Source organism: Afipia sp. GW821-FHT14H12, assembly GCF_058803465.1.
Genome location: NZ_JBXAOZ010000004.1, coordinates 1 through 56,634 on the forward strand (window position 1 = coordinate 1; position 56,634 = coordinate 56,634).

The 56,634-nt window shown below is 60.3% G+C and carries 52 protein-coding genes and 1 pseudogene (1 of these 53 only partly in view); 45 read left to right on the forward strand and 8 right to left on the reverse strand.

The genetic code is table 11. The features are described from left to right. The 11 genes and pseudogenes from AC1RNA_RS15645 to panD form a co-directional block, all read left to right on the forward strand. A pseudogene (locus AC1RNA_RS15645) lies at window positions 1-213 on the forward strand (serine--glyoxylate aminotransferase); the annotation flags it as partial. Between the two features lie 75 nt (window positions 214-288). Next, entirely contained in the window at window positions 289-1,359 is a 1,071-nt protein-coding gene (locus AC1RNA_RS15650) for a ketopantoate reductase family protein (RefSeq protein WP_492951690.1), read from the forward strand. A gap of 902 nt (window positions 1,360-2,261) precedes the next feature. After that, window positions 2,262-2,504, forward strand: a complete 243-nt coding sequence (locus tag AC1RNA_RS15655) for a sulfurtransferase TusA family protein (protein ID WP_009340200.1) — start codon at window positions 2,262-2,264, stop codon at window positions 2,502-2,504. A 68-nt stretch (window positions 2,505-2,572) separates the two neighbouring features. Next, a complete protein-coding gene (locus AC1RNA_RS15660) occupies window positions 2,573-2,935 on the forward strand; it encodes a DsrE family protein (protein WP_492951691.1) in 363 nt (120 codons plus the stop codon). Window positions 2,936-2,999: 64 nt separating this feature from the next. Then, a complete protein-coding gene (locus tag AC1RNA_RS15665; protein WP_009340207.1) occupies window positions 3,000-3,539 on the forward strand; it encodes a hypothetical protein in 540 nt (179 codons plus the stop codon). A gap of 11 nt (window positions 3,540-3,550) precedes the next feature. Next, the gene (locus tag AC1RNA_RS15670; RefSeq protein WP_492951692.1) at window positions 3,551-5,125 is read left to right on the forward strand and encodes a hypothetical protein; all 1,575 of its coding nucleotides are present in this window, start codon (window positions 3,551-3,553) and stop codon (window positions 5,123-5,125) included. Between the two features lie 43 nt (window positions 5,126-5,168). Continuing rightward, on the forward strand, window positions 5,169-6,053 hold the full coding sequence (locus AC1RNA_RS15675; protein ID WP_009340210.1) for a phosphate/phosphite/phosphonate ABC transporter substrate-binding protein: 885 nt from the start codon (window positions 5,169-5,171) through the stop codon (window positions 6,051-6,053). Window positions 6,054-6,117: 64 nt separating this feature from the next. Continuing rightward, window positions 6,118-6,933 carry a phosphonate ABC transporter, permease protein PhnE gene (phnE, locus tag AC1RNA_RS15680; protein WP_492951693.1) on the forward strand — a complete coding sequence of 272 codons (816 nt, stop codon included), beginning with the start codon at window positions 6,118-6,120 and terminating at the stop codon, window positions 6,931-6,933. Window positions 6,934-6,956: 23 nt separating this feature from the next. Continuing rightward, window positions 6,957-7,760: a phosphonate ABC transporter ATP-binding protein gene (gene phnC / locus AC1RNA_RS15685; protein ID WP_492951694.1), complete on the forward strand. Its 804-nt coding sequence runs from the start codon at window positions 6,957-6,959 to the stop codon at window positions 7,758-7,760. 10 nt (window positions 7,761-7,770) lie between these two features. Beyond that, window positions 7,771-9,291, forward strand: a complete 1,521-nt coding sequence (locus AC1RNA_RS15690; RefSeq protein WP_492951695.1) for a 5-methyltetrahydropteroyltriglutamate--homocysteine methyltransferase — start codon at window positions 7,771-7,773, stop codon at window positions 9,289-9,291. 268 nt (window positions 9,292-9,559) lie between these two features. Then, entirely contained in the window at window positions 9,560-9,907 is a 348-nt protein-coding gene (panD, locus tag AC1RNA_RS15695; RefSeq protein ID WP_492951696.1) for an aspartate 1-decarboxylase, read from the forward strand. 47 nt (window positions 9,908-9,954) lie between these two features. On the opposite strand, the gene AC1RNA_RS15700 is transcribed toward panD, so the two are convergent. The 4 genes from AC1RNA_RS15700 to AC1RNA_RS15715 form a co-directional block, all read right to left on the reverse strand. Beyond that, window positions 9,955-10,788 carry an EamA family transporter gene (locus AC1RNA_RS15700; protein WP_492951697.1) on the reverse strand — a complete coding sequence of 278 codons (834 nt, stop codon included), beginning with the start codon at window positions 10,786-10,788 and terminating at the stop codon, window positions 9,955-9,957. 81 nt (window positions 10,789-10,869) lie between these two features. Beyond that, the gene (locus AC1RNA_RS15705; RefSeq protein ID WP_009340216.1) at window positions 10,870-11,190 is read right to left on the reverse strand and encodes a DUF202 domain-containing protein; all 321 of its coding nucleotides are present in this window, start codon (window positions 11,188-11,190) and stop codon (window positions 10,870-10,872) included. A 14-nt stretch (window positions 11,191-11,204) separates the two neighbouring features. After that, complete coding sequence (locus AC1RNA_RS15710; RefSeq protein ID WP_009340217.1) at window positions 11,205-11,609, reverse strand: YidH family protein; 405 nt, start codon at window positions 11,607-11,609, stop codon at window positions 11,205-11,207. 228 nt (window positions 11,610-11,837) lie between these two features. Next, complete coding sequence (locus AC1RNA_RS15715) at window positions 11,838-12,734, reverse strand: LysR substrate-binding domain-containing protein (RefSeq protein WP_009340218.1); 897 nt, start codon at window positions 12,732-12,734, stop codon at window positions 11,838-11,840. A gap of 208 nt (window positions 12,735-12,942) precedes the next feature. On the opposite strand from AC1RNA_RS15715, the gene AC1RNA_RS15720 reads away from it, so the two are divergent. From AC1RNA_RS15720 to AC1RNA_RS15815, 20 genes are all read left to right on the forward strand, one after another. Beyond that, window positions 12,943-14,469: a 3-hydroxyacyl-CoA dehydrogenase gene (locus tag AC1RNA_RS15720; RefSeq protein ID WP_492951698.1), complete on the forward strand. Its 1,527-nt coding sequence runs from the start codon at window positions 12,943-12,945 to the stop codon at window positions 14,467-14,469. Window positions 14,470-14,495: 26 nt separating this feature from the next. Next, the gene (locus AC1RNA_RS15725; protein ID WP_492951699.1) at window positions 14,496-15,698 is read left to right on the forward strand and encodes a 3-oxoadipyl-CoA thiolase; all 1,203 of its coding nucleotides are present in this window, start codon (window positions 14,496-14,498) and stop codon (window positions 15,696-15,698) included. A 79-nt stretch (window positions 15,699-15,777) separates the two neighbouring features. Further along, window positions 15,778-16,788: an ABC transporter substrate-binding protein gene (locus tag AC1RNA_RS15730; protein ID WP_492951700.1), complete on the forward strand. Its 1,011-nt coding sequence runs from the start codon at window positions 15,778-15,780 to the stop codon at window positions 16,786-16,788. 40 nt (window positions 16,789-16,828) lie between these two features. After that, window positions 16,829-17,863 (forward strand): ABC transporter substrate-binding protein, encoded by a 1,035-nt coding sequence (locus tag AC1RNA_RS15735; protein WP_492951701.1) that lies wholly within the window; start codon window positions 16,829-16,831, stop codon window positions 17,861-17,863. 48 nt (window positions 17,864-17,911) lie between these two features. Then, a complete protein-coding gene (locus tag AC1RNA_RS15740; protein WP_492951702.1) occupies window positions 17,912-19,135 on the forward strand; it encodes an acyl-CoA dehydrogenase in 1,224 nt (407 codons plus the stop codon). 44 nt (window positions 19,136-19,179) lie between these two features. Beyond that, complete coding sequence (locus AC1RNA_RS15745; RefSeq protein WP_492951703.1) at window positions 19,180-21,303, forward strand: acetate--CoA ligase family protein; 2,124 nt, start codon at window positions 19,180-19,182, stop codon at window positions 21,301-21,303. Between the two features lie 53 nt (window positions 21,304-21,356). Continuing rightward, window positions 21,357-22,127: an enoyl-CoA hydratase-related protein gene (locus AC1RNA_RS15750; protein ID WP_009340225.1), complete on the forward strand. Its 771-nt coding sequence runs from the start codon at window positions 21,357-21,359 to the stop codon at window positions 22,125-22,127. A 128-nt stretch (window positions 22,128-22,255) separates the two neighbouring features. Beyond that, the gene (locus AC1RNA_RS15755) at window positions 22,256-23,023 is read left to right on the forward strand and encodes an ABC transporter ATP-binding protein (protein ID WP_009340226.1); all 768 of its coding nucleotides are present in this window, start codon (window positions 22,256-22,258) and stop codon (window positions 23,021-23,023) included. Next, window positions 23,016-23,912, forward strand: coding sequence for an ABC transporter permease (locus AC1RNA_RS15760; protein WP_009340227.1), 897 nt, complete (start codon window positions 23,016-23,018; stop codon window positions 23,910-23,912). Before AC1RNA_RS15755 ends, AC1RNA_RS15760 begins: the two co-directional genes overlap by 8 nt. Before the next feature lie 374 nt (window positions 23,913-24,286). Beyond that, window positions 24,287-25,060: an IclR family transcriptional regulator gene (locus AC1RNA_RS15765; protein ID WP_492951704.1), complete on the forward strand. Its 774-nt coding sequence runs from the start codon at window positions 24,287-24,289 to the stop codon at window positions 25,058-25,060. 33 nt (window positions 25,061-25,093) lie between these two features. Further along, window positions 25,094-26,266, forward strand: a complete 1,173-nt coding sequence (locus AC1RNA_RS15770) for a CaiB/BaiF CoA transferase family protein (RefSeq protein WP_492951705.1) — start codon at window positions 25,094-25,096, stop codon at window positions 26,264-26,266. Next, complete coding sequence (locus tag AC1RNA_RS15775; RefSeq protein WP_492951706.1) at window positions 26,239-26,976, forward strand: enoyl-CoA hydratase/isomerase family protein; 738 nt, start codon at window positions 26,239-26,241, stop codon at window positions 26,974-26,976. Before AC1RNA_RS15770 ends, AC1RNA_RS15775 begins: the two co-directional genes overlap by 28 nt. A 325-nt stretch (window positions 26,977-27,301) precedes the next feature. After that, entirely contained in the window at window positions 27,302-28,072 is a 771-nt protein-coding gene (locus AC1RNA_RS15780; RefSeq protein WP_009340231.1) for an IclR family transcriptional regulator, read from the forward strand. Next, on the forward strand, window positions 28,066-29,607 hold the full coding sequence (locus AC1RNA_RS15785; RefSeq protein ID WP_048756760.1) for a class I adenylate-forming enzyme family protein: 1,542 nt from the start codon (window positions 28,066-28,068) through the stop codon (window positions 29,605-29,607). The genes AC1RNA_RS15780 and AC1RNA_RS15785 overlap by 7 nt, the downstream gene beginning before the upstream one ends. Further along, window positions 29,604-30,428, forward strand: a complete 825-nt coding sequence (locus AC1RNA_RS15790; protein ID WP_009340233.1) for a CoA transferase subunit A — start codon at window positions 29,604-29,606, stop codon at window positions 30,426-30,428. The genes AC1RNA_RS15785 and AC1RNA_RS15790 overlap by 4 nt, the downstream gene beginning before the upstream one ends. Beyond that, complete coding sequence (locus tag AC1RNA_RS15795) at window positions 30,425-31,156, forward strand: CoA-transferase subunit beta (RefSeq protein WP_492951707.1); 732 nt, start codon at window positions 30,425-30,427, stop codon at window positions 31,154-31,156. The genes AC1RNA_RS15790 and AC1RNA_RS15795 overlap by 4 nt, the downstream gene beginning before the upstream one ends. 55 nt (window positions 31,157-31,211) lie before the next feature. Beyond that, complete coding sequence (locus AC1RNA_RS15800; RefSeq protein WP_492951708.1) at window positions 31,212-32,300, forward strand: ABC transporter substrate-binding protein; 1,089 nt, start codon at window positions 31,212-31,214, stop codon at window positions 32,298-32,300. After that, window positions 32,300-33,403, forward strand: coding sequence for an ABC transporter ATP-binding protein (locus AC1RNA_RS15805; protein ID WP_492951709.1), 1,104 nt, complete (start codon window positions 32,300-32,302; stop codon window positions 33,401-33,403). Before AC1RNA_RS15800 ends, AC1RNA_RS15805 begins: the two co-directional genes overlap by 1 nt. A gap of 47 nt (window positions 33,404-33,450) precedes the next feature. Then, entirely contained in the window at window positions 33,451-34,278 is an 828-nt protein-coding gene (locus tag AC1RNA_RS15810; protein WP_492951710.1) for an ABC transporter permease, read from the forward strand. After that, on the forward strand, window positions 34,278-35,072 hold the full coding sequence (locus AC1RNA_RS15815) for an ABC transporter permease (RefSeq protein ID WP_244469127.1): 795 nt from the start codon (window positions 34,278-34,280) through the stop codon (window positions 35,070-35,072). The genes AC1RNA_RS15810 and AC1RNA_RS15815 overlap by 1 nt, the downstream gene beginning before the upstream one ends. A gap of 7 nt (window positions 35,073-35,079) precedes the next feature. Here AC1RNA_RS15815 and AC1RNA_RS15820 read toward each other — a convergent pair whose 3' ends face one another. Continuing rightward, window positions 35,080-36,561, reverse strand: coding sequence for a TAXI family TRAP transporter solute-binding subunit (locus AC1RNA_RS15820; protein WP_492951711.1), 1,482 nt, complete (start codon window positions 36,559-36,561; stop codon window positions 35,080-35,082). A 208-nt stretch (window positions 36,562-36,769) separates the two neighbouring features. Here AC1RNA_RS15820 and AC1RNA_RS15825 point away from each other — a divergent pair, with 208 nt between their 5' ends. Then, window positions 36,770-37,786 carry a 2-dehydropantoate 2-reductase gene (locus tag AC1RNA_RS15825; protein ID WP_009340240.1) on the forward strand — a complete coding sequence of 339 codons (1,017 nt, stop codon included), beginning with the start codon at window positions 36,770-36,772 and terminating at the stop codon, window positions 37,784-37,786. Between the two features lie 55 nt (window positions 37,787-37,841). On the opposite strand, the gene AC1RNA_RS15830 is transcribed toward AC1RNA_RS15825, so the two are convergent. After that, window positions 37,842-39,245 carry an FAD-dependent oxidoreductase gene (locus tag AC1RNA_RS15830; RefSeq protein WP_492951712.1) on the reverse strand — a complete coding sequence of 468 codons (1,404 nt, stop codon included), beginning with the start codon at window positions 39,243-39,245 and terminating at the stop codon, window positions 37,842-37,844. 102 nt (window positions 39,246-39,347) lie between these two features. Here AC1RNA_RS15830 and AC1RNA_RS15835 point away from each other — a divergent pair, with 102 nt between their 5' ends. From AC1RNA_RS15835 to AC1RNA_RS15865, 7 genes are all read left to right on the forward strand, one after another. Next, window positions 39,348-39,992, forward strand: a complete 645-nt coding sequence (locus AC1RNA_RS15835; protein ID WP_009340242.1) for a GntR family transcriptional regulator — start codon at window positions 39,348-39,350, stop codon at window positions 39,990-39,992. A 48-nt stretch (window positions 39,993-40,040) separates the two neighbouring features. After that, window positions 40,041-41,471: an FAD-dependent oxidoreductase gene (locus tag AC1RNA_RS15840; RefSeq protein ID WP_492951713.1), complete on the forward strand. Its 1,431-nt coding sequence runs from the start codon at window positions 40,041-40,043 to the stop codon at window positions 41,469-41,471. A gap of 72 nt (window positions 41,472-41,543) precedes the next feature. Further along, a complete protein-coding gene (locus AC1RNA_RS15845) occupies window positions 41,544-42,587 on the forward strand; it encodes an ABC transporter substrate-binding protein (RefSeq protein WP_492951714.1) in 1,044 nt (347 codons plus the stop codon). Window positions 42,588-42,618: 31 nt separating this feature from the next. Next, window positions 42,619-43,476 (forward strand): ABC transporter ATP-binding protein, encoded by an 858-nt coding sequence (locus AC1RNA_RS15850; protein WP_492951715.1) that lies wholly within the window; start codon window positions 42,619-42,621, stop codon window positions 43,474-43,476. Beyond that, window positions 43,457-44,266, forward strand: coding sequence for an ABC transporter permease (locus AC1RNA_RS15855; protein ID WP_492951716.1), 810 nt, complete (start codon window positions 43,457-43,459; stop codon window positions 44,264-44,266). The genes AC1RNA_RS15850 and AC1RNA_RS15855 overlap by 20 nt, the downstream gene beginning before the upstream one ends. 182 nt (window positions 44,267-44,448) lie before the next feature. Further along, the gene (locus AC1RNA_RS15860; RefSeq protein ID WP_492951717.1) at window positions 44,449-46,386 is read left to right on the forward strand and encodes a hypothetical protein; all 1,938 of its coding nucleotides are present in this window, start codon (window positions 44,449-44,451) and stop codon (window positions 46,384-46,386) included. A gap of 166 nt (window positions 46,387-46,552) precedes the next feature. After that, entirely contained in the window at window positions 46,553-47,749 is a 1,197-nt protein-coding gene (locus AC1RNA_RS15865) for a GGDEF domain-containing protein (RefSeq protein WP_492951718.1), read from the forward strand. 18 nt (window positions 47,750-47,767) lie between these two features. Here AC1RNA_RS15865 and AC1RNA_RS15870 read toward each other — a convergent pair whose 3' ends face one another. Beyond that, the gene (locus AC1RNA_RS15870; RefSeq protein WP_009340249.1) at window positions 47,768-49,024 is read right to left on the reverse strand and encodes an MFS transporter; all 1,257 of its coding nucleotides are present in this window, start codon (window positions 49,022-49,024) and stop codon (window positions 47,768-47,770) included. A gap of 235 nt (window positions 49,025-49,259) precedes the next feature. Between AC1RNA_RS15870 and AC1RNA_RS15875 the strand changes: the two genes are divergently transcribed. Then, window positions 49,260-50,195, forward strand: coding sequence for an AEC family transporter (locus tag AC1RNA_RS15875; RefSeq protein ID WP_009340250.1), 936 nt, complete (start codon window positions 49,260-49,262; stop codon window positions 50,193-50,195). On the opposite strand, the gene AC1RNA_RS15880 is transcribed toward AC1RNA_RS15875, so the two are convergent. Then, the gene (locus tag AC1RNA_RS15880; RefSeq protein WP_492951719.1) at window positions 50,192-51,103 is read right to left on the reverse strand and encodes an alpha/beta fold hydrolase; all 912 of its coding nucleotides are present in this window, start codon (window positions 51,101-51,103) and stop codon (window positions 50,192-50,194) included. The genes AC1RNA_RS15875 and AC1RNA_RS15880 overlap by 4 nt on opposite strands. A gap of 272 nt (window positions 51,104-51,375) precedes the next feature. Here AC1RNA_RS15880 and AC1RNA_RS15885 point away from each other — a divergent pair, with 272 nt between their 5' ends. The 5 genes from AC1RNA_RS15885 to prpB form a co-directional block, all read left to right on the forward strand. Then, window positions 51,376-52,278, forward strand: a complete 903-nt coding sequence (locus AC1RNA_RS15885) for a LysR family transcriptional regulator (protein WP_009340252.1) — start codon at window positions 51,376-51,378, stop codon at window positions 52,276-52,278. Between the two features lie 296 nt (window positions 52,279-52,574). Next, the gene (locus AC1RNA_RS15890) at window positions 52,575-52,997 is read left to right on the forward strand and encodes an acyl-CoA thioesterase (protein ID WP_009340253.1); all 423 of its coding nucleotides are present in this window, start codon (window positions 52,575-52,577) and stop codon (window positions 52,995-52,997) included. A 21-nt stretch (window positions 52,998-53,018) separates the two neighbouring features. Further along, window positions 53,019-54,536 (forward strand): MmgE/PrpD family protein, encoded by a 1,518-nt coding sequence (locus tag AC1RNA_RS15895; protein WP_492951720.1) that lies wholly within the window; start codon window positions 53,019-53,021, stop codon window positions 54,534-54,536. Between the two features lie 102 nt (window positions 54,537-54,638). Further along, window positions 54,639-55,814: a bifunctional 2-methylcitrate synthase/citrate synthase gene (gene prpC / locus AC1RNA_RS15900; protein WP_492951721.1), complete on the forward strand. Its 1,176-nt coding sequence runs from the start codon at window positions 54,639-54,641 to the stop codon at window positions 55,812-55,814. A 9-nt stretch (window positions 55,815-55,823) separates the two neighbouring features. After that, on the forward strand, window positions 55,824-56,634 hold the 5' portion of the coding sequence (gene prpB / locus AC1RNA_RS15905; RefSeq protein WP_009340256.1) for a methylisocitrate lyase. The gene runs 104 nt beyond the window's last position; the window shows 811 of its 915 coding nt (coding positions 1-811); its start codon is at window positions 55,824-55,826; its stop codon lies off the right edge, out of view.

The following is a 56,634-nucleotide window of genomic DNA, read 5'->3' on the forward strand; positions in this document are numbered from 1 at the left end:
GGCCTGACCAAGCTCGCGGGCAAGGTATTCCGCATCGGTCATCTCGGCGAATGCAACGAGCTGACGCTGCTCGGCGCGCTGTCGGGCGTGGAGCTGGGCCTGTCGATCGCGGGCGTGCCGCATCGCGCCGGTGGCGTCGCTGCCGCCATGAAGCTCCTCGAAGACCGCACCAACGCCAATCTCGCAAACCATCTGAAGGTGATCAAAAACTGACGACTGACGACGACCAAGACTGAACTCAATGAATCCGCCCATCAGATGGCGGAGTTGAACCCTGGGATTAGAGCCATGCCTCACTATAACATCCTCATCCTCGGAGCCTCCTATGGCTCGCTTCTGGCCTCGAAATTGATGTTCGGCGGCCACGACGTGACACTCGTCTGCCTCCCTGCGGAGGCGGATCTCATTAACAAGGAAGGCTTCCGCGTGCGGATGCCGATCCGTGGCCGCAAGGACCAGATCGAGATCGATTCCCGCAAGCTGCCCGGCAAGGTGAAGGCCGCCGGACCCGCCGACGCGAACCCGAAAGATTACGATCTGATCGGGCTTGCGATGCAGGAGCCGCAATATGGCTCGCCGGGCGTGCGCGAACTGCTCGATGCCGTCGCGAAGTCACGGGTGCCGTGTATGTCGATCATGAACATGCCGCCGCTGCCCTACATGCAGCGCATCCCAAACCTCGACGCCGGGCCGTTGAAGCCGGCCTACACCGCACCCGAAGTCTGGGCTAATTTCGATCCCGGCAAATTGACGCTGTGCAGCCCCGATCCGCAGGCGGTGCGCCCGCCGGAGGAAAAGGTCAACGTCCTGCAGGTGACGCTGCCGACCAACTTCAAGGTTGCGCGCTTCGACGACGAGAAAAGCAACGAGATGCTCCGCAACCTCGAGCAAGACATCCAGAACGTTCGCTTTGATGCGCCTGAGGGCAAGATCGAGTTGCCGGTGAAGCTGCGCTTCCATGACTCGCTGTTTGTACCGCTCGCGAAATGGGCGATGCTGATGGCAGGCAATTATCGCTGCATCACGCCGGACGGCATGCGTACCGCACAGGAGGCCGTGCATTCCAACCTCGAGGAATCGCGCTCGATCTACAATTTCGTGGTGGATGTCTGCGTGAAGCTCGGCGCTTCGCGCGACGACATGGTCCCGTTCGAGAAATACGCGGCGGCGGCGGAAAGCCTCTCGCGCCCGGCCTCCGCCGCACGGGCGCTCAACAACGGCGCTCCGAACATCGAACGGGCCGACAAGCTGGTGCAGTTGACGGCTCGCCAGATCGGCATGAGTCATCCCGTCCTCGACGCCATCGTCGCTCTTGTCGATAAGAGGCTTGCGGATAATCGCAAAAAGCTTGCTGCTTAATCGTATCTCACCGGCGCGCTTCGCGAGAGCGAAGCGGCCGGTGTTAGGCAAACATCAGGCATCGGAAGCGCGAAAAAGCCAATGAAACGCCTTAGCCTTATCAAGAATCTTGAGCCGCAGCCCGTCAGAAATTTGAGGGTTGTTTCCCCTTCACGCGATGAGAATTTGCGGTTGAGATTGCTGGAGGCCTTTGTTGCCGTTTGCGATCAAGACCGTGCCGCGATCGTAGAGTTCGCGGAAAGGCTGGTTGATCCCATCTGGGATTATTGAAGCGTTCGCTGTTCTTTCATCGAAGAGGCACGCCAGGCACTTTAATATCCGCAGAGCGGCTCTCGATTGCCGCATGATGACAAGGATCGTGAGACGAGTGGCCAGTTTCTCAAACTAGTGAAATGGCGGTGGAGACGACAGACTTCACTCCAGAGTCGTTGCCCCGGTGAGCAAGACTTCGATCTGTAAATTTGAACGCCATTTCCGAAACTCTGCATTGGTGCGACGCAATAGCGAAAGAACGCGCCAACGGCTTTACTGCGGCGGAATGTCATTAGGTCACGGCTGGCCTACCGTTGTTCTTGACCACACCACACCCGTCACCTAGAGTTTTACCAGCGATACGTATCGAACCGCAGTGCTCCGTGTGAGCCGCATTCATCGTCAGTCTCTGACGGGGCGTTATTCGATAAAACAATCGCTGTTTTCCCAAAATGTCACTGATGTGAGTGCGCTTGTCTGAGCGCACGACGGATCTTGACTCGTAGAATTTGCAATCGGCTCGACGCGCATTGGCGTGAGAGCCGGGCGGGAGGATTTTGTCTGTTGGTTTGTGTTCAGCTTTTCATATGTCGCGCGGGTTGCATTGCGCGCCGTGGCCGGCGAGAGCATCGCTGTTGGGCTGGTTCGTTATGAACGAGCCTCTTATCGCCGATGTCGAATGGGATGCGGGCGATCTTGGCTGCGGCCCGCTGCTGCTCGAATTGCGCAATCGGTTGCGCACCATGCCGGGGCAGGTGTTCAAGCTGATCTCCGTCGATCCAGGCTCGCCGGAGGATCTGCCGGTCTGGTGCCGGCTCAGTCGCAACGAACTGCTGCATCACGATCCGAAAACAAAGAGCTACTGGATTCGCTCGCGTCTCGACTGGGAGTGACGCGGCGCCCGAGAGAAATCTGATTCCCGATTCGAAAAGTTCACACGCCGATCTAAAAGGAGATTCAAATGGCCGGAAATTTCGTCGTCAGCCTGACCCACGCCAAGAACGATACCGACAAGGCGACCGTCGCTTTCGTCATCGCCAATGCGGCGATCGCGTCCGAAAAGAAGGTCATGGTGTTCCTATCGATCGAGGGCACGCGGCTGTCGCAAAAGGGCTATGCAGACGACATCCACGAAGAGGGCTTCGCGCCTTTGAAGGATTTGATGAAGAGCTTTGCCGAAGCAGGCGGCCAGATGTTCGTCTGCTCGCCCTGCTTCAAGAAGCGCGGGCTCGACGAGAACAATCTGGTGCCGGGTGCGGTGATCGTCGGCGGCGCGAAGCTCGTCGAATTCCTCGGCGATGGCTGCCCCAGCGTCAGCTACTGACAAATTCCGCGAGCGTTTGCGTGGTGTGAACGCTCGCGCATGGTCCATTCAAGGGGTGGCATTGATGTTTCGTTATCGGTGGCTGCTTGCTTTATTTGTGGTGGTGACGCTGGGTTACATGGCACTGAGCTTTGCCATGTTCCAGATGCCGGACACGATGGCGGACGCCGAGAATTGTGGCTTCCTGCCCGGTGAATTCGTTGCCGCAGGTCAACTCACGTACGAGCGTTCGCAGGCGTGGTTGATCAGCTTTCAGCGCAAGGACGAAATCTGGATCGCGGTGTCGGTCGGAATGGCGGCAACCTTTATCGGATTTGCCCTGTCGATCGGGCGCCGCGTCGGCGGCGGCGTTGCCACCGGCGCCGCGATGGGCGGCGGCGTGCTGGCGCTGTCGGCCATATGCGTGAGTTGTCTTGCGCCGGTGCTGTCGGTGGTCGGGCTCGGTCTCGCCGGCTCGCTGTTCGCCGGCCTGCCGAAATGGTTGATCGCACTCAACACCCTGATGTTGACGGGGTGGGGCGCACTCTATCTGTCGCGGCGAGGCAGTTCATGCCCGGTGCCGCGCTCCAAAACATCGATCTCGTCAAATCCGAAAGCCGTCTGAGGGAGGCCGTGATGCTTGCCAGAACCTGTAAACTCGGAACGGCTCTTGCTGCCCTGCTGCTGTTGCCGCTGCCTGCCGCAATGGCAACCGACTATGCGACCGTGCTGCAGCCCGCAAAGCCAGGGTTGCCGCTCGCGCATCCCATCGCCAAGACTGACATCGCGCCGCCGCCATTCTCGGAGATCGCCGACCGGCCGGTGAAGCCCGCTTATGTGCCGGGCCTGCCGGGGTTGCCGCAAGGCGTCGCGGTGAAGGATGATTTCGGCGTGCCGCGGCCGCCGAAATATGACGGCGTGGTGATCCGCAAGAGCCGCGTCGAGAACGGTGAAGTGGTGATTCCGCCGGGTGGCTTGTTCTATCTGGAAGATACCTGGGGAGGCGAGGTGGCGTTGCGCGGCGAACCGATGCCGGTGCTCGGTCGGATGCCGACTTATGTCGATTACGACATGAGCATCGTCGTGAAGGAGAACGTCACGATTCCAGCGGGCAAGAGCGTCGTGGTCGGTGGTACGGTTTATCAGTATTACGCAACTGTCGGGCACGAGAAGCTCGCCAACCATGCGCTGCATGTGAAGACCATCGCGGGCACCGATTGGGAATGGGCGTTCGGCTCTCCGGTGTTGTCGCAGACAGAGCCGTCCTGGTGGGGCACGCGCTTCACCCAACTCTACAATCAGGGGCAGGCCCGCGAAGTCACACCGCAGAAGATGGTGTTTGACTGGATTTCCGGCGTTCGGATGGACCGCCTGCTGCTGGCCGATGAGAAGGTGTTCTCCGGTCTTGCCAGCGCGAGCGATCAATGGACATCGGGCGCGCGCACCATTCGTCTCGCCGAAGTGAATGCCGAGGCCGGCACGGCACGCATCGAAGTGATCGAGGACGGCAAGGTCGTTCTCAATCGCACGCTCGGTCCGGTGAAAAACGAATTGCTGATCGAAGATCACGACGCCCGCAAGGCGCTGGTGTTCGAGCACGGTGATGTCGCCGGATTTCTGTCGCCATGGCCGGAGCCGTTCAAGGACGGCAAGGCCAACCTGAAAATCTACGGCAAGACCTTCAGTCTCAATTACGGGCAGGACTACGCGCCCGACGCGCGCTTCGCCGTTTATCCGGTCGGCTGCCCGACCGGACACAATTTCGGGTTCATGCTGGTCAACAAGGAAGAGATCCGGCTGAAGCCGGGGGCGGCGTTCAGCGGGCCGGAAGGCTACTTCAAAGTCGCGGTCGACCGCATCGACGGCGACAAGGTCACCGCCTGGCATGTAGAGGACAAGAAGGGCAACCGCTCGGTCAATCTCGGCGGCGCGGATGTCGCCAATGTCGATCTCGTCCTCGGTCAGGGCCGCGTGACAGGACAAGCCATCCTCAAGGATGTCGGTCGTGCCATGCTGGCGCGGACTTATCAGTCGATCGTCGAGGCGAGCGGACAGACGGTGGCCGCGAATACTGGCGCCAAGCCGGCGACGCATGAAGCTGCACAGTCCGCAGTGGTGGCCGGGCTTTCGCCGGGCATGCTCGCCGGTTTCGGAATCCTGCTGTTGGGCTGCATCGGCGTCGGTTACGAAATCGGCCGCCGCCGCGCATGATTCAAAGTTCAACGTCAAGCATTCAACATGGGGAAACGACATTATGGATATGAATAAAGGGCGAAGGAATTTCATCGTCACGACGGCGGGCCTTGCGGCGACGACGCTATTCACGCCGGCGATCGCGCAGGGCAAGAAGAAGCTGCATTTCGGTGTCGGCCCGCTGCTGCCAAATGCTGACGACACCAGGAAGGCCTACACGCCGGTGTTCGCGCATCTGGCGAAAGAGCTCGGCGTCGATTTCGATCTCGTCGCGACGACCGATTGGGCAGGCATGGCAGTGGCGATGGGCTCCAACCAACTCGATGTCGCGTGGATGGGACCGTGGGGCTACATCATCGCCAATGCCCAGACGGGCTGTCAGGCGGTTGCGACCGTGAAGTACGACGACAAGCCGGTCTATTATGCGATTATCATCGCGCGGCCCGATCTGCAGGTTTCGAAATTCCCAGACGATACCAAGGGCAAATCGATTTCCTTCGCCGATGTGGGCTCCACCTCGGGCTGGCTGATCCCGAGCTACTACGCCAAGGAGGTCTGGAAGATCGACCCAAAAACCTACTGGAAATACACCGATGGTGCGACCCATGGCGCGAACGAGATCGCGGTGAGTTCGGGTCAGGTCGATATGGCGACTGACTTCGACCGCAACCGCAACGCGATGATCGCCAGCGGCAAGATCAAAGAAGGCGCCAACAAGATCATCTGGACCTCCGACCCGCTGCCGAACGATGCGATTGCGTTGCCAGCCAATGCGCCGAAGGAGCTTGGTGCTCAGGTACAAAAGATCCTGGCCGCGATCACGGTCGAGCAGGCCAAGACGCTGCTGCCGCCGCGTTACACCGGGTTCGTCCCTGCCGACCACGCCTCCTACGCGATGATCGAAAAGGCAGGTATCGCGGTCGGCAAGATCAAGCCGAAGGCATGAGCACGATGCTGATGGCGGGCTGCGGCAGTGCCGCGGCTCGTCACGGTTGCGACCTGAGACGACGATGATGAGTAGAGCCGAGCGCGCACTCGCCGATCTTGAAGTGATGCAACGCGGCTCGACGGGAACGCGCGTGCGGTTTTGGGTGATGGTCGCGATCGTCGCGGGCTTCTACGCAGTGTCGTGGAATCTGGCTGGGGTCGATCTCGCGAAACTCTCGACCGGACTGCCACGGCTTGGCCATTGGATCATGACGGCGTGGCCGCCGAAATTCGACGAACTGCCGCTGTTCGCGCTGCGCACGGCAGAAACCGTCGCGATGGCCGCCATTGGCACCACGGTGGCGACCATTCTCGCAATTCCGATGTCGATTCTCGCCAGCCGCAACATCACACCGTGGCCGCGCCTGTATTATCCGGCACGCTGGTTTCTGAACGCGTTGCGCGGCATCGATTCCTTCGTGTTTGCATTGTTGTTTGTCGCTGCGGTGGGGCTAGGTCCATTTGCGGGCGTACTTGGCATCGCGTTGCACACCTGGGGCAGCGCCGCCAAATTCTTTGCCGACCATATCGAGAATGTGAATCTCGGGCCGTTGGAAGCGGTACGCACGACAGGTGCTGGACGTTTCACGGCCATCGCTTATGCGCTGGTGCCGGATGTGTTGCCGGTGATGCTGTCGACGACATTGTTCTGGTGGGAGTTCAACGTCCGCGCTTCGACAGTGCTGGGCGTGGTCGGAGCGGGCGGCATCGGGCAGGAACTGAAGAACAGCATGGACCTGCTCGATTTCCCGCGCCTGTTCACGATCATTGCCGTCATCCTCGTTGCCGTCACCGCGCTCGATCAGTTGTCTGGCTGGTTGCGCAAGCGGCTGGTGTGACCATGGCGGAAACGATGCAAGTCATGAACATGCCGATCGCCTCTACCATACTGGAACGCCATCATGGTGCTTGCCGGATGCGGGTGGATGGCCTCAGCAAGGCGTTCGACGGGCATGTCGCCATCGAGGATGTCAGTTTTGACGTGCATGACGGCGAGTTCGTCGCGGTGCTTGGTCCGAGCGGGGCCGGGAAGACGACGCTGTTTCGTTGCATGGCCGGCCTGCTTGCGTCTGATGACGGCAGTGTATGGATCGACAATGACGACATCGCCGCGATGCGCGATCGCTCGCGCCGCCGGCTTGCGGTGGTGTTTCAGCAATTCAATCTGGTGAACCGGCTGACCGCACTCGAGAATGTTCTCGCCGGTCGGCTCGGTTACGTTCCGGCTTGGCGCGGTTGGCTGCGACGCTTCACCCGCGCCGACCGGCTATTGGCGATGGAATGCCTCGACCGTGTCGGCCTACTCGCGCAGGCCGGGCAGCGCGCGGACACGTTGTCGGGCGGCCAGCAGCAGCGCGTTGCGGTCGCGCGGGCACTAGCGCAGCAGCCGAGCCTGATTGTCGCCGACGAGCCGGTCGCGAGCCTTGATCCGAACGCCAGCGCCGGTGTGCTCGAACTGCTGCGCGGCATCGCGCGCACGGACGGCGTCGGCGTGATATGCAGCCTGCATCAGGTGCATTTCGCGCGCGCCTATGCCGACCGCATCATCGGCCTGTCGCACGGCCGCATCATCATCGACGTGCCGAGTGCGAAATTCGATCAGGCGGCGTACGAAACTTTGTATGGTTCCCAGAACCCGGCCTCCGCCGATCCAACATCCGTGTGAGACAATCATCATGACCGACGCCGCGACTCCGCAAGTCCATCCTTTTCCTTCCGACGTCAGCTTCGATGGCGGCGATCTGGATTGCGGCAACGGGCTTTTGCTGCTGATCCGCAAACACATCGATCCGATGGCGAAGGGCCAGCTCCTGGAAATTCTCTCCACCGAGATTTCGGTCGATGAGGATCTGCCCGCATGGTGCCGGTTGACCTCGAACGATCTGGTGTCGTTCACCAAGACCGGCAAGCAGCGCAGTTTTCTGATCTGCAAGGGCAAGTTCGACGAGCGTGGCAAGGCCGATGAAAATCCGGCGGCGAAGGTGTCCGCGCCCGCAGCGCCAACTGCTGCAGCGGCTGCCCCAGTGCGCAGGCCTGCGCCCGCTATTCCGCCACTCGCGGTGACGGGTATCGGAAGCTGGCCGCGCCCGCGCTGGATGGTCGATGCGATGCACGCCTATGTCGAAGGCCGGCTCGAGGAGGCGGCCTTCCATCAGACCGCCGATGACGCTGTGCGTCTTGCGGCGGCGGCGCAGGAACGCGCGGGCGTCGATATCGTCACCGATGGGGAGCAGCGCCGCGACAGCTACGCCAGCTTTGTCGCCACCCGGCTCGACAATTGCCAGTTGATTCCGCTGACCGATCTCCTGCCGTTGGTCGAAGACCCGGAGGAATTCGAGCGCGAACTGCGCGCGCTCGATGTACCGGCAGCAGACGTTCGCCATCCGGCCATTTTCGGCCGCATCAGCCGCAGCCGCCCGCTAGCGCTGCATGAATTCGATTTTCTCAGCACCATCACCGATAAGCCGATCAAGGTGGCGCTGCCGGGGCCGTATCTCCTGACGCGGACAATGTGGATGGAGTGCCTGCAAGAGCGCGCCTATCAATCGCGCGAAGAGCTTGCGGAAGATATCGTCACGGCGCTGCGTGCGGAGTTGGCCGATCTGATTGCGGCGGGTGTTGCACTGGTGCAGTTCGATGAGCCTGTTTTGTCGGAGGTGGTGTTCAGTGGCCCGAAGAGCCGGCCGAGCTTCATGTGCGGTGCGCTGTCGGAGACGCGCAGTCCTGAGCACGAGCTGGGCTTCGCCCGCGATCTGATGAACGCCGTCGTCGATGGCGTGCCGCGTGCGCGCACGGCGGTTCATGTTTGCCGTGGCAACTGGACGCCGGATGAATCGGTGGCATTGGCCGGAAGCTATGAGCCGCTTCTCGATACGCTCGGCGCGATGAAGGTCGGCGCATATCTTCTGGAGATGTGTACGCCGCGCGCGGGTGAGATGGAGTTGTTGCGTGCGCTGCCTGCGGAGGCCCGCATCGGCGTCGGTGTCGTCAATCAGAAATGCGCCCATGTCGAAGGCTGTGAGGATGTGGAGGCGCGGATCAGGCGCGCGATCGACCTGTTTGGCGCGGACCGTGTCTTGTTGCATCCCGATTGCGGCTTCGCGACCTTCGCCGACAATCCGATCTGCGCCGCGGTCCCTGCCGAGACCAAGCTCGCGCGGATCGTGGAGGCCGCAAGGCGCGTGCGCGGCGGCTAATGACACGATGAAATTCGTGTCCGGCAGAGCCAGCGGATAGGCGGATTTTTCTGTGCTGGACGCGCAAAAAGGCTTATGTCAAAGCAGCCGGCGGCAGCCTGCGAATCCTTCCCGATAGCCCCGATGCGGGCGTGGGTCCGTTCGATCCCGCGCCTTTTCCGGAGGGGTTCATCGCTATATAGCGCATCAGCAGTTTGATGGCTGGTCATGGGTATGCCCCGTTGCATGGGTCTATGACGGGCTGCCCGCGATCTTTAGGAGACGTTCAATGCAAGTGACTTTGATGAAAGGCAAGATTCACCGCGCGCGGGTCACCGAAGCGGACTTGCATTATGAAGGATCGATTTCGATTGATCGCAATCTTATCGATGCCGCGGGTTTTCTCATCAACGAGAAGGTCGATATTTTCAATATCGATACCGGCGCCAGATTTTCGACCTACGTCATTGAGGCTCCGGCCGGCTCGGGCACCATCGGTCTTAACGGAGCTGCCGCGCGTCTGGCGATGACCGGAGACAAGGTCATCATCGTTGCCTATGCCAGCTTCGATAACGACGAGGCTCGCGGATTTAAGCCCTCGGTCGTCCTCGTCGACGAACAGAACCGGCGAATTTAACTTTGTGCGATGGCCTGCTCCGCAAGGATTGATGAACTTGCAGATGCCTAGGCGAAGCGCAGGATTCCTGCACCCATGGCGATGATGCACACGGCGATCATGCGCACCTTGCTGACCTGTTCTTTCAATACGAACATCGAAATCGCCGTTCCGAACAGGATGGATGTCTCGCGCAGGGCTGCGATCACGGCAACAGGTGCAAGTGTCATCGCCCAGAGCGCCAGGCCGTAGGAGATGATCGTTCCTGCGCCGCCGATCAGCCCAAGATGCCAGTTGGCGGCGATGTAGTTCTTGAACTCCACGCGCCGCGCAACGAACGCCCAGGCGATCAGCGGAATGCCGGTCAGCAGGAAGATCCACAATGTATAGCTGGCGGGCGTGCCTGACAGACGCACGCCATATCCGTCGATCAGCGTATAGCTTGCGATCACCCCAGCATTCAGGAGGGCGAGCATCAGCCCTGCCTTGTTGTTCGCGTGCCCGGAGGCTGCCATCGCAAGAATCCCGGCGCAGATGATCGCAATGCCGGCCCAGGCAGATGGGCTGAGATGGCTTCCGAGAAAGGCGACGCTCGTGATGGCGACCAATAGCGGCGCGGTGCCCCGCATCAAGGGATAAGTCTGACTCATATCCGCAAGGTGATAGGTCCTAGCGACCAACACGTAGTAGCCGATCTGAAGCAGCGTGGAAGCGCCGATGAAAGGCCAGCTTTCCCGGCTCGGAACGGGAAGAAACGGCAGGCACACCGCTGCGATCAGCGTCGCCCATGTCGTGACCAGCACGGTGGTGAGCAGCTTGTCGCTGCCGCCTTTGACGACGGCGTTCCAGATGGCATGAAGTGCGGCGGCGAAAAGAACGACGCTGAATACGAAAATGGTCATTCTGACAGTCGTCCGCCTTGTCCGGTCTGTTGCTGCTTGACTGCGAACGGTGGCCGGAGATCCCGGCCGGATTGTCTTCGTTTATTTCATGAGCCGCGTGAGGAGCAGGGCAGCGTGGATCGTGGAGGCTAGAACCACGATGATGGCCACCCCCAGAAGATACTTCCGGCTTGTGTCGGTGACGACTTGTTCGCCTGCCGTATAGCGCGACCGTTGATGGCCGCGATGCAGGCTCGCACAACCCAGAGCGGCCAGAAGCAATGCGACGAGCAGATGGATGGCCGCCGAGGCGGAAAGTCCGATGCGGATCGAGAGGGACGCGGCAATGAGAGCCAGCAAACCGGTGCGCGACCAAGCGAGACCAGTTCTCTCCGGTTGAAGACCGGGGTCTCTGCTGTCCATCACATTCCTCTACATCAACCGAAAGCGATGATGAGCCAGGCGAGTCCGACAGACAGGAGTGCCGTAAACAAGGCCAGGAAAGGAAGCAGGAAACTGAGCGGCAGATCGGCCTCTTGGCGCATGGCACGTTCCGCGCGCGCCCATCGCGTGTAGGCGACACCTCCGAGCATCCCGCCGACCAGCAGCAGGATGATGGAGAGAATAAGCCTCAACTGTGCGGAGCCGAGATGGGACGCGAACTGATCGATCCCGATCGCGCCGGCGACGATGGCGAGGGATGTCCTGATCCAGGCGAGGAAGGTGCGCTCATTGGCGAGCGAAAAACGGTAGTCCGGGCGTGTCCCGGTCTCCCACCATTTCAGGCCTTTCTTTTTGCTCGACTCGACCGGAGTCTCAAAAGCACGAGAATGCAAATTCATTTCAGTACCTTACGGGCTGCAATGGATTGCTGCAGCAGCTTGCTTGTCGCAGTCGTCCACAATTGTTTCATAAAATGGAATGAAACAAGCCAAAGAACGAACCACAGAGGTACATATCACTATGGCCGCATTGTGGGGAGAAATATTCTCTCAAATATATCTACGGCTTGTTACTGAGCCTCCCGATTGCGAGAGGGCAGCATATTCGGCCTCCGGCCAAATAAGGCCTCACAAGCGGTGGCAGAGTTCGGCGAGTGCGTTGCGCAGCCAGCGGTGGCCGAGATCGTCATCGACCGACTGGTGCCACATGAAATAGATCGGGATGTTGGGAAACTCCAAAGGCGTCTTCATCACCTTGGTGCGGAAGAAGTCGGCATAAACCAGCGCCATGCGCTTCGGCAGTGTGCAGATGAAGTCGGTTTTCTGCACGATCAGCGGCATCGAGAGAAAGTGCGGCACCTGTAACGCGATGTCGCGCGTCAGCCCGTGCTTTTTAAGAACGACGTCGACGATCGGCTTGTCCTGCTTCAGCACGACATGCGGGATCGAGAGATAGTCCTCAATACTCAGGTGATCACCGATCGTCGGGTGGTCCTGCCGCACCATCGAGACGAGATGTTCGTCCATGACATGGATGTTGCGGAATTCATCACCCTCGATCTTGAAATAGTCGGTGGCGAGATCAATCGAACCGTCACGGAGCTCTTCCTTGATATGGCGTCCAAGCTCTGGCCTGATCTGCACCTGAATGTGAGGGGCCACGGTGGCGAGCCAATCGACGAAGCGCGGCATGATGACGGCTTCGCCATAATCGCTGATGGCGATCACGAATTTCCTTGTCGCGGTTTCGAATTCGAATGCTTCCTGTTTCCGCAGCCCATTCTGGATGAGATCGAGTGCCTGACGGATCGGAGCCGCGAGTTGCTTGGCGCGCGCGGTTGGCATCATCCCCTGTGCGGTGCGGATGAACAGTTGATCGTCAAGCGTGGTGCGCAGCCGCGCCAATGCATTGCTCAGCGCGGGCTGGGTCATGTTCAGCTTGGCGGACGCGCGGGTGAGGCTGCGTTCACTTAAGATGGCATCGAACACCGTCAGCAGATTGAGATCGATGTTCCTGAGATTCATCAGTCTGTCCCGGGTGCGCAGCGTTCTGAATAATGGGCCAACCCAGTATCACGTCTGGCATTCCAACTTATCATTGCCGTGAATGAAGGGCATATCAAATATAAATTGGATATGTGTTCGGCCGCTTCCTAGTCTCCCTTTCGAAAATGGCGCTCGATCAAACGGGCGAACCAAGAAACCGCCACGCAAGCGGAACAGGGAGATACGGGTGGAAAGCATCCTGCCAAAAGAAAATCTGGTGATCGGTGTCATTGGCGCCGGTGCCATGGGGCGGGGCATTGCCCAGGTTGCGGCAACGGGCGGAATGACCGTGCTGCTGACGGATAGCCGGCCTGAAGCTGTCGCGGATGCCGTGAAATCCATCGAAAAGGCGCTCGCCCGCCTGAAAGAGAAGGGCACGATAGATCAGGGCGCGATGGATCGAGCGCTCGGCCACATCAAGCCGGTCCAGAGCGTAGAACAACTCGCCGAATGCCGCCTCGTGATCGAGGCGGTGATTGAAAACCTCGACATCAAGCAGGCGCTCCTCGCCCAACTCGAAAATATCGTTTCGGACGATTGCATTATCGCCAGCAACACCTCCTCGCTTTCGATTACGACGATTGCGTCGAAATGCCGCCACCCCGAGCGGGTCGCCGGATTCCACTTCTTCAATCCGGTGCCGGTGATGAAGCTCGTCGAGGTCATCGACGGGCTGCAAACTCTACCCGCAGTTGGCGACGCGCTGATGGATGTCGGTAAGCGCATGGACCGCGAACCGGTCAGGATCAAGGATGCGCCGGGCTTTCTCGTCAATCAGGTCGGCCGCGCCTACACGCTCGAGGCCGCGCATCTGGTGTCGGAAGGCATTGCAACCTTCGCGGATGTGGATGCCGTGATGCGCGAGACGGCCGGTTTCCGCATGGGACCGTTCGAACTGCTCGATCTGGTCGGGCTCGATGTGAATCATCCGGCAACGGATGCGATCTATCGCCAGTTCTATCATGAACCACGCTATCGGCCCTCGGTTCTCATGCAGAGCCGTCTCGATGCCGGGATGCTTGGGCGCAAGACCAAGCGTGGCTTCTATGATTACAGTGAGCAGAAGGATGCGGCCCCGGTCGCCGGGATCAAGAGCGGTTCTTCGTCGTCCTATCCGGTCTGGGTCAGCAGGTTCGAGCCGGAACAGGCGGAAAAGCTGATCGCGCTGTTGAAGATGCTGAACGTCAAGATCGAGGACGGCGCAAAGCCGTCTTCTGTGGCGCTCTGTCTGGTGACACCTCTTGGTGACGATGCGACCCACAGCGCGGTAGAGCAGGGGCTGGATGCCAAGCGCGTTGTCGCGGTGGATACGCTGTTCGATCTCGGCAAGCGCCGCAGTATCATGTCGACGCCGGTGACTGAGTCTTCCTACGTCGATGCGGCGAGAGCATTGATTGGTAGCGACGGCGTTGCCGTCACCGTGACGCGCGACAGCCCCGGGTTCATTGCCCAGCGGATCGTTGCAATGATTGCCAACATCGGCGCATCGATCGCCCAGAACCGCACCGCGTCGGCGAGTGACATCGACAAGGCGGTCAAGCTCGGTCTTGGCTATCCACATGGCCCGCTCGGCTTTGGCGATGCGCTGGGTGCCGGAACCCTGCTCAAAATCTTGAACAACATGCAGCGGCGGTATGGCGACCCGCGCTACCGCTCGAACCTCTGGCTCACGCGCCGCGCGGAGCTTGGTGTTTCGTTGACGCTGCAGGATTGAGGCGCATCGCGCCAAAGGAGAGGTGAATGTTGGACGCTTATATCTATGACGGAGTGCGCTCGCCTTTCGGCCGGCAGGCGGGAGGACTGGCGCGGATCCGTCCTGACGACCTTCTGGCGCAGGTGATGCAGGCGCTGATGGGGCGCAGCAAGTTCAAGGCCGAGCAGTTCGAGGATGTCATTGTCGGCTGCGCCAATCAGGCGGGCGAAGACAGCCGCTGCGTCGCGCGCCATGCGTCGCTGATGGCGGGTTTTCCTGTCGATCTTGGTGGCACCGTGATCCAGCGCAATTGCGGCAGCGGCCTCGGCGCGGTGGTGAGTGCAGCGCACGCGGTTACCGCGGGCGAGGGCGATCTGTTTCTCGCTGGCGGCGTCGAGAGCATGAGCCGCGCACCGTTCGTGATGGGGAAGGCGGAAGCGGCTTTCTCCCGCGACATGAAGATCTTCGATTCCGCTGTCGGCTCGCGCTTTCCAAATCGGGAAATCGAAAAGAAGTTTGGCGCTGATACCATGCCGCAGACTGCGGACAATCTCGCGCGTGAACATCAATTGAGCCGCGACGAAGTCGATCAGTTCGCGCTGCGTTCGCAACAGCGCTATGCAGCCGCCAAGACGGCGGGTTTCTTCGATGGCGAGATTGCCGCGATCCAGGTTGCGGGTCCGAAAAAGGGAACCCAGACCACGGTCGCTGCCGACGAATTTCCGCGCGCGGATTCGTCTCTCGAAGCGCTGTCGGGTCTGCGGGCGATCCATGAAGGCGGCGTGACCACCGCTGGCAATTCGTCGGGTATCAATGATGGCGCGGTCGCTCTGACGGTCGGTTCGCGCGCGGCAGGCGAGCGCGCCGGCAGCGAGCCGATCGTCCGCATTCTTTCGGCGGCAAGCGTGGGTGTCGAGCCGCGCGTGATGGGCATCGGCCCGGTACCTGCGATCCACAAGGCGCTGAAGCGCGCGAATATGTCGCTCGATCAGATGGATGTGATCGAGATCAATGAAGCGTTCTCCGCGCAGGTTCTGGCTTGCCTCAAGCAACTCGGAGTCGATGCGAAAGATGGCCGCGTCAACCCCAATGGCGGCGCGATCGCAGTCGGACACCCGCTCGGTGCATCCGGTCCGCGTCTTGTGCTGACAGCTGCGCGCGAACTGCAACGACGCAACGCCAAGCGCGCCGTCGTCAGTATGTGCGTCGGCGTCGGGCAGGGAATTGCAATGGTTCTGGAGAGATCTTGATGACTTGATCGACAGACCGTGACCCCGGTGCAGACAAGCACACAAAAATGGGGCGCGATCACCACACAGGGAGGGTACCATGAACGTACGGCGAATTGCGTTGGCGTGCCTATCGTTGACGGCGGTTGCGTTTTCCTTGCAACCGGCGGCAGCGGAAGTATCCGAAATCAGACTGGCCAGACAGCCAGGCCTATCCTACCTGCCGCTGGCTGTGATGGAGCGTGAGAAGCTCATCGAAAAGCACGCGGCTGCGGCAGGCCTTAAAGATATCAAGGTGGAATGGTCGAAGTTTGCCGCCGGCAACGTCATGAATGATGCATTGCTGTCAGGCAGTCTCGATATTGCTTCGGGCGGCGTCGCGCCGCTGATTACGCTCTGGGCCAAGAGCAATGGGCAGGTTCGCGGTATCGCGGCGCAGACGACATCGCAAATCTATATCAATACCCGAAATCCAGACGTGAAAACGATCAAGGATTTCACCGACAAGGACCGCATCGCGTTGCCTGCGGTGAAGGTGTCGGTCAACGCGATCGTGCTGCAGATGGCTGCCGAGAAGGCGTTCGGCCCCGGCAATGCCTACAAACTCGAACCACTTACGGTCTCGCGGTCTTATGCCGAAGGTAGTGCAGCTCTGCTGTCCGGCGCGGGCGAAATTAACAGCGCCGCGTCTGCGCCGCCTTACTATTATAAAGAGATCGCGACGCCCGGCATTCATACCGTGCTGAAGTCATATGATGTCCTTGGCGGTCCCAGCACGAATAATCTGCTCTGGACCACGAAGAAATTCCACGACGAAAATCCGAAGCTGTATGCGGCGTTCTTCGCCGCCTACAAGGACGCGATCAATCTGATCAACAAGGACCCGAAGAAGGGTGCTCAGATTTTCCAGGATGCGGATCGCAACAAGGCCTACTCGATCGACGAACTGGTGATGATGCTGACGGACAAATCGTCGATGGAGTTTACGATCGTTCCGCACAACGTCACGAAGTACTCGGACTTCATGTATCGCATGGGGTCCATCAAGGAAAAACCGAAGAGCTGGAAGGATCTGTTCTTTCCGGAAATTCACTCGCTGCCGGGTAGCTGAACCGCGCGCGCAATAAACGTACATTTATCGGGAGATTAGGATGAAAACGTCTCTTTGGTTGAAAGGTTTTGTTGCCAAGACCGCTTTGCTCGCTTCCGTCGCTCTCGCCAGCGTCACGGTCCATCAGACGCCGGCGCGCGCCGAGGTGAGTCAGATTACCATCGCGAAGCAGTATGGGCTGCTGTTTCTGCCCCTGATTATCATGGAGCAGAACCATCTGATGGAGAAGCATGCCGCCAAGGTCGGCATTCCCAACCTGACCGTCAAATGGCAGCGCATGACGGGCGGCAACGTCATGAACGAAGCGCTGATCTCGGGTAATCTCGATTTTGCCTCGGGTGGGGTGCCACCATTCCTGATCCTGTGGAGCAAGACTCAGGGCAATCTGGACGTCAAAGGCGTCGCGGCGATGGACTCCTTGCCAATTTATCTGAATACGCGCGATCCTTCGGTAAAGACGATCAAGGACATCACCGACAAGAACCGCATCGCGATGCCTGCGGCCGGCATTTCGATCCAGGCGATCATGCTGCAGATGGCCGCTGCAAAGGAATGGGGACCGGATCAGGCACGCCGCCTCGACAAGAACGGCGTAACATTGGCGCATCCCGAAGCGATGTCGCAAATGCTGTCCAACATGGGCGCCATCGACAGTCATTTCGCTTCGCCGCCTTACAACTTCCAGGAGCTGACAAAGCCGGGCATTCACAAAGTGCTGGATTCGTACGACGTGCTTGGCCCTGCAACCTGCGAAGTGGTCTGGACCACCAGCAAGTTCCACAAAGAGAATCCGAAAATCTACAAGGCGTTTCTCGATGCATTCCAGGAGTCGATTGACTTCATCAATGCCAACAAACAGCAAGCTGCCGAGATTTACGTCAAGAGCACCGACAACAAGGAATCTCTGAAGGACACGCTGGAGATCATCAATCACCCGCACACCGAATACACCACGACGCCGAAGAACATGATGAAGTATGCGGCGTTCCTCAAGCAGGTTGGCCTTATCAACAAGACGCCTGCGGTGTGGAAGGATCTGTTTTTCCCCGAAGTCCATGCGTTGCCGGGAAGCTGAGCAGCGACGGCCATACGCGCACGTCGTATTGTAAAGAAGGGTGATCCTATGGATTCAGCAGTTGCAAGCAAGCCGGTCGATTCCAGCACCGTGACGCTGACGGGCGGAACGTTCCACTGGGACGACCCGCTTCTGCTTGAAGACCTGCTGAACGAGGACGAAAAACTGATCCGCGACACGGCGCGCGACTATGCGCAGTCGCACCTGATGCCGCGGATTCTCGAAGCCAACCGGAATGAATCGTTCGACAGAACGGTCATGAAGGAAATGGCCGATCTCGGTTTTCTCGGAGCAACCATCGACGGCTATGGCTGCGCGGGCATCAGCTATGTGTCGTACGGGCTGATTATGCGCGAGTTCGAGCGTGTGGACACGAGTTTTCGTTCCGCGCTCGGCGTGCAGACCACGCTGTCGATGGTGCCGATCTACGCCTATGGCTCGGAAGCACAGCGGGACAAATATCTGCCCGCGATGGCGAAGGGCGAGATTCTCGGTTGCTTCGGGCTGACGGAGCCGGATCACGGTTCTGATCCCGGCAGCATGAAGACGCGCGCCAAGAAAGTGCCCGGTGGTTACCGGCTCACCGGCGGCAAGACCTGGATCACGCATGCGCCGATCGCCGATATCATGGTGGTGTGGGCGAAGGACGATCAGGATGTCATTCGCGGCTTCATTCTGGAGCGAGGCATGGCCGGCCTTTCGACCGCCAAGATCGAGAACAAGTTCTCGGTGCGGGCGTCGCCGACTGGGCAGATTTTCATGGAGGATGTTTTCGTTCCCGAGGAAAATCTGTTGCCAGGTGTGCAAGGATTGAAGGGGCCGTTCGGCTGCCTCAACAATGCGCGCTTCGGCATTATCTGGGGGGCGATGGGCGCGGCCGAGTTCTGCTGGCACGCCGCACGGCAGTATTCCATGGATCGCAAGCAGTTCGGTCGGCCACTGGCAGCCAATCAATTGATCCAGAAAAAGCTCGCAGACATGCAGACCGAAATCTCGATCGGCCTTCTCGCCTGCCTGCATGTCAGCCGCCTCCGCGATGCGGGTAAAGCGACGCCGGAAATGCTCTCACTCCTGAAACGTAATTGCGCGGGCAAGGCGCTCGATATCGCGCGCGCGGCACGGGATATCCACGGCGGCAATGGCATTTCGGACGAATATCACGTCATCCGCCACCTGATGAATCTCGAGACCGTCAATACGCTGGAAGGCACGCATGATATCCATGCACTGGTACTAGGCCGAGCGCAGACCGGTATCTCGGCGTTCAACTGACAAGAAACATAAAGCGAATCCGCAGGGAGACTGATGTGACGGCAATGACGCAGACGAGGCCGCTAAAAGGTGAAGCGAAAGATGCGCTGAAGGCGCTGTTGGCTCCACGCTCCATCGCAATCCTTGGCGCGTCGTCGGATTTTCGCAAGGTTAGCGGTCGTCCGGTCAAGCATCTGCTCGATAAAGGCTACAAAGGGCGGATCTATCCGGTTAATCCGCGCGCGGAGATGATCGGTCCGCTGAAAGCCTATCCGAATGTTGCGGCAATCGACGACGACATTGATCTGGCGATCATCGTGTTGCCCGCGAGCGAAGTCCTGAATTGCGTGCGCGAGCTGGGCGCGAAAGGTGTTCCGGTCGCGGTGATCTTCAGCTCAGGTTTTTCCGAGCTTGGCGATGCGGGCCGCAAATATGAGCAGGATGTCGTCGCGGCGGCCCGTGAAGGTGGCGTAAGGCTGTGCGGGCCGAATTGCCTTGGCCTTATCAACTCCTTCGAAAGCGTGCTGGCGACGTTCAGCCAGTATGCCGACAGCGATACGCCGTCAGGCCCCATCGGTTTTGTCACGCAATCGGGCGCGTTCGGGACTGCCATCGCCGCGCTCGCACGCCGTCGTGGTCTCGGGCTCGGCTATTTCGTCAACACCGGCAATGAAGCCGACCTGACTTTCTCGGAGATCATGGGCGAGGTCATTCGCGACCCGCGCATCAAAATGGGTGCGGGCTACATCGAGGGCTTGAAAGGCGGCGAGGATTTTGTCGCGCTGGCGGAACAGGCGATGGTTGCGGGCAAGCCGCTGGTGATGACGAAGGTCGGGCGACTGGGCGCGGGGGCACGCGCGGCTGCCTCGCACACGGGATCGCTTGCGGGTGACGATGTGGTGTTCGACGGTGTGGTGCGCCAGCACGGCATCATCCGCGCGCGCAACGAGGAACACATGCTCGACATCGCCGAGGTGATGTCCTGCTGCAAGCTGCCTGAAGGCAACCGCATTGGCCTGTTGACCCAATCTGGCGGCGCCGGCGTGCTGATGGCGGATCGCGCCCAGGAGGTCGGGCTGTCGGTGCCGGTGCTGCAGCCTGAAACGCAGGCGGCATTGCAGAAGGTCATTCCGGGTTTCGGCGCGGTTGGAAATCCGGTCGATGTTACCGGGCAATTCGTCGCCGATCCGAATTTGCTGCTCGAAAGCGTCAAGCTGATGCTGGCCGATCCGAATGTGGATGTCGGCATCGTCTGGTTCCAATTGATGGAGGCGCATGTCGACAAGCTCGTGAAGGTTCTTGTCGAAATCCGCGATCAGGTGACGAAACCGTTTGTCGTGTGCTGGGTCGCCGCACCGGAAGCGGGTGTTCTCGCGCTCCGCAAGGAAGGAATCGCGGTGCTGCGTGGCGCCGAGCCCGCGGTGGATGCCGCTGCAGCACTTGTGCAGTATGCGGAGATGCGGCGCAAATGGCTGGCGCGCCGCGAGCACAGGAAAGCGATCAAGCTGCCGAAACTCGATCTCCCCTCCAAGGGAGTTGTCTCGACGATGGACGGCGTGAAGCTGCTCGATCAATGCGGCATCGCACATATCCCGACGGTGCTGACGACATCCGCCGACGAAGCGGCAAAGGCTGCAAACAAGCTCGGTTACCCCGTTGTGCTGAAAATCGAGTCGCCGGACATCCTGCACAAGACGGAGGCTGGCGGCGTCATGCTGCGCCTCACGGATGAAGCAAAGGTCAGGCAGGCTTTTGATGCGATCATGGCGAACGCAAAAGAATACAAGCCGAATGCCAGGCTGCATGGCGTGGTCGTGCAGGCCATGGCGAGTGGTGACACCGAATTTGTCATCGGCCTGCAAAATGACCCGGTGTTCGGTCCGGTCATCATGGCCGGTCTGGGCGGCGTTCTGATCGAGGTGCTGCGCGACGTGGTATTCCGCAAGGTGCCGCTGTGCGAAGGCGAAGCGGCGGATATGCTGGATGCGCTGCATGGCAAGGCGGTGCTCGCTGGCGTCAGAGGCCGCCCTCCAGTCGACCGGAAGGGTCTCATCGAGATGATCTGTGCGGTGTCGCGCCTCGGTGCGGCGCTTGGTCCCCGGCTTTCGACGCTCGACCTCAATCCCATCATGCTGGGTGAGACATCTGCGACCGCCGTCGACTGGCTGATGATGCTGGATGAGGCATAAGCTATGCGCGCAGCCACGGTGCAGCGTGTAAGGTAAGTTTAAGGGAGATCGGAATGTCTTTGACCCTGCTGGAGCAGCCGCATGAGCATGTGGCGTTGCTGAAGCTCAATCGTCCCGAGGCGCGCAATGCGCTCAACGACCCCCTGCGTGCGGAGCTGGCGAGTCAGTTCGAGAAGCTGGCGGCGGATCGCAACACGCGCTGCATCGTCATCACCGGCAATGACCGCGTGTTCGCGGCCGGTGCGGATTTGAAAGAAGCCGTCGAGTCCAGCCCGATCGACATGATGGCACGGCGTGTTCTTTATTTCTGGAAAGTGATTGCCGGTTGCCGCAAGCCACTGATCGCAGCGGTCAACGGCTTCGCGCTGGGCGGCGGCTGTGAGCTGGCTTTGCAGGCGGACATCATCGTGGCCGGAGAGGGCGCGAAGTTCGGTCAGTCCGAGGTGAGCGTCGGCATCATGCCGGGCGGCGGAGCGACGCAGCGACTCACGCGCGCCATTGGCAAGTATCGCGCCATGAAGATGCTGCTGACCGGCGAGCATGTAACGGCGGAAGAAGCCCGCAGGCTCGGCTTCGTCAATGACGTCGTGCCGGATGACAAAGTGGTCGAGACTGCGGTTGGCATTGCGAAGACCATCGCCTCGATGCCGCCGCTTGCCGTGGAGCAGATCAAGGAAGTCGTTCTGGCGGGAATGGACAGTTCGCTCGATGCCGGCCTGATGCTGGAACGCAAGGCCTTCGAGATACTGTTTGCGTCCCGCGACCAGGAAGAAGGAATGCGGGCGTTTATCGAGAAACGTAAGCCCAGTTTCGAAGGCCGGTGAGTATCGATCCAAAACGGGCATCGATTCAACCAGTCTTTATATTAGACCGTCGCAAGGCGGTTCAGTAGAGTTCAGGCTGCTAAAAACAGATCTGCAATCAGCGGACACAAGGACGGGAGGAGGGACCGATGACGACAGCACCACTGCTGGAGGTCAAGGGCGTCACGTTGCAGTACAGGACGCCGAGCTATCTCATCACCGCGACCTATCGGGTTGATTTCAATGTCTTTCAGGGGGACAGGTTTATCCTGCTTGGGCCTTCGGGTTGCGGCAAATCGACTCTTTTGAAAGCTGTCGGCGGCTACATGCCTCCGACCGAAGGGGAGATGACCCTCAAAGGCAAGACCATCACGCGTCCCGGACCGGACCGGATGATGGTGTTTCAGGAGTTCGACCAGCTCCTCCCTTGGAAGACGGTGAAGGAGAACGTGATGTTCCCTTTGCAGTGCACCAACAAGCTCGGCGCCCGCGAAGCCGAAGACAAGGCGATGCACTACATTCGCAAGGTCAATCTGGAGAAGTTCGCCGACAGCCACCCGCATATGTTGTCCGGTGGCATGAAACAGCGGGTCGCGATCGCGCGCGGCATGGCGATGGAGCCGGACATCTTGTTGATGGACGAGCCGTTCGCCGCACTCGACGCGCTGACGCGCCGCAAGATGCAGGACGAACTGCTGATGCTATGGGACGAGACGCGCTTCACGGTGCTGTTCGTCACGCATTCGATTCCCGAAGCGATCAAGATCGGCAACCGCATTCTGTTGCTGTCGCCGCATCCGGGTCAGGTGAAGGCCGAGCTGAACGGCGGCGTGCACGGCGAGGAAGCCACCGAGCTGGAATCGCGCATTCAGACCATGCTGTTCGCTGACACCATCGAGGAGGCGGAAAATGTCTGACGTATCGCTGACGATGAGAACGCTCACGGCACCGATCCGCCCGGAATTCGTGCGTGATGCGGCGGCTGCCGAGCGCGCACCGACGGTGGTGGAAAAGCCGTTGTCGCTGTTTGTGCGGCTCTACAACCAGACGTGGTTGCGCAAGATTCTGATCCTCATCATCCTCGCGTTGATCTGGGAAGCCTATGGCCGCTACCTGAACAACAATTTGTTGTTCCCGACTTTCAGCGAGACCATGAGTGCATTCTTCGCCAATATCGGCAACGGCGTGCTGCCTGCGCGCGCATGGTCATCGGTCAAGGTGCTGCTGATGGGCTACGCCTGCGGCATTACGCTGGCCGCGATTCTGACGGGGCTGGCGATCACGACACGGATCGGCACGGACTTCCTCGAGACCCTGACGTCGATGTTCAACCCGCTGCCCGCCATCGCGCTGTTGCCCCTAGCGCTGATCTGGTTCGGCCTCGGCAATGGCTCGCTGGTGTTCGTGCTGGTGCACTCGGTGACCTGGGCGATCGCGCTGAACACCCACTCCGGGTTCTTGTCCGTCAGCCGCACGCTCAAGATGGTCGGGCGTAATTATGGTCTCGGTGGGCTCGGCTACATCCGGAAAATCCTTATTCCGGCGGCGTTCCCGAGCATCCTCACCGGTCTGAAGATCGGCTGGGCGTTCGCTTGGCGTACCCTGATCGCGGCTGAATTGGTGTTCGGCGTGTCGTCAGGTTCCGGTGGGCTTGGTTGGTTCATCTTCGAGAACAAGAACAGTCTCGATATCCCGACGGTGTTCGCCGGTCTGTTGACCGTCATCATCATCGGTCTTGTGGTTGAGAACGTCATCTTCCGGGCGATCGAGGCCAATACAGTCGATCGCTGGGGCATGCAGTCCTGAGCCAAACGACTACGCTGGATGACAACGTCAGCACGGCATCAGGGACTTAACCCGGATGCTGTGCTGGACAGTTGCAGGATTCGTTCTGCAAAGTCTTTGATGTAATGAGCCATCGCCGCAGGTGCGGCTCGGCTCTCTCTCCACAACAGCTTCTGCGATACGAACGCGATCGTTCATGCGGCGAGGCTGCATCGAACGCGATGGGCTGTGAGATATCTCCGGGCGCTTAAGACGTAACGCCGCTTGTCGCAGGAAAGGCCTCTCCTTCGGTTTGAAATTTGAAACGCATTTCTCGCTGCATCGCGGGGTTGCGGTTGACTCTCCTGCTCATCCAATTCAAAATTTAGTACGCCGTATCAACATATGGAACAATCATGGATACGACATTTTTGAAAGGCCTGAGGATGCTTCAGGCATTGTCGCTGTCGGACAGGCCGCGTGGCGTGACCGAACTCGCGCGCGAACTCGGCCTGACCAAAAGCAACTCGCATCGGCTTCTGAAAACGCTGGTGCATGCCGGCTACGCGCAGAACAATTCCGAGACGGCGAAATACAGCGCCACATTGAAAGTGTGGGAGCTCGGCTCTCACGTCCTGTCGAAGGTGGATGTGAAGAGTGCTGCGAGTGCTTACTTGCAGCCGCTGGCGGACAAGACCGGGGAGTCGGTCCATCTTTCGTTGCTGGTGGAAAATGCCGTCGTCTACATCGACAAGATCGATAGTGCCCAGCCTGTGCGTGCCTATAGCCAGATCGGAAAGGGCGCGCCGGCCTATTGTGTCGCGACTGGAAAGGCGTTGCTGGCATTTCAAGGCGAGGACGCGATCGCGCGTGTCAGTGAAAAGCTGGAGGTCCACACCTCGCGAACGATTACCGATCCTGAAGAATTCAAGCGCGAAATGGCGCGGGTGCGTCAGCTTGGTTACGCGATCAATCGCGGCGAGTGGCGTGAGGGCGTCTGCGGTGTTGGCGCGCCGATCCGTGATGTTTCGGGGCAGGTGGTCGCGGCTGTGGGCATCTCGGGGCCTGAAAGCCGGATGAAATCGACGTTCATGCGCGAACAGGCGCCAATCGTCATTCAGACGGCAGACCTAATTTCAAAGGCGCTCGGTTATCCCGGCGGGGCGGTCGCCTATCGCAAGACTGCCTGATCGCTCATTTTGAAAATACATATGGATGGAATGATGAAGGGCCCTCTTAACGGCATCAAGGTTCTTGAATTCGCACAGATCGCAGCAGGGCCTTTCGCGGGAAGTTTGTTTGCCGACCTCGGCGCGGATGTCGTGAAGGTCGAACGGCCTGATGGCGGCGATGGCATGCGTACCTGGCCGCCCGCTATTCAGGGCGCCGACGGGCCCGTGGAGAGCGGCAACTTCGCCTCGGTCAATCGCAACAAGCGCAGCATCACTGTCGATGTCAAAAACCCGGACGAGATGAAGCGGTTCTTTGCGCTTGTCGCCGAGGCTGATCTGTTCATCGAGAATTATCGGCCCGGCGTGCCGAAACGACTCGGTCTTGGCTACGACGACTTGCGCAAGCACAATCCTCGTCTGGTTTATTGTTCGATCTCCGGTTACGGCCAGACTGGCCCTTACTCCGAGAAGGGCGCATTCGACGTCACGGTGCAGGCGATCAGCGGCGTGATGAGTGTCACGGGCGAGGAATCGGGGCCGCCGGTGAAGTGCGGCGTGCCGGTCGGCGATTTCGGCGCAGGCCTTTATGGCGCGTTCACCTCGCTTGCGGCCATCATGAATGCACGCAAGACCGGGCAGGGCGCTTACATCGATTGTTCGATGCTTGGCAGCCTGCTTGGAATGGCTGCGCTGCAAACGAGCGAATTCTTCGGCACAAACAAGCCGCCGAAGCGCCTCGGCTCGGAGCATCCGCGAAACGCGCCCTATCAGGGGTTCGATGCCAAGGATCGCCCTTTCACCGTGGCCGCGGGCAACGACAAGCTGTGGCGCGATTTCTGCGCCGTCGTTAATCTGCCGGACCTGCCGAACGATCCGCGCTTCACGACGCAGTTCGATCGTGCGCGTAACCAGAAAGAGCTGGCCGCGATCGTGAAGCCGATTTTCCTGACCAAAAATGCCGCGGAGTGGATCGCGGCACTCGATGCCAAGGGAATTCCCTGCGCCATCGTGCTGGATTACAGCGAGATCCTGTCAAACGAGCAGGTCGCGCATATGGGGCTCGTGCGCGATATGAAGCTGTCCAATGGCGCGACCACGAAGACGGTTGGTTTTCCGATCAACGTATCCGGTTTTACGTTCGACATTGAACGGGCCCCGCCGCAACTCGGCGCGCATAATGATGAGGTATTTGCAGAATGGACCAAGGGCACAAGGAATTCGTGAGCTTCTCGCCGCTCGCTGACGGCGTTCGGATTCTCACCCTGGATCGTTCCGCCAAGGCGAACGCCTTGAATGCCGCAATCGTCGATGAGCTTCTCGCCTGCGTCACCCAGGCCGAGGAGGAGGGTTGCCGTGTGCTGATTATATCCGCAAACGGCAAGGCGTTTTGTGGCGGCTTCGATTTCGGCGGCTATGAGGACATGACGCCGGGCGACCTGCTTCTGCGTTTCGTCCGTATCGAGGAATTGTTGCAGCGGCTGCGGCGTTCGTCATTTGTCAGCATCGCGCTGGTTCATGGCGCTGCGATGGGTGCAGGCGCGGATATTGCCGCGTCATGCACCTACCGCATCGGAACGGAAGCTTCAAAATTCCGTTTTCCGGGATTCCGCTTCGGCGTGGCACTCGGCACGCGACATCTGGCGCAACTGGTCGGCATGCAGCGCGCGCGCGATATTCTACTGACAAACGCGACGCTCGATGCGACGGCGGCGTTCGACATCGGTCTGCTGACGCATCTCACGACGCCTGACGGCCTGCGCCAGAAGGCAGACGAACTGATCGGTCAGATCGGTTCGCTTGGCCTCAAGGCGCGTAACCGGATTTCGCATCTGACAATGCCGCAGAGCGATGATGGCGACATGGCCGAGCTGGTGCGCTCCGTCAGTTCTCCCGGCCTTCACGAGCGGATCGCCCAATATCGCGCCGGACATTGAGGCGCGAAAGTGTGCTCCACCATCCGCATGACCATGCGGATGGCAATATTGAATGTGCATCTGTGCCTGTGCGGCGTGTGCCCGCTGCCATGATGCGAGGACAAACGCGTGCTGCTTTGTGAGCTTCGCGTCGCTTCATCATTCCCATTCAAAGTTCAATCTGTCGCAGTAATTGAGACATCATTTTCGATGTTTCGAGGGTCTTTCATTTGACTCGTAAAATGAGGAGGCCTAGCTTCAATTCACGTAACGGAAATGGTATTCACCGCTCGTGAATAGTAATATTGAACCTCTTGGGCCCCGGCGCCACCTGCATTCGCTCAACATGTCGCTCGACGTGGTGGAGTTGCTGGCGTCGTCCCATGTTCCGTTGTCGCTTGGCGACATCGCGGCGAAACTCGAGTTGAGCAAGGCTGCGGTGCATGGCGTGCTGTCGAACCTCGAGGCGCGACGCTATGTGGAGCGGACGCCGGATCGTCAGGGCTATCGGCTCGGTCACCGGTTATGGGAACTGGGTCTGGTGGCATCCGAGTCGATCGAACTGCCGAAAGTCGCCCATCGCTATCTCGAGCGCCTGGTCGAGTTGAGTTCGGAAAGCTCACAGCTTGCCGAGTATTGCGCACCGGGCGAAGTGGTTTATCTCGATCGCGTCGACAGTCCGAATCCGGTGCGCGCCAACATCCATGTCGGCCGTCGCGCGCCTGCTTATTGCGTGGCGACGGGTCGCGCACTCCTTGCGTTTCAGCCCAAGAGCGAAATCGACAGGGTGTGCGATGGGCCTCTGCAAAGTTTCACCAAGAAGACCATCGTGAAGTCCGCCAAATTGCGCCGTGAACTCGATCTCGTGCGCCAGCGTGGTTATGCGATCAACCATGGCGAATATCGCGGCGAAATCGTCGGCATCGCCGCGCCAATTCGCGACCATCAGGGCAATGTGATTGCGGCTCTCAGTGTCTCGGGGCCGGAATATCGCTTCACGGTGAAGCGTGCGGTTGCGCTTGCGCCTGCAGTCATCGAGGCATCCGAAGCTGTATCGCGCGAGTTCGGTCAGCATTTTCTTCAAAAACGTCGTGTTCGGGACAGTCAGGCATGCTGATCCATCAACTTCTGCAGGACGCCAGGGATTCAAGGCCTGCGATCATTTTCGAGGGCAAGCCGCTCTCTTATGCGGAGCTCGACGACCTTGCGAACCAGTTCGCCCACCTATTCGGTGAACTGCGGCTCGATATGGGGGATCGTGTCAGCCTGCTGATCGGCAACGAGCCGCTGGTGGTGGCTGCCTATTTCGGCCTGTTCAAGACAGGATTGATCGCGAACCCTATCAACAATCGCCTGACCGCGCATGAGGTGACCTTCGTTCTGGATCATTCACAGGCGCGCGCGCTGATCACCACGCCGGAGTATCTGTCGTTGGCGCAGGAAGCCATCGCAGGGCTGACGCATAAGCCTCGTCTCATTCTGCTTGGCGCGGATGCGAGCGTTGCTCTGCCGGTGGATGTATTTTCCGAGCGCGACCTGTACCGGCAAAGGCGCACGCCACGCCCTGTCGACGGCGTGACGGAGCAAACGCCGATCCTGTTGATCTACACATCCGGTACTACGGGCCGGCCGAAAGGTGTTCTGCTCAGTCATGCGAATGTCTGGGCTGACGGCCTCGCTTTGTCGCAGGGCTTCCGCATGGGGCCGGATCACATCGCGCTGTGCTTCATGCCGCTGTTCCATTGCAACGCGCTAATCGTGAGCCACATCAGCGCGTTCATCGGTCACGGCACCATCGTGCTGTGCCGTAAATTTAGCGCCCGCGAGCACTGGCGTCTTGTGGCCGATTATAATGTCTCGAGTTTCAGCGCGCCCCCCACGGTGCTCGCGATTCTTCTGGAGCGGGAGGCGGAAGCGCGCGATGCGCGCATCAAGCTCGATTTCGTCAAAACCGGCTCCGCGCCGCTGACGGTCGAACTTGCCACGCGCTTCGAAAACAGATTCGGCAAGGACATCCTGATTGAGGGATGGGGCCTGACGGAATGCACGGCGACGAGCACGCTCAATCCGCTTTATGCCGGTGGCCGCCGCAAGGTCGGTTCGGTCGGACAAGCTCTGGCCGGGCAGGAGATTGCCGTGGTCGATGAGCAGGGCAACTTCCTGCCGCCGGAAAGCACGGGCGAACTGGTCATCCGTTCGCCGACAATGATGCTCGGCTACTTTCGCGACGAGGAAGCGACGCGGAAGACCATCGTTGATGGCTGGCTTCATACCGGCGATCTCGGCCGGATGGACCGGGAAGGCTATGTTTTCCTGGTCGGCCGGAAGAAAGAAATCATCATTCGCGGTGGTGAGAACGTCTCGCCGCTCGAGATCGAGGAAGTGCTCTGTCGCCACCCGTCGGTGCGCGATGTCGCGGTCGGCGGCCTTCCCGACAGGATCTGGGGTGAGGTTGTCGTCGCCTGTGTGGTCCCGAACGGATCGGTATCCGAGCAGGAGCTGATCGCTTACTGCCGCGAGAACCTCGCGGACTTCAAGGTCCCGGTTAAGATCGCAATCGTCGATGAATTGCCGCGCAATGCCACCGGAAAAATTCTCCGGCGCAATCTTGCGCAATTCTTTCAGCCTGAAGCGAAGGAGATGGCGTCATGAAACAGACCACGCTCGAACAGGCCGCACGACTCGTGGGCAACGATCAGATCGTCACCATCGGCGGCACGCTATCCCAGCGGATTCCCGCCGCTATGGTGCGTGAGCTGGCACGGCAGGGCGTCAAGGGCTTGCATCTCGTCAAGGCGTCGCCCGGCTTCGATGCCGATGTGCTTGCGGCGGGCGGATGTCTCGCCAGCGTCCGTGCGGGCATGGTGACGCTCGAACAACCGTTCGGTATGGCGCCGAATTTTCGCAAGGCGGCCGAGCGCGGCGAACTGGAAGTGATCGAGAACGCCTGCCCGGCGGTGATGGCGAGCCTGCAGGCTGCCGCATTTGGTCTGCCCTTTCAGGCGGTCGCGGGCTTTGCGGGTAGCGACGTGCCGAGCATCGCGCCGTTCGCGACCGTGAGGGACCCCTTCACGGGAAACGATACGCTGGTGGTGCCGGCGATCCGGCCTGACTGGGCCATTCTTCATGTCCATGAGGCGGACGTTCGCGGCAATGCGCGCATCTACGGCACGCCGGTGTGGGATCGCCTGATGAGTCGTGCGGCCAAGCGTGTGATCCTCACGGCGGAGAAGATCGTCGATACCTCGCATTTCGTGGCGCAGCCGGAAATGACGGTCGTTCCTGAGATTTTCGTCGAAGCCGTAGTGCATGCGCCGAGCGGAGCATGGCCGACCGCCGTATTCGACCGTTACGACATCGACGAGCCGGCGATGCGCCACTATCTGGAGCTCAGCCGGACGCCGGAAGGTTTCCGCAAATATCTTGAAGAAACGGCCTCGCATGATCGCCGCGCATTGGGAGTGGCGGCATGAGTTTGTCTTACAGTCCGGCCGACATGATGGCCGTGTCGATGGCGCGGCTGATTCGGGACGGCGAGGTGGTTTTCGTCGGCGTCAATTCGCCGCTGCCGCTTGCTGCAGCGACGCTGGCACGCCGCCTGAATGCGCCGAATTGTACGTTCATTAGCGTTGGCGGCGGGATCAATCCCACAGTCGACAAGATCATGGCCGCGACAAGCACGGCCGATCTCGGTCGCGGCTCTGCTTCGATCTTCGACAATCAGGAAATCTACGGGATGAACGGCCGCGGCGGGTTCGACCTGACCTTCCTCGGCATGGCGCAGGTGGATGCAAGGGGCCGGGTGAATTCCAGCTTCATCGGTGACCACGAGAAGCCCAAGGTGCGATTTCCCGGCGGAGGCGGCGGACCGGCGATCCTGCCGATGTCGAAGCGCGCGGTGCTGTGGCGCGCGGGACATTCGCCAAAGATTTTTGTCGAGGAGGTGAAGTTCACGACCTCCGACGGCAATCTTGATCGGATCGTGACGCCGCTGTGCATCTTCCGCAAGGAAAACGGGCGTCTCGTGCTGGACAGCATTCATCCGGGTGTGACGCGCGCGGAGCTCGCGGAGAAAACCGGTTTCCGGATTCCAAATCTCGACGATGCGCCGGTAACGCCGGAGCCGACCGCCGAGGAGCTTGCGATCATTCGCGAGATCGACCCCGATAACGTGAGAAGAGTGGAGTTTGGTTTGCAATAAACCAATTTGCGAAGCCTGCAAAAAGAACGGGACGCATATTTCAGGGAGGATGACTATGAGACTTACTGCAACATTACGTCACGCTCGGAAGGCATGTGGACTCGTTCTTGCCGCCGGTGGATTTCTGGCTGTGCTGTCCGGCATCGGAAGCTCCGCTCAAGCTGCGGATGAGAAAGAGCTGGTCTTCGCCGGTTTCGGCGGTTCGCTTCAGAAATCGCTTCAGGCCACGGTGATTCCGGCCTTCGAGAAAAAGTACGGCGTCAAGGTCGTCTACGTCACCGGCACGTCGAACCAGATTCTTGCCAAGGTGAAGGCGCAGAAGAACAGCCCGCAGATCGACGTGATCTGGGCGAACGACACCACGCACTACCAAGGCAAGATGGAGAAGCTGTACGCCAAGCTCGATCCGGCGAAGGTGCCGAACCTGTCTCAGGTTTACGACTTCGCGAAGGACCGCGATGGCATCGGCATCGTGATGGGCATTCAGGCGCTCGGCATCGAGTACAATACCCAGGTCTTCAAGGAGAAGGGCTGGGCGCCGCCGAGTTCGTGGATGGACTTCTGGGACCCGAAATATAAGGGCCATGTCGTTTTCTATAATATGCCGATCGGCTACGCGAACCTGCTGTTCGCTAAGATCGCTGATCTGAATGGTGGCTCCGTCACCAATCTCGAACCGGCTTGGAACAAGATGAAGGAGCTGAAGCCGAACGTGCTGGCCTTCATCGATCCGCCGGCACAGGTCGATGCGCTGTTCGGAACGGGCAGTGCCTGGATCGGCTACAACGGCAGTGCGCGCGTTCATGATTTCGCCGGAACGGGTGCACCGGTGGCGATGGTGCTGCCGAAGGAAGGCGGCATCCTGTATCCGCAGCAGTTCGATATCGTTGCGGGCGCGCCGCATCCCGATCTTGCGCAGAAGTTCATTGATTTCACCATTAGTGCCGAGGCGCAGAAGATGATCGCGGAGCATCTTCTGCTTGGTCCGGTGAACAAGACTGTCAAGCTCGACGACAAGGCGGCCGCCAAGGTGCCTTACGGCGAGAAGGAAGTGAACTCGCTGCTCAACCTCGATATCGGTCCGGTCAACCACAATCTGCAAGCGCTGACGGCGCGCTGGACCGCGATGGTGGGAGGCCACTAATGCACGCGCATCTCGACGTCCGCCATTTGCGAAAGTCCTACGGGACTTTCACGGCACTTGATGACGTGTCGTTTACGGCGGCACCCGGAGAGATCGTGGCTTTGCTCGGCCCGTCCGGCTGCGGCAAGACGACGCTCCTCAACCTCATCGCGGGGTTTCTGACCCCCGATGCAGGCTCCGTCATCGTTGGTGGACGTGACATCGTCAACGTGGCCCCGCACAAGCGCGACATGGCGATGGTGTTCCAGAATTACGCGCTGTTTCCGCACATGAGCGTCGAACGCAACGTCGCGTTCGGCCTCAAGATGCGGAGCGTCGCATCTGGCGAGGTATCCAAGCGCGTGCAGGAGGCGCTCAATCTCGTGCAGCTCGGCGATCTCGGTAAGCGTTATCCGAAGGAGCTTTCGGGCGGGCAACAGCAACGCGTCGCGCTCGCACGCGCGTTGGTGGTTCGCCCGTCCGTTCTTCTGCTGGACGAGCCGTTGTCGAATCTCGATGCGCTTCTACGCAAGCGGATGCGCGAGGAGATGCGGCAGATTCTCAAGACGGCGAACATCACGACAGTCGTGGTGACGCACGATCAGGAGGAGGCGCTGGTCTCTGCCGACAGCATCGTTCTGCTGGCGTCGGGACGGGTCGAACAGCGCTCGACACCGAACGAGCTTTACGAGCGGCCCAGCACCATCTTCAGCGCCCGTTTCATGGACGTCACCAATTTCCTCGATGGCACTGTGATTGGCCATGAGCAGGGCCATGCGGTGATCGATACGGCTTTTGGCAAGCTGCGGGCGGAGGTCGATAGCTGCACGGTGGGGTCCAAGGTCACGGTAGCGGTACGTCCGGAGAACATCGCCAAGGGGGAGGAGGCCGGGGAGAACTGTGTCACCGGCGAGGTGATTTCCAGCAGCTATCACGGGCCGGTGCGGCGGGTGGAAATCGAGGCCAATGGCGCCCGGTTGATTGCCGACATTCCAGTGAAGCGCTGCCTAAGCAAGGTCGGAGACAGGCTGTCCGTCTCATGGCCTGCCGATGATACACGGCTGCTGCCGGGTCAGGGGCATGCCGTGCCCGACGGCAAGAATCTCGAGGATTTGCTGCAATGAGCACGCTTGTCGAGAAAGGAGGGCTACCGTCGGCAGGACGAACATCGATGAGGCTGCATGCCGGCCTTCTACTGGTGCCTGCGATTCTATTCTATGCGGTGCTGTTTGTTTGGCCCCTCATTATCTCGACATGGGGAAGTTTCACGCCCACGGGAAAATTCTCCCTTCAAACCTATACGCTGTTTTTCGCGGATGAGTTCTATCGTTCGGTGTTGTGGCGTTCGCTCCGCATCAGCGCGATCACCACTCTGATGACGCTGATTATCGGCTATCCGATCGCAGTCTATCTGTCGCAAAGCTGGCGCAAGGGCCGTTCGCTAGTGGTGTTTCTTGTCATCGCGCCGATGTTTGTGAGCGCGGTGGTCCGTTCCTATGGCTGGATTATCATCCTGGGCCCGAACGGACTCCTGAGCTCATTCACAAAAGCCATTGGCCTGCCGATGGGACATCTTCTGTATAGTGAAGCCGGCGTGATCATTGCCCTGACGCATGTTTTCCTGCCCTTCATGGTGATCGCGCTTGCAGGCTCGTTGCAGCAGATCGATCCCTCGCTGGCGCGCGCCGCGCAGATTCTCGGCGCCAACGGATTCAGCGTGTTCGTGCGAGTCATTCTGCCATTGACCTTGCCGGGCATCTCTGCGGGGTCGGTCATCGTGTTTTGCCTTGCGGCGAGCGGTTTCGTGACGCCGGCGCTTGTCGGCGGGGCTGCGGTGCCGGTGATGCCGTATCTCGTCTACAAGGAGGGCCTGCTGGTGTTGAACTGGCCGTTTGCATCGGCGGTCGCGCTGATCCTGCTGGCGGCAACAGCGCTTGCCACGGCGATCTACACCTTCGCGATTCGTGACGCAGCCAGCAAAAGGAGCGTCGTGCGATGATGAATCGCATTCTTACCGCCTATGTGGCGTTCATATCGGCTTTGATGATTTTTCCGATCGCGATTGTGATCGCGGCGTCGATCAACTCAGCCGCCTATCTCTCGTTCCCGCCTGCCGGTTTCAGCATCATCTGGTACAAGGAGGTGCTAACCGACCCCACTTGGAGCGGTTCGCTATGGCTGACGCTGAAGATCGGCATCGCAGTCTCGTTGCTGTCGACTGCGCTCGGTGTCGCGGCGGCGCTTGGCCTGCGTGTGGTGAACAGTGCGTGGTCCGGCGCGCTGCAAACTTTCTTCCTGTCGCCATTGATGCTGCCGACGGTGCTGATCGGATTGTCGCTGATGCAGCTTTACCAGTCGCTTGGCATCCGGGCTTCGGTCCTGACCGTTACTCTCGGCCAGCTTCTGATTGCATGCCCCTATGTGATCCGCCTCGTTCTCGCGAGCTTCAACGGCATCGATCCGCGGCTGGAGAGGGCGGCGTCGATCCTGGGCGCTAATCCCATCCGCGTGTTCTGGCATGTGACGTTTCCATTGATTCGTCACGGAGTGCTGGCAGGCCTGCTGTTCAGCTTCATCGTCTCGTTGGACGACGTGAACATCGCGCTGTTCCTCTCCGATGTTCATACCACGCCGCTGCCGGTGCAATTGTTCAGCTATATCGAGCAGAACGCGGACTCGCTAGGGGCCGCGGCGGCATCCTTGCTAGTTCTGCTGGCGTGCGGGGCGGTCTTTATCTGCGATCGGCTGGTCGGCATCGAATGGCTGTTCGGCGCGAAGCAGCGCTCGGCCTAAGCCGCCATCACATCGAGCCGCCCATTACAATGCGGCTGCGCTGGTGATGGATCAGATTATCCAGCCGCTGCGCGGCCGAATGCAGAAGGAGCATGTTGGAGTCGGATTCGCGACCCGGGCGCGCATGTGTCAAATGCGCATGAAGCAGAGAATCGATTTCCTCTTCGATCTGTTGCAGCTCTATTTCCGAGGTCGCGCTGCGAATCTTCCTGGGTAAATGATAATTCGTGGCCATCAGGGTTTCCTGAAAGCGATCGTTCTCGAATTCGAGAAATTTCCAGGTCGCGGCAAATGTCGTGGCGCCGATGCCGAAAATAATAGGCAGCAGGAAGATCCAGTTCGCGTATTTATCGAGCCAGTCTCTTTGGGTGTTGTTGTAATATTCCGCTGCGCCAGGATGGACGGGAATGTAGGCGGCCGAATCCAGTTCGGGGGCGATGATCTGGGCGAGAGCGGGCTGTTCGATGCCGAGATCGCGCTTCGCGATCATGATTTCGCGAGTGAGGTTGGCGACGAGATCCGGATCGAGGTCGTCCCGTGCAACGAGATAGACGTTGGTGGCCAGTGTGATCCGGTTATCGGGAGGAATTTGCGGCGAACCCTGAAGCGAGCCTTGCGGCACGACGAAGACGTTGTAGGCGCGCTCGGTGTTTGCGATGGCCTCGGCTCCATCGATCGAGAGGATGTTGGGCGCGAGGTCGGAGTTGTTCTGGAATATCTTGTCAATGTAAGCGATGTAGCGCCGCGCAATCGGAAGTACCATCAGAAGCGCCGCGACTTCGTTCGAGGTGACGGCCTGCCGAGCGTCGTTGATCGAAATATTCTTGAATGCGATTTTCAAACGGGCGGTGTCGTATTCGTTCGATAATGCCGTCACGAGGCCGCTATTGATCTCAGCGCCCACCACACCGATGGTTTTGCCGGAGAGTTCTCTGAATTTTGTATAATTCGATCCTGCCGGGGTTACGATCACGGCGGCGGCGCGGGCAACCTGCGCGACTGTTCTGGCCTTCGGGAGGTTTTCGGTGTCGGCCCGGACAACGGCAAGGTCAGCTTTGCCTTCGCGAAACCCATTCGCGGCCGCGAGAATATCCGGCTCGTTGATAATCTTGAGATGGACCGAGGCTGTACTGCTGGCTGCGATATGGCCCGCGAGGAGCGAGGCGATCTTGTTCGTTTCCCCGTCCAGAGAGCCGACGGCGACGGTCAGGACGGTTGGGCGCATATAGACTCGGTATGCAGCCAGCACGCCGCCGATCACGACGCAGACGACGCTAATGACAATGGTGAGCCGCAACCAGAATGGGATGAAATAGGCCTTCATTTCATCGAGCCAAGGTTCTGTATCTAGATTATTGGGACAGGTTGAGACGGCTTGCAATTTAAAGATAGGAGGCAACTTTTCGCGATTGTGGCGAGGTTTGAGGTTTTTACAAGCCGTTATTTGAGTGATTTGAAGGGGTTGCAAGACTATCTCTCCCGGCTCCAAAGGGGCCGGTATGGAGTGGGCAAGGCGCGCTCGTTGGATCGCATCCTGCCAGAGTCTCGTTAGTCACAGTTCGTGTGTCTTGTTAGTCAATTTGTAAATTGACTGACTTTGACACCCGACACCGCATTCGTGGCGCATCGAATACCAAATCTGTAAATGCCGTTCATGGAGGCGCAAGTCGCGCCGTCCGCAACAGCAAGGCATTTCCATGAAGGTTTGTATCTACGGCGCGGGAGCGATTGGTGGCTATGTTGGCGTCTTGATGAAGCTCGCCGGCGCGGACGTATCGCTGGTTGCGCGCGGCGCTCATTTGAAAGCGATCAAGGACAATGGCCTCAAGCTCCACATCGGCGGCGAGGAAAAGCACGCGCGAATGACCGCGACGGCGGACCCTGCCGAGCTTGGCCATCAGGATTACGTCATCATCGCCTTGAAGGCGCATCAGGCCTGGGAAGTGGCCGAGCAGATGAAACCGCTGCTGGGGCCGAACACCGCGGTCGTCACCGCGCAGAACGGCCTGCCGTGGTGGTACTTCCATGGTTTCGAGGGTCAGTATGCTGACCGGCGCATTGAGAGCGTCGATCCAGGGTCGCGGCAATGGAATGCGATCGGGCCGGAGCGGGTTATCGGTTGCACGGTGTATCCTGCGGCGGAAGTCGAGGCGCCGGGCGTGATCCATCACATCTCTGGTGACAAGTTCGGGCTCGGCGAGCCCAAGCGGAACGTGACTGAGCGCGCGCAGAAACTGTCGCAACTGTTCGAGAGCGCGGGACTGAAGGCGCCGATTCTGCCTGAGATCCGAAACGACATCTGGCTGAAACTGTGGGGCAACCTGTGTTTCAATCCGATCTCGGCATTGACCCATGCGACGCTGGACGTGGTTGCGACCGATCCCGGCACGCGCGAACTCTCCCGCAACATGATGGAGGAGGCCGAGCGCATCGCGCGCCGCATCGGGGTGCATTTCCGGGTCGATATCGAACGGCGCATCAATGGCGCGGCGCGTGTCGGCGCTCACCGCACCTCGATGTTGCAGGATGTCGACAAGAACCGGCCTATCGAACTCGACGCGCTGCTGACCTCGGTTCAGGAGCTGGGCCGTCTCACCGAAGTGCCGACGCCGCACATCAATGCGGTGCTGGCGCTTGCCAAGCAGATGGGGCGGGTGAAGGGCATCTACCCGACATTCCCCGAGGAGAAGGTTCTAGAAGTCGACACGTACTGAATATCGCCATCGAGGGCTTTAAAAAAGGGGCGGCTCGAAAGAGCCGCCCCTTCGTTTATTGCGGAAGGTCGCTGGCGTGCAGCGGCATTCCGGCTTTTCGCAACAGGGCCTGAAGGCTGTCCATCGAAACGTTGCGTACCGTCGTGTTTGAGCTGACGGCGATGCTTGCGGCGAAACCCGCGGCCTGACCCGTGGCCATGCAGGCGGGCATATTGCGCGAGCGGCCATGCGCAACGTGATCCGCCGAGATGCAGCGGCCCGCCACCAGCAATTGCTCGACTCCCATCGGGACCATGCAGCGATAGGGGATTTCATAAGGCTTCAGTCCCTGGAAATCGACATCCTCGCCTTTTGGTGCGTGAACGTCGAAGGCAGAGACATCGACCGCGATGGTATCGTCGAACGGCGTGCCCTTCAGCACGTCGTCGGCTGTCAGGATATATTCGCCCTGGATGTGGCGGGTTTCGCGTACGCCAAGCACGGGCGATATCTGCGAGATACGCGCCTTCTCGAAGCCGGGCACGCATGCGACCAGAAAGCGCGCATATTCCTCGATCTGCCGGTAGCAATCGATGATGGCGGCGCTGAACTCGAGCGGCGAAAACACGTCGACATCCAGAACGCGGGTGGCGTTCACGTACATCAGACCGTTCGCGGTTTTCAGCGTGATGTTCTCACGTGGCAGGTCGATGCCGGTCCTGTCTTTGTAGGCTTTGACGGTTTTGTTGAAGCCGGTGAGCCAGAGCCCGTAATCGAGTTTGTCGTCGGTCTCGGGAATGGCCTGCGCGGGAACGTCATCGGTGGTTCGAGCCCATCGGGCCAGCGCGTGAAGATCAACATCCGCCATGGTGAAGTACATGCCGACCGGCTGCATTTTCAGATCGCGACCGTCCTCGCCCGAACCCATTGTGAAAGGCGCGCCTGCGGCGGCCGCCACGTCGCCGTCGGCGGAGCAATCGACCACGACTTTTCCGCCGATGAAGGAGCGGCCAGCCTTGTTCTCGACCACGACGCCAATGATGGTGTTACCTTCCATCACAGGCCGGGAGACGAGCGTCTCGAACAGAATTTGCACACCTGCATCGGCGCAGAGCCGCGTCAGCAACATCTTCATGATTTCGGGATCGCAGGGAGAAGCGATGGTAACGCCGCCGGTTTTGGTCTTGGCGATGTAATCGTCGCCGGCCGCGCCCGTCGAGCGGGCGAGATTCCAGATTTCCAGCGGCAAGCCGCCAAGCAGCGAGCCGGATGGCTTTGTGTTCAATCCCAGAGTCAGATTGCCGCCGAGAGAGCCGAAGCGCTCGATCAGGACAACGCTTTTTCCCTGACGGGCGGCCGCAATGGCGGCGAGCGGGCCGGTCGTGCCGCCGCCGACCACGACGATATCCGCGTTCATCAGAACTGGAATTTGCCGTGCCGGTTCTTCGATCTGCCGCATCTCATACCCTCTCTGTTTCATTCCCCGGCACTTCGCCGCACTTGAGATCCCAACGACCGCTTGACATCAGCCGCCGTTGTGTAGACTGTGTGTATACACAAGGTATGCATAAAGTCGGGCGCGATGCAAAAGTCAAATGGTTTGGCCACGAAAGCCTACCGGAAGATGCGCGAGGCGATCCTGAGCGGCAAACACCCGCCGGGAGAGGCGCTTTATGAGGTGCATCTGGCTGAACGGCTCGGCATGAGCCGCACGCCGGTGCGCGAGGCGCTTCAGGTGCTCGCCCGCGAAGGTTTTATCGACTCGATGCCCGGTCGCGGCTTTCTCATTCCGCGCTGGTCGCTGCAGGACGTGCGCGAACTTTATGAGTTGCGCGAAAGTCTTGAAGGTTTCGCAACAGCCTGTGCGGCGAAGAACGCGACGGCGGCTGAAATCGGGGAACTGGAAGGTATCCACGCAGCCTATACGGAAACGTCGGACTGGGAAGAACTGGTCCAGTTGGGTGATCAATTCCATAACCGGATCGTCGAGGTCGGCCGCAACAAGCGGCTCACCAAAATTCTGGATTCGCTCAAGGCCCAGATCAGCATGACGCGCGTCAGCCAGTTGCGCGACATCAAGGGACGCCGCGATGAATCGACGAGCGAGCATCGCGCCATTCTGGACGCGATCGTCGCCCGGGATTCCGATCTCGCCGAGCGCAACGCGCGCCATCACATCCGATCCTCATATGAAAGCACGCTGCTCGCATTTCGGTTGGGGTCATAGCGTTTCAACAAGCAAGAGGGCATAGGCCCCGTTGTAAGGGAGAGTAAAATGCAAAGAACCATTGCGATGCGGGCGGGAGCCAATGAGGTGATGGAGCCTGCGCGCGCCACGCCGGTCGTTCGTGAAGTCGATGTTCTGATTTGCGGCGGTGGCGTGTCCGGTGTTGGCGCGGCGCTTGGCGCGGCGCGCACCGGCGCGAAGACGATGGTTATCGAGCGGAACGCCTTTCTCGGCGGGGCGGCGACCGCGGTCATCATGAATACCTGGAACGTGCCGTTTGCGAAGATGACCGGTGTCGCCAGGGAAATCGCCGGTACGCTGACCGATCGCGGAGCCGGCGTCACCAGCGGGCCGACCTTTCCGTTCGATCCGGAAGCCTTCAAGGAAGTCGCGATGGATCTGCTTCGCGAAGCATCCGTCGAGATCCTCACCTATAGTTGGGTCGTCGAACCGATCATGGATGGCAATCGCATTCGCGGCGTCATCATCCAGAACAAGTCGGGCCGACAGGCCATTCTCGCCAAGACCGTGGTCGATTGCACGGGCGATGCCGATATCGCCGCGGCGTCCGGCGCCGAATTCGTCAAAGGCCGCGAGAAGGACGAGAAAATGCGGCCGATGAGTGTGCTGTTCCGGCTCGGCGGCGTCGATGTGAAGCGCGCGGTGGAATTCTGCCGCAAGGACCCGAAGAATTTCACCGCCGATCCAAATTTTCACATCCTCGACCTCGACAAGGGTCTGGTTCGGATGTCCGGCTTCTTCGACATCGTCGATCGTGCGCGCGCTAATGGTGAATTGCCGGATGAAATCCATTACATCCGTTTCGAAGGCGTCAGCGTCGACCGTGGCGTCGTCACCGTCAACAATTCCCGCGTCTATAATGTGGACGGAACGAGTGCCTGGGACCTGACGCGCGCCGACATGGAAGCGCGTGCGCAGAACCGTAAGCTGTTCGCGGTCATCAAGAAGAACATTCCGGGATTCGAGGATTCCTACGTGCTCGATTCGTCGCCGACGGTTGGCGTGCGCGAAACGCGCCGGGTGCGCGGGCCGCATCTGCTCAAGCAGGAGGACATGATGGCGCTGTCGACCTATCCGGACAGCGTTGCGCGCATCTGGCGACACATGGCGGAAGGCCGCGATTGGCACAAGGCCGATGGTGGCGAGGGCGCTGCGACCGATGCTGTGTATCGGACCGGCACAACGCATCTCACATGGTTCGAGATTCCGTTTGGGGTGCTGGTGCCGAACGGCGTCGAAGGGATGACCATTGGTGGACGTGCGCTGTCCGCGACGCACGACGCCGATATGTGGTCGCGCGCGCAATATTGCTGCCTCGTCACCGGTCAAGTGGCGGGCGCTGCTGCGGCACTGGCCGCGAAGAACGATGTTTCACCGTCGAAGCTGGATACCAGGCTGCTTCAGCAAACCCTCGCTGAGGCTGGCATCGATGTGGGAGAGACGCAGTCCGCGGCGTGACGCGGACAATTCCAAGAGTAAGCGCGTCATAAAAAGAAGAAACCGGGCGTAAACAGGGTGAGGAAACGGACGATGAAAAACTATCTGAAAATGGGCTTGGCTTGCGCCACGATCATCGCGGGTGGGTTCTCGCTGTCGCAGACGGCGGCTGCGGAGCCCGTGAAGAATCTTGAGACCACGCATGTCCGCATTGGTGTGGGCAGCAAGAATGGCTTCTTCTTCCTGCCAACGATGGTTGCCGAAGGTCTTGGCTACTACAAGCAGGAAGGTCTCGATGTCGATGTCGTCGATCTCGGCTCGGGCGGCAAGGCGCTGGAAGCGCTCGTCGGCGGCAGCGTCGATGTCATCAGCGGCGCTTACGATCATGTTGTCCAGCTTCGCGCCAAGAAAGTGGCGTTGCAGGCCTTCGTGTTGCAGGGCCGTCTGCCGGACTACGCCGTTGGCATCAGCAAATCCAAAGCTGCTTCCTATAAAGGTGCGCAGGATCTCAAGGGCATGCGTGTCGGCGTTTCCTCGCCCGGCTCGGGCAGCGACATGTTCCTCAAGCTGTGGCTTGCCAAGGAAGGCGTGAAGGCAAGCGACGTGTCGACCGTCAGCGTCGGATTGGGTCCGACAGCGGTGGCGGCCGTCCGCGCAGGGCAGTTGGACGTGATTGCCAACAATGATCCGGTGGTGGGAATTCTGGAGCAGGCCGGCGATATCGTTATCATCGCCGATGCGCGCCACGAGAAAGGCTCCACCGAAGTTTACGGCGGGCCGTACCCCTGCGCCGCGTTGGTGAGCTATCAGGAGTTCGTCAAGAAGAACCCGAACACCGTGCAGGCGCTGACCAACGCGATGGTGCGGACACTAAAGTGGATGAGCAAGGCTACCCCCGAACAGATCATCGCGGTGATGCCCAAGCAGTTCTCCCAGCCGGACCCGGAAGTCACCAAGAAGATTCTGGCGAATCTGAAGGACACCTATTCCTCCGACGGCGTATTCCCCGATAACAGCGCGCAGATGGCGTTCTCCGCTCTTGGCCCGTATGTAAAGAACATCGAGGCGGCCAAAGGCGAACTGGATCAGACGTTTACGAATAAGTTCGTGAAGGCTGCTTCCGCCAAGACAAACTGATTGATTCCGTTAGAATCCGAACAGGATGACAATGGGTGTCGTACAGATGAAAACGATGACCAGCGCCAGGGCGGTGAACGCCGCCCCGGCAGTCACGTTCCGAAACGTGACATGCTGTTTCGCAAGCAACGCCGGCAAGCGTTCGGCCGAGCCGTACACAGCCGTGAAGGATGTGTCTCTCGACATCCTCGACGGCGAATTCGTCTCGGTCGTGGGGCCGACGGGGTGCGGGAAATCCACCTTGCTGAACGTCGCTGCAGGCTTGCTCAAGCCGACGAGCGGCGCGATCGAGATTTTCGGGACCTCGTTGCAAGGCATCAATAGAGACGCCGGATACATGTTTCAGGCCGAGTCTCTGATGGCGTGGCGCTCGGCGTTGCAGAACGTCATGGTCGGTCTCGAATATCGCGGCGTTCCGAAAAAGGAAGCGCATGAACGCGCCATGGGCTGGCTGAAGACGGTCGGCCTCGCAGGCTTTGAGGATCGTTATCCGCATCAATTGTCCGGCGGCATGCGCAAGCGTGTTTCGCTGGCCCAGATGCTGGTTCTCGATCCAAAGATCGTGCTGCTGGATGAACCGTTCTCCGCGCTCGACGCGCAGACGCGCGTGCTGATGGAAAACGAGCTGCTCACATTGTGGGCGGCGAATCGGAAGTCGGTGCTGTTCATCACACACGATCTGGAAGAGGCGATCTCGATGTCGGATCGTGTCGTGGTGCTGTCCGCAGGCCCCGGCACGCACCCCATCGCGGAGTTCACCATCGATCTTCCACGCCCGCGCGATGTGTCCGAGATCCGTCACACCAAGCACTTCGTCGATCTGCATCGCGAGATCTGGGATGTGATGAAAGAAGAGGTTCTTAAAGGCTATGCCCAAAGCAAACGCTGACAACCAGGCCGCGCCATCTGCAAGCTTCGCGGCGCGCTCACCCGGCATGCTTCGAATCTTTCAGGCGCTCCTGTTCGTGGGCCTGTTGTGCCTTTGGTATGCGCTGACCGAAACCGGCATTATGCCGAAATTTTTCTTCGGCGAGCCGATTGTCGTGTTCAGCACCATGGTGGATTGGATCGTCTCGGGCGATATCTTCTATCATCTGGGCATCACTCTGACTGAAACGGTGCTTGGCTTCTTCATCGGCGCCGTTCTCGCACTGATCTGCGGTCTGTGGTTCGCGTTGAGCCCGACGGCTTCGGCATTGTCCGATCCCTATATCAAGGCGATGAATGCGATGCCGCGCGTAATCCTCGCGCCGATTTTTGCGTTGTGGTTCGGTCTCGGCATCTGGTCGAAGGTCGCGCTAGGCGTGACGCTGGTTTTCTTCGTCGTGTTCTTCAACGTCTATCAGGGCATCAAGGAGGTGAGTCCTGTAGTGCTGGCCAATGCACGGATGCTGGGTGCGACGCGCAAGCAGCTTCTGCGAACGGTCTATCTGCCGTCCGCGACAAGCTGGGTATTTTCCAGCCTGCATACCTCGGTCGGCATGGCATTCGTTGGCGCGGTGGTGGGCGAATATCTCGGCTCGTCAGCCGGCGTCGGCTACCTGATCCTTCAGGCGGAGGGCGTGTTCGACGTCAACACGGTGTTCGCGGGCATCGCGATCCTGACCATCTCCGCCCTTATTCTGGATGCGGTGGTGACGGCGATCGAGAACCGGCTCCTGAAGTGGCGGCCCAACTAGGGCGGATTTGCCGCCCCGATCGACATGAGCTTGATCCGAAACGGCAATTAGGTTCGAGCGGTGGAAGCTCCAAGTTCCTTCCGCCGCTGTGAATATGGCGTTCCGTCGAACATAAAGATGGATTTGCCACCCGGCTTTTCGCAATATCTGGCCACCATGCTGACAGCGTGCGGGGAGGCTCGATGTTTGCGCAACGCCGGATTGCTATTGCCGCGACCGCGTCCCTGCTGATTGCGGGCGTCTCCTTCTTCTCTGGCTCGTCTTCGCCAGCGCAGGCTCAAACAGCCGCTGCGTGCGCGGAGGGTACAAATCTTGCTGTGCTGGCGGCGCCTGCCATGCCGTGGAAGGGCATGCCGCTGCGGGTGATGTTCACCGCCGAGAAGCAAACCAGGGGCGAGTTGTCGCTGATCGCGCCCGACGGAAGCGTCGCGGCTAAATCCGGGCAGCAACAGGGCGGCCCGCCTTATTTCTGGATTGCGGAAGTTGCGACGCCGGTTGCGGGAACGTGGCACGCGAAACTTGTCCGCGATCACGCGTCACCCGGCTGCGAAACGGTGACGCGCGAGATCACGGTCCGGTCCGAGCGGCCACCACGGCCGAGCGCGGCGGCGGGAAGCATCTGGCCGATTCATGACGTATGGAATCGCGGAACGGAAAACCTGTACTCGGCCTGGATCGAAAAACTGTTCGATGCGCCGCTGGATTCGCCGCCGTCATGGAAGGCGCTGCATGAGGTGTTGCGCGATCGCTCGCGCAACGTGCTGTTCAACTATCTCGACCTCGGAGAGGACGAGATGGGGATGGTGTTCCATCCCGATTGCGCCGACATGCCGTATTTCCTGCGGGCTTATTTCGCGTTCAAGCTGGGATTGCCGTTCGGCTATTCGCGCTGCTCGCGCGGCACCGCGACCAAGGCGCCGACCTGTACGCAATGGTTCAACATCCAGAATCTTGAAGCGGCCAAGCAGCCGAATGCCGGCCAGCAGGCCGCAGCCGGTGAACCGGCGGCTGGCGCATCTGTGGCCGAACCGCCGAAGCGGCTTGGCCTCGCGGCATCATTCGGCAAGTACATCACGGTGATCGGCGATGCCGTGCATTCGGGATCGAGCCGGACCGCAGCGACCGACAACAACACCGACTATTATCCTGTGCCGCTGACGCAGGATGCATTGCGTCCGGGTACGATCTACGCCGATCCTTTCGGGCATATCCTGATGCTGACCAAGCGGGTTGCGCAGACCAACGACGCGGCGGGCGTGCTGCTCGCAGCCGATGCCCAGCCGGACGGGACCGTTGCGATCAAGCGGTTCTGGCGCGGCAATTTCCTGTATGCGCAGGATCACACTGCGGGGCCGGGCTTCAAGCGGTTTCGTCCCATTGTGCGCGAGCGCAACGGCAATCTGCATCGCCTCACAAACAGCGAGATCGCGAGCAACCCGCAATACGGCAATTATTCTTCCGAGCCGTCGAAATTATCGGTCGATGCGTTCTACGATCGCATGGATGACGTGATGTCGCCCGCGCCGCTCGATCCCCTGCGCGCGATGAAGGAAGTCGTCACGGCACTCGACGAACAAGCGCAGGCGCGCGTGACCTCGGTGGAGAACGGCCGCAAGTTCCTGGACAGTGGCAAAGGCGTCGGGGCGATGCCGGATGGCGCGTCGATCTTCGAGACGTCCGGCGCATGGGAAGACTTCGCCACGCCGTCGCGCGATCTGCGGATGCTGATCGCCATCGACGTGGCGCGCGGATTCCCGGATCATGTCGCACGGCGGCCCGAGCGATACGCGATGCCGAAAGACAAAACCGTCGCTCAGGTGAAGGCCGAGTTGCAGAGCGCGCTGGCGACCGAGCTTGCATCGCGCAAGTTCACCTATACGCGCAGCGATGGTTCGCCATGGACGCTGACGGTGAAGGAAGTCGTCGATCGCGCTCCCGAACTGGAAATGGCCTACAATCTGAACGATTGCGTCGAATTGCGATGGGGCGCTCCGGCGAACAGCGAGGAGGCGTCGACCTGCAAGAAGCACGCGCCGGAAGCGCAGCGCGCCAAGATGACGAAATATCGTCCGTGGTTCCATGAGCGCCGCAGGCCCGCGCGCGGCGCGAGAGGCGTATAGGCTGCAGTGCGGGCGAGAAGACCGCCGCGCGGCATTGGTTACCATTTTAATGGCCGGATTCAGCTTCCGTTAGGCCTGCGCGCGGGTGTTGCACTGCATTAAGTGTTCTCTTAATCACGAATCGCCATGACTGTTTCCGGGGACCTTCTCTGGACGCGGAACGGTTGTGCTCGATTACAATTCCCTTCTTGTCGCGCTGATCTTTTGCAGCACCGGGCTTGCTTTCACGTTTTTCGTGAGCTGGGTCGTGTCGCGTGCCGATCGCGAATTGATGACGTGGGGCATCGGCGTGTCCTGTCTTGCGGTCAGCCTGTTTTTTTACCGGAATTTCGTGCTGGAATTTTCGCCGGTCGTCGGCGTGATCGCCTTTTCGGCGTTGCTGATCGGATTGGCTCTGTTTCTGGGATCGGCCTATCAATTCCAGACGGGCCAATTGCCGGTACGGCTGGTTGCCGCCACGGCGGGCGTGTCGATCGGGCTCATGTCTCTTCCGATGCTTGAGGGATATGACGGCATCTCATACATCGTGTTGAACCTCTGCGCGGCCGCGATGATGTTGCTCACGGCATGGGAGTACTGGCGCTGGCGGGCAGAGGCGCCGCTGCTGATCCTGCTTCTCTCGGTGTTGTATGCCCTGACGGGCTTGTCCTTCGTGTTGTGCGCGGTGGTGCTGCTCCATCACGGCGAATGGATCATGCATCGCGCGCCGTCCGGCTGGGCGGAAAACATCAATCTCGTGATGTCGATCACCAGCATCGGCGGGCTGGGCGCTCTGTCGCTGGCGTTGAATCAGGTCCGGATCGCCCGCCACCATCAACGCGAAGCCGAAACCGATGCACTGACGGGATTGTTCAACCGCCGCGCGCTGTTTGAGCGCTCCCTCCGCCTGCGTGGCTCGGTCGCCGTCGCGGTGTTCGATATCGACCATTTCAAGCAGGTCAACGATCGCCATGGCCATCAGGTCGGCGACACGGTGTTGCAGACGTTTGCGAGCCTGCTTGCCGCCAATGTCCGGGACGGGGATCTGGCTGCACGCCTCGGCGGCGAGGAGTTCGTGATCATCCTGTCGGAGACCACGATGGATCAGGCAACGCAGATCGCCGAGCGGGTGCGCGAAAGCTTTGCCGGCCAGCAGTTCATCTCGTCATCCGGAAGTTTCGCAGTCACCGTGAGCGCCGGCATCGCCGGTGGCGACAGCGAGACCGATATCATCGCTTTGTTGCGGCAGGCCGATACGGCTCTCTACGATGCGAAACGCTCTGGCCGTAACCGTGTGCTGCTTTATTTCGAGGATACCAGCCTTGCGCCGTCTGACAGGGTGATTGCCCCGAAGCCCGAGAGCGTCATCAAGCTGCGCCAATAACGCTTGGCGCAAACGGCACTAGCCCGGATGTGTCCGCGCCAGATGGAGTCCTGCCGCGAGCGCGCCCGCGATCAGCAGCCCTGTAAATGCCGCAACGGCAAGCCAGCCCTCGACGGCCCAGAACCATCCGCCCACCCATCCGGCGATGCTCGAGCCCGTGTAGTACGCAAGAAGATACAGCGATGCGGCGTGTCCCTTGGTGTTGGCGGCCATGCGCCCGACCCAGCCGCTCGCCACGGAATGGGACACGAAAAATCCGATGGTGACGAGCGCGATGCCTGTAATCACCCAGAACAGGGGATGCAGGAGCGTGGCGGCGATCCCGGCCAGCATGATGGCGAGGCCTGTGATGAGGACAGGGCCGCGCCCCACGCGATCCACCATCGCGCCGGCGGTCGAGGAGGCCACAATGCCGAACAGATACACCGCGAAAATCGCGCCGAGTTGAGTCTGGTTGAGCTCATATGGCGGGCCGACCAGCCGGAAGGCCGCGTAATTGTAGACCGTGACGAAAGCGCCCATGGAGAGGCCGCCGATCATGAACACGTAGGGCAGGCCGGAGTGTTTCAGATGGCCGGCCCACGCTTGCAGATGATAGCCGGCGTCGAACTTCAACTGGCGCTCGAAGTTGCGTGACGGCGGCAGCAGGACGATGAACGCGAAGGTCATCAGAAGATCGATGGCGCCGATGATGCCGAGCGACCAGCGCCAGGATGTGTATTCCGCGATGATACCGCTGAGTACGCGCCCCGCCATGCCGCCGAAAGCCGTGCCGCCGACATAAAGCCCCATCGTGAGCCCAAGTCCCTTGGGATGGATCTCCTCGGCGAGATAGGCCATCGCCACCGCAGGGACGCCGCCGAGTACGATTCCTTCCAGGGCGCGAATCACGAGCAGGCTCTGCCAGTCCGGCACGATCGCCTGGGCGATATTCAAGAGGGAAGCGACGCACATCGAGGCGAACATCAGGCCGCGCCGTCCGAACATCTCGGAACCCGCGCCCGCGCACAGGATCGCGATGGCGAGCGCGGCCGTCGTAACCGATAAGGCCAGCGAGCTTGTGGCGGCGCTGACCTGAAAATCGGTGGCGAATTCCGGCAGCAGCGGCTGCACATCATAGACGAGCGTGAAGGTAACGAAGCCCGCCAGGAACAGCGCGATCGAGGTTCGGCGATACGTGCTGGTACCGCGCTCGGTCCATGTCATCGCAGGGGCCGTCGCAGGTGTCATGGCCGGGTCGGTATCGGTTGTCGAACTGGGCGTCGATTTGTCCATCAAGACATTAGCTCAAGCATATCATGTGGCTTTCAACAACGCGGACGATGGTTTCCTATGCAGGGACGGAAGGTGCCAACGGTTGATCTGCATAGCTGCGGGAAGGATTACCCGGATGGCAGGCTAAAGTTCACGAAAGTCTTATGGGGAATGCAGGCGGCTGTGTTGAAAGGCACGGGAAATATGGTCTTATCGCCCGCCGCAGATTGGGTGCGGTGCTGTTGACCGGTCGAGCATGCTGTCCGCACTTGTCGTCGTCTTTCCTGTCTTTGCGCTGATCTTCACGGGGTGGCTGGTGCGCCGCCTTGGCGTGCTGGGTCCGCAATCGACTTCGGAGCTTAATCGCTTCGTGGTCTATCTCGCGCTGCCCGCGCTGCTGTTCGATGTGATCGCGCATGCGGGCTGGAGCGATATCTGGAAGCCCGGCTTCATCGGCGTATTCGGATTGAGCAGCCTGATCGTGTTCGCGCTGGCGGTGGCGCTGCGCTATCGCAAGCCGCGTCATCTGGCCGATGCCGCCATCGACGGTCTCAATGCGGGCTATGCCAATACGGGCTTCATGGGATTCCCGCTGGCGCTTCTCGTGCTCGGGCAGGAGGCGATGGCGCCGACCACGATCGCCTGCATTATCACCGTCTGCGTGGTGTTTGCCGTCGCCATTGTTCTGATCGAGATCGGGTTGCAGCCGCAAGGCAGGCCGCATCTGGTGGCGCTGAAGGTCGCTCGCTCGCTGATCTGCAATCCGCTGCTGGTTGCGCCAGCGCTCGGGGCGCTGGTTCCGATGACCGGCGTGACGATCGCGGAGCCGCTCGATCATTTCGTCAAGCTGCTTGCCGCGACTGCCGCGCCTTGCGCGCTGGTGACGCTCGGTTTGTTTCTGGCGGAAAAGCGTGAGGGCGCGGGGGCCGATGCGCGCACGGCGACATTGTTTGTCGGTCTCAAATTGCTGGTTCACCCGGTGATCGCCTGGGTGCTGGCGACGCAGGTGTTCAAGCTGTCGCCTTTCCTCACCCATGCAGCGGTGCTGCTGGCGGCGTTGCCGACCGGAACCGGCCCTTTCATGCTCGCGGAGTTGTACCGGCGGGAAGCCGGTATCACGTCCACCACCATTCTGATCTCGACGATCCTGTCGATCGTGACGGTGTCGGTTTATATCGCGATTGCGATCTAGCCCGCGAAGAAGCGGTTGAGTTCGACGAAGGTTTCGTCGGGCAGTTCTTCCTGCAAGGTGTGACCGCAATCGAGCGCGCGCCCTTCGATATGGGTTGCCTTGTCGCGCCATGTCGCAAGCACGTCGTAGAGCGCGCCGACGGTGCCGCGTCCGCCCCAGAGTGCCAGCAGCGGCACGGTGATGCGTTTGTCGGCATCCGCCGCATCGTGCTGCAGGTCGATGGTCGCGGCCGCGCGATAATCCTCGCAGATGGCGTGGCGCGACTCCGGATCGCTATAGCAGCGCAGATATTCGGCAAAGGCTTCAGGCTCGGTTGCACCCGGGAGCTTTGTTTGTCCGTCGAGATGGGTGCGCAGGAAGTATTCCGGATCGGCAGCGATCAGCCGTTCCGGCAGCGGCTCGGGCTGGATCAGGAAGAACCACCAGAAATATCGTCTGGCGAATTCCATGTCGGTCAGGGCGTACATCGTGGCGGTCGGCGCGATGTCCATCACGGCAATGCGTGTCACCGTGTCGGGATGGTCGAGCGCCATGCGGTGCGCGACCCGGCCGCCGCGGTCGTGGCCGGCAACGGAAAACTGCGAATGTCCCAGCGCCCGCATCAGGTCGATCTGGTCCTGAGCCATCACCCGTTTTGAATATTCGATGTGGCTGGGGCTGCTCGCAGGCTTGCTGCTGTCGCCGTAGCCGCGAAGATCGGCGGCAACCACGCTGAAGCGATGGGCGAGCAGCGGGGCGATCTTCCGCCAGGTGATGTGCGTATGAGGATGGCCGTGCAGCAACAGGAGAGGAGGGCCGTTTCCGGCGATGGCCGCGTGAATAGTGACCCCATCGCCAAGGTCGGCGTCGATGTCGCGAAAGCCGTCGAGAAAGCGGGAGGGGCCGAGTTCCTTGATGATGGTATTCATGGCTAGGCATTCCGTATTCGGGCTAAAGCGAGCGTCTTGTTCTGAAAGACGACGCGGCGCCAGGGGGGCGGCCCCTGCAGATTGTCAGGAATATTCGTAAATCCTGTGCAGTTTTCAGGAGTTAGGTTCAATAATTCATATTGAGACTATGCCAACTCCAATCGCATAATTTGAAAAAGTGATCGTGCGGCGTACTGCCCACCGGTCATCGCAATTTTCTCAAATATATTAGCTATTTCAATGGCTGATGGTGGAGCGGGGCGGCCGACCGGATGATCGACAAGCTCGAATTCCTGATTGCGCTCGCGAGCGAGCGGCACTTTGGCCGTGCCGCCGAGATCAGCAATGTCAGCCAGCCGACTCTATCGGCGGCGATCAAGCAACTTGAGGATTCCTTCGGCACGCTGCTCGTCAACCGCGGCTCGCGTTTTCAGGGTTTTACCCCGGAGGGCGAGCGGGTACTGGCGTGGGCGCGCCGGATCGTCGGCGATGCGCGCGCGATGCGCGAAGACATCGAGACCGTCAAGCACGGTTTGAGCGGCCATGTGCGGCTGGCCGCGATCCCGACCGCGCTTGCGATGACGGCGGCGCTGACCACGCCATTCCGCGCCCGCCATCCGGGCGTGAAATTCACCATCCTGTCGCGCACCTCGATCGACATTCTGCGGATGCTGGAGAATCTGGAGATCGATGCCGGGCTGACCTACCTCGACAACGAGCCGCTCGGAAAGCTCGATCGCGAACCTCTATATCTGGAGCAGTATCGGCTCTTGACCTCGCCGGACAGCGAGCTGGGTGACCGGAAGACGGTCACCTGGGCGGAGGTCGGCAAGATTCCGCTGTGCCTGCTGACGCCCGATATGCAGAACCGACGGATCATCGACCAGATGCTGTTCAAGGCCGGCGTAACGGTGTCCACCACCCTGGAATCCAATTCGATGATCGTGCTCTACGCCCATGTCCGTTCCGGACGCTGGGCGAGCATTATGCCGGCGCTTCTGGCTGAGACACTTGGCCTCACCGATCGGGTTCGCGCGATTCCGATCGTGGAGCCGGAGAATGTGCATTCGATCGGTCTCGTGACGGTCCACCGGGACCCGATGAGTCCTCTCACCGGGGCCTTGCTCGATATGGCCCGGCATATCGCGGGCACTCTGCCGGCCCCGCGCGTTTGAACACGATGGCCTGACGCCGGTATAAATCGACCGCTGATCTGCGCGAGAATCGGAGAACGGGAGGAATGATCCTCCGGCCCTTTGTATGCGTAAATGTCTCGTAGTCTGAAACATCGAGCGGAAGCGGCCGGGATCGGAAGGATTCTCGCTCCCCGGCTCGGCATGGGTGTGCTGAAAAAGTCGGAGACCTCGCCTGTTTTATTGAAAATACAGGCAGATTAGGCCCGGCGCGGATCGGGCCTAGACTTTCTTCGTCGTTTTCAAATGGCGGCAGGTGTGGCTAGTGTCCCCGCACAATGAGCAACCGGGGTTCCAGTCACCAGCCGCCAGCCGACGCTTCCGCCTCGGGCGAGACGCGACTGCTTGAAGTGGTCTTTCCCGAGCATTCCAATCATTACGGCACTTTGTTCGCGGGCAGCGCGCTCAGCCTGATGGCGAAAGCGGCTTTCGTCGCGGGCGCGCGCCGCGCCGGCCGCAATGTGGTGATGGCGACGGCCGAAAAAGTCGACTTTCTCCAGCCGGTCAAGGTCGGTGAATTGATCGAGATCGTAGCGCGTATTGCGCGTGCGGGTACAAGTTCAATGACGGTCTCGGTCGAAATCATCCGTGAGGATCTCGCAACCAAGCAGCACCGGACAGCGGTGCGCGGGCAGTTCGAGATGGTCGCGGTCAACGAGCAGGGGCGTCCGGTCCGGATCGATCCCGACGAATCAGAATAACGCAACCAAGGATAGCGACACGTGAAGAGCCACTCCGTCCGTACCTACAAGTCCGCCGAACATCTCCAGCGTGCCGACCAGTTGGCCTGGAAGATCGCCGAAGTCGCTGCCGATCCAGTTGCTGTTGAGCCCGCCGTCGTCGAGATGATCGGCAACCGCATCATCGACAATGCTTCGGTCGCGGCGGCTTCGCTGTCGCGCCATCCGGTGGTGAGCGCGCGTGAGCAGGCGCAGGCCCATCCGTTCTCGCCCGGTGCCACGATCTTCGGTCTTGCGACCGACAAGCGGGTGTCGCCGGAATGGGCGGCGTGGGCGAACGGCGTCGCGGTGCGTGAGCTCGACTTCCACGATACTTTCCTTGCCGCCGACTACTCGCATCCCGGCGACAACATTCCGCCGATCCTCGCGGTGGCGCAGCACACCAACCTGTCAGGCGCCGACCTCGTGCGTGGCCTTGCTACCGGCTATGAAATTCAGGTCAACCTCGTGAAGGGCATCTGCCTGCACGAGCACAAGATCGACCACATCGCCCATCTCGGTCCATCTGTTGCTGCGGGCATCGGCACGCTGTTGAAGCTGCCGACCGAGACGATCTATCAGGCCGTGCAGCAGGCGCTGCATGTCACCACCACCACGCGGCAGTCGCGCAAGGGCGAGATTTCGAGCTGGAAGGCCTATGCCCCGGCGTTCGCGGGCAAGATGGCGATCGAGGCCGTCGACCGCGTGATGCGCGGCGAAGGCGCACCATCGCCCGCATGGGAGGGCGAGGATGGATTCATCGCCTGGCTGCTGTCCGGTCCGAAAGCGGAGTATGTCGTGCCGCTGCCGGAGAAGGGCGAGCCGAAGCGCGCCATTCTCGAGACCTACACCAAGGAACACTCGGCGGAATATCAGAGCCAGGCGCTCATCGACCTCGCGCGCCGCATGGGTCCGAAGATCGGCGATCTGTCGAAGGTGAAGAGCATCGTCATTCATACGAGCCATCACACCCATTATGTGATTGGCACCGGCGCCAACGATCCGCAGAAGATGGACCCGAAGGCGAGCCGTGAAACGCTCGACCACTCCATTATGTATATCTTCGCCGTGGCGCTCGAGGACGGCGGCTGGCACCACGAGCGCTCCTATGCGCCGGAGCGCGCGCAGCGCAAGGACACCGTGGCGCTGTGGCACAAGATCTCGACCGTCGAGGACAAGGAGTGGACGCGCCGCTACCACAGCCAGGACCCGAAGGAGAAGGCGTTCGGCGGCAAGGTCGTGGTCACGCTCAACGACGGCAAGGTGATCGAGGACGAACTCGCCATCGCGGATGCCAATCCGCTCGGCGCGCGCCCGTTCACGCGGCCTGACTACATCAAGAAGTTCCGCACGCTGGCGGAAGGCATCGTAGCTGCGAAGGAGCAGGACCGCTTCATCGCCGCTGTCGAGCAGTTGACCTCGCTGAAGGCTGGCGATCTCGCGCAACTGTCGTTCACGGTCGATGCGGCGCGGCTCGGCAAGCCGTCGCATCACGGCATTTTCGACTGGCGCGCGAAGTAACGCGCAGGCGCTCGCCCGCCCGAGACGAATTCAAAATAATGGCGCCCCCGGACCGCATTGCGGCCTGTCGCGGGCGCCAGAAACAAAAAGGAAGGAAATACGATGGAAACGAATTCCGCACCGAAGCCGAAGAAGTCGGTGGCACTGTCCGGCGTGCAGGCCGGCAACACCGCGCTGTGCACCGTCGGCCGCACCGGCAACGATCTGCATTATCGCGGTTACGATATTCTTGACGTGGCGGAGACCTGCGAATTCGAGGAAATCGCCTATCTTCTGGTTCATGGCGTGCTTCCGACCGTGGCGGAGCTTGCGTCCTACAAGGCGAAGCTCAAGGCGATGCGCGGATTGCCTGCGGCGGTGAAGAACACGCTTGAGCAGATCCCGGCGGCGGCGCATCCGATGGACGTGATGCGCTCCGGCGTCTCGGCGCTCGGCTGCGTGCTGCCGGAGGCGCACGATCACAATCAGCCCGGCGCGAAAGATATCGCCGACCGGCTGATGGCCTCGCTGGGGTCGATGCTGCTGTACTGGTATCACTTCTCGCACAACGGCAAACGGATCGACGTCGAGACCGACGACGACTCCATCGGTGCGCACTTCCTGCATCTTCTGCATGGCAAGAAGCCATCGGCGTCGCATGAGCGCGCGATGCACACCTCGCTCATTCTTTATGCCGAACATGAATTCAACGCTTCCACCTTCACTGCGCGTGTCATCGCGGGCACGGGTTCCGACATGTATTCGGCGATCACCGGTGCGATCGGCGCGCTGCGTGGCCCCAAGCACGGCGGCGCCAACGAAGTTGCGTTTGAGATCCAGCAGCGTTATGCCGACGCCGATGAAGCGGAGGCGGATATCCGTCGCCGGGTTGAGGCAAAGGAAGTGGTGATCGGTTTCGGTCATCCGGTCTATACGGTCGCCGATCCGCGCAACAAGGTCATCAAGGACGTCGCGCATAAGCTCTCCGCCGAGCGTGGCGACTTGCGGATGTTCGAGATCGCCGACCGCATCGAGGCGGTGATGGCCGAGACCAAGAAGATGTTCGCCAACCTCGACTGGTTCAGCGCGGCGTCCTATTACGCGATGGGCGTTCCAACGGCGATGTTCACGCCGTTGTTCGTGATCGCGCGCACCTCGGGCTGGTCGGCGCATATCATCGAACAGCGCATCGACAACAAGATCATCCGTCCGTCGGCAAATTATGTCGGCCCGGAAAATCTGAAATTCGTGCCGATCGGCCAGCGCGGCAAGAAAGCCGCCAAGACCAAGGCAGCGTAAGGAGAGACCATGACCTATCTTGTCGGCGCTGAACTGTCTGATCGCCCCGCGGGCGAACGTTTCCGCGCGCTGGTCAATCGCCCGCAGATTTTGGGAATTCCGGGTTCTCATAACGGTCAGGCTGCATTGCAGGCGAAAGATGCCGGTTTCGAGGCGCTTTATCTCTCCGGTGCTGCGATGACGGCCTCGATGGGCTTGCCCGATCTCGGCATGATCACCGTCGATGAGGTGTCGTTCTTCGTGCGTCAGGTGGCGCGCGCGTCCGGTCTGCCGGTGCTGGTCGATGGCGACACGGGTTATGGCGAAGCGCTCAACGTCATGCACATGGTGCGGACGTTCGAGGATGCGGGCGCGGGCGCGGTCCACATCGAGGATCAGTTGCTGCCCAAGAAGTGCGGCCATCTCAACGATAAGAAGCTTGCCGACGCGCGCGACATGGCCGCGAAGGTGGCTTCCGCCGCCAAGGCGCGCCGTCATCTTTACCTGATCGCGCGCACCGATGCGGCGGCGAGCGAGGGCATGGATGGCGCGGTGGCGCGGGCGAAACTTTATATGGAAGCCGGTGCGGATGCGATCTTCCCGGAGGCGCTGAATTCGCGCGAGATGTTTACGGAATTCGCCAAGCGGATGCCGGGCGTGCCGCTTCTCGCCAACATGACTGAGTTCGGCCGCACGCCGTTCTTCACGGCGGCCGAGTTCGAGGCGATGGGTTACAAGATGGTGATCTGGCCGGTGTCGTCGCTGCGGGTGGCCAACAAAGCGCAGGAGAAGCTTTACGCAACCCTGAAACGTGACGGCACGACCAAGGCGATGGTCCCCG

What these genes read in the sequence shown, in the direction of transcription:
- AC1RNA_RS15815 (WP_244469127.1), top strand. Translation starts at nt 34,278, where the DNA reads ATGAATCGCATTCTTACCGCCTATGTGGCGTTCATATCGGCTTTGATG.
- AC1RNA_RS15810 (WP_492951710.1), top strand. Translation starts at nt 33,451, where the DNA reads ATGAGGCTGCATGCCGGCCTTCTACTGGTGCCTGCGATTCTATTCTAT.
- AC1RNA_RS15670 (WP_492951692.1), top strand. Translation starts at nt 3,551, where the DNA reads ATGCTTGCCAGAACCTGTAAACTCGGAACGGCTCTTGCTGCCCTGCTG.
- AC1RNA_RS15850 (WP_492951715.1), top strand. Translation starts at nt 42,619, where the DNA reads ATGGGTGTCGTACAGATGAAAACGATGACCAGCGCCAGGGCGGTGAAC.
- AC1RNA_RS15745 (WP_492951703.1), top strand. Translation starts at nt 19,180, where the DNA reads ATGACGCAGACGAGGCCGCTAAAAGGTGAAGCGAAAGATGCGCTGAAG.
- panD (WP_492951696.1), top strand. Translation starts at nt 9,560, where the DNA reads ATGCAAGTGACTTTGATGAAAGGCAAGATTCACCGCGCGCGGGTCACC.
- AC1RNA_RS15710 (WP_009340217.1), bottom strand. Translation starts at nt 11,609, where the DNA reads ATGAATTTGCATTCTCGTGCTTTTGAGACTCCGGTCGAGTCGAGCAAA.
- AC1RNA_RS15805 (WP_492951709.1), top strand. Translation starts at nt 32,300, where the DNA reads ATGCACGCGCATCTCGACGTCCGCCATTTGCGAAAGTCCTACGGGACT.
- AC1RNA_RS15855 (WP_492951716.1), top strand. Translation starts at nt 43,457, where the DNA reads ATGCCCAAAGCAAACGCTGACAACCAGGCCGCGCCATCTGCAAGCTTC.
- AC1RNA_RS15750 (WP_009340225.1), top strand. Translation starts at nt 21,357, where the DNA reads ATGTCTTTGACCCTGCTGGAGCAGCCGCATGAGCATGTGGCGTTGCTG.
- AC1RNA_RS15790 (WP_009340233.1), top strand. Translation starts at nt 29,604, where the DNA reads ATGAAACAGACCACGCTCGAACAGGCCGCACGACTCGTGGGCAACGAT.
- AC1RNA_RS15800 (WP_492951708.1), top strand. Translation starts at nt 31,212, where the DNA reads ATGAGACTTACTGCAACATTACGTCACGCTCGGAAGGCATGTGGACTC.
- AC1RNA_RS15840 (WP_492951713.1), top strand. Translation starts at nt 40,041, where the DNA reads ATGCAAAGAACCATTGCGATGCGGGCGGGAGCCAATGAGGTGATGGAG.
- AC1RNA_RS15795 (WP_492951707.1), top strand. Translation starts at nt 30,425, where the DNA reads ATGAGTTTGTCTTACAGTCCGGCCGACATGATGGCCGTGTCGATGGCG.
- AC1RNA_RS15755 (WP_009340226.1), top strand. Translation starts at nt 22,256, where the DNA reads ATGACGACAGCACCACTGCTGGAGGTCAAGGGCGTCACGTTGCAGTAC.
- prpC (WP_492951721.1), top strand. Translation starts at nt 54,639, where the DNA reads ATGGAAACGAATTCCGCACCGAAGCCGAAGAAGTCGGTGGCACTGTCC.
- AC1RNA_RS15830 (WP_492951712.1), bottom strand. Translation starts at nt 39,245, where the DNA reads ATGAAACAGAGAGGGTATGAGATGCGGCAGATCGAAGAACCGGCACGG.
- AC1RNA_RS15760 (WP_009340227.1), top strand. Translation starts at nt 23,016, where the DNA reads ATGTCTGACGTATCGCTGACGATGAGAACGCTCACGGCACCGATCCGC.
- AC1RNA_RS15655 (WP_009340200.1), top strand. Translation starts at nt 2,262, where the DNA reads ATGAACGAGCCTCTTATCGCCGATGTCGAATGGGATGCGGGCGATCTT.
- AC1RNA_RS15765 (WP_492951704.1), top strand. Translation starts at nt 24,287, where the DNA reads ATGGATACGACATTTTTGAAAGGCCTGAGGATGCTTCAGGCATTGTCG.
- AC1RNA_RS15690 (WP_492951695.1), top strand. Translation starts at nt 7,771, where the DNA reads ATGACCGACGCCGCGACTCCGCAAGTCCATCCTTTTCCTTCCGACGTC.
- AC1RNA_RS15735 (WP_492951701.1), top strand. Translation starts at nt 16,829, where the DNA reads ATGAAAACGTCTCTTTGGTTGAAAGGTTTTGTTGCCAAGACCGCTTTG.
- AC1RNA_RS15845 (WP_492951714.1), top strand. Translation starts at nt 41,544, where the DNA reads ATGAAAAACTATCTGAAAATGGGCTTGGCTTGCGCCACGATCATCGCG.
- AC1RNA_RS15660 (WP_492951691.1), top strand. Translation starts at nt 2,573, where the DNA reads ATGGCCGGAAATTTCGTCGTCAGCCTGACCCACGCCAAGAACGATACC.
- AC1RNA_RS15875 (WP_009340250.1), top strand. Translation starts at nt 49,260, where the DNA reads ATGCTGTCCGCACTTGTCGTCGTCTTTCCTGTCTTTGCGCTGATCTTC.
- AC1RNA_RS15715 (WP_009340218.1), bottom strand. Translation starts at nt 12,734, where the DNA reads ATGAATCTCAGGAACATCGATCTCAATCTGCTGACGGTGTTCGATGCC.
- phnC (WP_492951694.1), top strand. Translation starts at nt 6,957, where the DNA reads ATGAACATGCCGATCGCCTCTACCATACTGGAACGCCATCATGGTGCT.
- AC1RNA_RS15775 (WP_492951706.1), top strand. Translation starts at nt 26,239, where the DNA reads ATGGACCAAGGGCACAAGGAATTCGTGAGCTTCTCGCCGCTCGCTGAC.
- AC1RNA_RS15835 (WP_009340242.1), top strand. Translation starts at nt 39,348, where the DNA reads ATGCAAAAGTCAAATGGTTTGGCCACGAAAGCCTACCGGAAGATGCGC.
- AC1RNA_RS15885 (WP_009340252.1), top strand. Translation starts at nt 51,376, where the DNA reads ATGATCGACAAGCTCGAATTCCTGATTGCGCTCGCGAGCGAGCGGCAC.
- AC1RNA_RS15740 (WP_492951702.1), top strand. Translation starts at nt 17,912, where the DNA reads ATGGATTCAGCAGTTGCAAGCAAGCCGGTCGATTCCAGCACCGTGACG.
- AC1RNA_RS15665 (WP_009340207.1), top strand. Translation starts at nt 3,000, where the DNA reads ATGTTTCGTTATCGGTGGCTGCTTGCTTTATTTGTGGTGGTGACGCTG.
- AC1RNA_RS15890 (WP_009340253.1), top strand. Translation starts at nt 52,575, where the DNA reads ATGAGCAACCGGGGTTCCAGTCACCAGCCGCCAGCCGACGCTTCCGCC.
- AC1RNA_RS15860 (WP_492951717.1), top strand. Translation starts at nt 44,449, where the DNA reads ATGTTTGCGCAACGCCGGATTGCTATTGCCGCGACCGCGTCCCTGCTG.
- AC1RNA_RS15825 (WP_009340240.1), top strand. Translation starts at nt 36,770, where the DNA reads ATGAAGGTTTGTATCTACGGCGCGGGAGCGATTGGTGGCTATGTTGGC.
- AC1RNA_RS15730 (WP_492951700.1), top strand. Translation starts at nt 15,778, where the DNA reads ATGAACGTACGGCGAATTGCGTTGGCGTGCCTATCGTTGACGGCGGTT.
- phnE (WP_492951693.1), top strand. Translation starts at nt 6,118, where the DNA reads ATGATGAGTAGAGCCGAGCGCGCACTCGCCGATCTTGAAGTGATGCAA.
- AC1RNA_RS15700 (WP_492951697.1), bottom strand. Translation starts at nt 10,788, where the DNA reads ATGACCATTTTCGTATTCAGCGTCGTTCTTTTCGCCGCCGCACTTCAT.
- AC1RNA_RS15650 (WP_492951690.1), top strand. Translation starts at nt 289, where the DNA reads ATGCCTCACTATAACATCCTCATCCTCGGAGCCTCCTATGGCTCGCTT.
- AC1RNA_RS15785 (WP_048756760.1), top strand. Translation starts at nt 28,066, where the DNA reads ATGCTGATCCATCAACTTCTGCAGGACGCCAGGGATTCAAGGCCTGCG.
- AC1RNA_RS15705 (WP_009340216.1), bottom strand. Translation starts at nt 11,190, where the DNA reads ATGGACAGCAGAGACCCCGGTCTTCAACCGGAGAGAACTGGTCTCGCT.
- AC1RNA_RS15870 (WP_009340249.1), bottom strand. Translation starts at nt 49,024, where the DNA reads ATGGACAAATCGACGCCCAGTTCGACAACCGATACCGACCCGGCCATG.
- AC1RNA_RS15780 (WP_009340231.1), top strand. Translation starts at nt 27,302, where the DNA reads ATGTCGCTCGACGTGGTGGAGTTGCTGGCGTCGTCCCATGTTCCGTTG.
- AC1RNA_RS15880 (WP_492951719.1), bottom strand. Translation starts at nt 51,103, where the DNA reads ATGAATACCATCATCAAGGAACTCGGCCCCTCCCGCTTTCTCGACGGC.
- AC1RNA_RS15675 (WP_009340210.1), top strand. Translation starts at nt 5,169, where the DNA reads ATGGATATGAATAAAGGGCGAAGGAATTTCATCGTCACGACGGCGGGC.
- AC1RNA_RS15770 (WP_492951705.1), top strand. Translation starts at nt 25,094, where the DNA reads ATGAAGGGCCCTCTTAACGGCATCAAGGTTCTTGAATTCGCACAGATC.
- AC1RNA_RS15725 (WP_492951699.1), top strand. Translation starts at nt 14,496, where the DNA reads ATGTTGGACGCTTATATCTATGACGGAGTGCGCTCGCCTTTCGGCCGG.